Origin of the sequence: Pseudomonas sp. KK18, assembly GCF_037094675.1 — a bacterium.
GTDB lineage: Bacteria > Pseudomonadota > Gammaproteobacteria > Pseudomonadales > Pseudomonadaceae > Aquipseudomonas.
Window position 1 is genome coordinate 1,767,794 of sequence record NZ_CP146605.1, and the last position, 56,700, is coordinate 1,824,493.

The following is a 56,700-nucleotide window of genomic DNA, read 5'->3' on the forward strand; positions in this document are numbered from 1 at the left end:
ATACGCCATGACCTTGCAGTACCCCACCATCGCCGATTGCGTCGGCAACACCCCGCTGGTCCGCTTGCAGCGCTTGCCGGGCAACACCAGCAATACCTTGTTGCTCAAGCTCGAAGGGAACAACCCGGCCGGCTCGGTCAAGGACCGCCCGGCGTTGTCGATGATCACCCGCGCCGAGTTGCGTGGGCAGATCAAGCCCGGCGACACCCTGATCGAAGCCACCTCCGGTAACACCGGGATTGCCCTGGCCATGGCCGCGGCGATCAAGGGCTACAAGATGGTCCTGATCATGCCCGACAACGGCAGCGCCGAGCGCAAGGCGGCGATGACCGCCTACGGCGCCGAGTTGATCCTGGTCACCCAGGAAGAAGGCATGGAAGGCGCCCGCGACCTCGCCGAGCGTATGGCTGCCGAAGGCCGTGGCCTGGTGCTGGACCAGTTCGCCAACGGCGACAACCCCGAGGCGCATTACACCACCACTGGCCCGGAAATCTGGCGCCAGACCCAGGGCACCATCACTCACTTCGTGAGTTCAATGGGCACCACCGGCACCATCATGGGCAACTCGCGCTACCTCAAGGAGCAGAATCCCGAGATCCAGATCGTCGGCCTGCAACCGATGGAAGGCGCAGCGATCCCGGGGATCCGTCGTTGGCCCGAAGAGTACTTGCCGAAGATCTACAACGCGGCTCGCGTCGATCGCATCATCGACATGGCCCAGCGTGAAGCCGAAGACACCACCCGCCGCCTGGCCCGTGAAGAAGGGATCTTCTGCGGCGTGTCGTCCGGTGGCGCCGTGGCCGGGATGTTGCGCTTGTCCCAGGAGTTGGAAAACGCGGTGATCGTCGCGATCATCTGTGACCGTGGCGACCGTTACCTGTCGACCGGCATTTTCGACGCGCCCAACTGATGGCCAAGCACGAGAGAGGCCTGCGCTTCCAACCGACGGGCGGCAGCCGGGCCCCACAGATTCCTGTAGGCAAGAAGCAGCGCCTGACCATCGAGCGCCTGGCCAACGACGGCCGTGGCATTGTGTTCTTTGAAGGCCGCACCTGGTTTGTCATGGGTGCGCTGGCCGGTGAAGAGGTGGAAGCGCGGGTGTTGGGCGCCCACGGCAAAGTGGTCGAGGCGCGCACCGAGCGCGTATTTACCGCCAGCGAACTGCGCCGTCCGGTACCCTGTGTCCACGCCGGCCGTTGCGGCGGTTGCAGCCTGCAACACTTGCCCCATGACGAACAACTCGCCCTGAAACAGCGCATGCTCGCCGAGCAATTATCCCGTGTGGCCGGTGTCGAACCCCAGGAGTGGGCCGCGCCTTTGAGTGGGCCGGAATTCGGCTATCGTCGCCGCGCCCGCGTGGCCGTGCGCTGGGATGCCAAGGCGAAGAAACTTGAAGTCGGCTTTCGTGCCGTGGCCAGCCAGGACATCGTCGCCATCGACGATTGCCCGGTGCTGGTACAGGCCTTGCAACCGATCATGCAGCGTTTGCCCAACATGCTGCGGCGCTTGAGCAAGCCTCAGGCATTGGGGCATGTGGAATTATTCAGTGGTTCGTCGATTGCCGTGTTGTTGCGACACATGGCGCCCTTGTCCGAAGCGGACCTGACGATCCTGCAGGAATTTTGCACGTTCCATGAAGCCCAACTGTGGCTGCATGGCGAGGGCCAGCCGCAACCGGTCGAACCAGACCAGGCCTTGGGCTATCGTCTGGAACCGTGGGATTTGCAGTTGGCGTACCGCCCGGGAGACTTTGTGCAGGTCAACGCCGGGGTCAACCAGGCGATGGTCGCCCAGGCGCTGGATTGGCTGGCGCCGAAGCCCGACGAGCGGGTGCTGGATTTGTTTTGTGGCTTGGGCAACTTCGCCTTGCCGCTGGCCCGCCAAGTGCGGGAAGTGGTGGCGGTGGAAGGCGTGCAGGCCATGGTGGACCGGGCGGCACAGAATGCCGTCAGCAATAATTTGCATAATGTTCAGTTTTTTCAGGCCGATTTGTCCCAGCCTTTGACCGACGCGGAATGGGCCAAACAGGGCTTTTCTGCGGTACTCTTGGACCCACCCCGCGATGGTGCCCTGGAGGTTGTGCGCAAGCTCGCTACCCTGGGGGCTGATCGCCTGGTGTATGTGTCCTGCAATCCGGCAACGCTGGCGCGGGACACGGTCGAGTTGGTCAAGCAAGGCTACCGGCTAAAACGTGCCGGGATCCTCGACATGTTTCCCCAGACGGCCCATGTCGAGGCCATGGCGTTATTTGAAGCGGGCTAGGATGCCCGTTTAATCCGACTGGCCTGCATCTCCTGGGCCTGTGACCTGCCAGGGAGCGTGCACAAGCTTTTTTTGTAAAGCAGGTCAGCGATGATTTTGACGCACTAAAAGGTGCGTCGTAGGGAAGGTAAGCAAGATGGTACAGGTGAGAGCACACCAGCCGATCAACACCGACGGCAGTATCAATCTCGAGGCATGGCTGGATCATGCCATCAGTGTCGACCCGGCACTGGACCGTGAAGCCTTGAAAGCAGCCTGCGAGTTCGCTCGTGAGTCTGAACAGCAAGACAATGCGGCGAAGAACCTGTGGGCCGAAGGCACTTCAAGCTTTCGCACCGGGTTGGAAATCGCCGAGATCCTCGCCGATCTCAAGCTCGATCAGGATTCGCTGATCGCGGCGGTGCTGTATCGCGGCGTGCGCGAAGGGCACATTCAGCTGCCCACCATCAGCCAGCGTTTCGGCACCGTGGTGGCCAAGCTGATCGACGGCGTGCTGCGCATGGCGGCGATCAGTGCCAGCCTCAGCCCTCGCCAGTCGATGGTGCTGGGCACCCAGGGCCAGGTGGAAAACCTGCGCAAGATGCTGGTGGCGATGGTCGACGACGTGCGCGTCGCCTTGATCAAGCTGGCCGAGCGTACCTGCGCGATTCGGGCGGTGAAAACCGCCGACGACGAAAAGCGCAACCGCGTCGCCCGCGAGGTGTTCGATATCTACGCGCCGCTGGCCCACCGCCTGGGCATCGGCCATATCAAGTGGGAACTGGAGGACTTGTCCTTCCGTTACCTCGAACCCGATCAATACAAACAGATTGCCACGCTGCTCCATGAGCGGCGGCTGGACCGTGAGCGGTTCATCGCCGATGTGATGAGCCAACTGCGCACCGAATTGCAGGCCACCGGCGTTGAAGCCGACATCAGCGGCCGGGCCAAACACATCTATTCCATCTGGCGCAAAATGCAGCGCAAGGGCCTGGCCTTCAGCCAGATCTACGACGTGCGCGCCGTGCGTGTGCTGGTGCCGGAAATGCGCGACTGCTACACCGCGCTGGGTATCGTGCACACGCTGTGGCGGCACATCCCCAAGGAATTCGACGACTACATCGCCAACCCCAAGGAAAACGGTTACCGCTCATTGCACACGGCAGTGATCGGCCCCGAGGGCAAGGTACTGGAAGTACAGATCCGCACCCACGCGATGCACGAAGAGGCGGAGCTGGGCGTATGCGCTCACTGGCGCTACAAGGGCACCGACGTCAAGGCCGGGTCGAACCAGTACGAAGAGAAAATCTCCTGGTTGCGCCAGGTGCTGGAGTGGCACGAAGAGCTGGGCGACATCGGCGGTTTGGCCGACCAGCTGCGGGTAGATATCGAACCTGACCGGGTCTACATCTTCACCCCCGACGGCCACGCGATCGACCTGCCCAAGGGCGCCACACCGCTGGATTTTGCGTACCGGGTGCACACCGAGATCGGCCACAACTGCCGTGGCGCCAAGATCAACGGGCGCATCGTGCCGCTCAACTACAGCCTGCAGACCGGTGAACAGGTCGAGATCATCACCAGCAAGCACGGTACGCCGAGCCGCGACTGGCTGAACCCGAACCTGGGCTACATCACCACGTCCAGGGCGCGGGCGAAGATCGTCCATTGGTTCAAATTGCAGGCGCGCGACCAGAACGTCGCCGCCGGCAAGACCTTGCTCGAGCGCGAATTGGCACGCCTGGGTCTGCCGCAGGTGGACTTCGACAAGCTGGCCGAAAAGGCCAACATGAAGATCGCCGAAGACATGTTCGCCGCCCTCGGTGCCGGCGATCTGCGCCTGGCGCAGTTGGTCAACCTGGCCCAGCAACTGGTTGAGCCGGAGCGTGGCAGCGAGCAGCTGGAACTGATTCCACGCAAGGCCACCGGCTACAAGCCGGGCAAGCGCGGCGATATCCAGATCCAGGGCGTCGGCAACCTGATGACGCAAATGGCCGGCTGCTGCCAGCCATTGCCGGGCGACGCCATCGTCGGTTACATCACTCAGGGCCGCGGGGTGAGCATTCACCGCCAGGACTGTGCCTCGGTGTTGCAACTGGGCGGGCGCGAGCCGGAGCGGATCATCCAGGTCAGTTGGGGCCCGGTGCCGGTGTTGACCTATCCGGTGGACATCATCATTCGTGCCTACGACCGTTCCGGGCTGCTGCGTGATGTGTCGCAGGTGCTGCTCAATGAGCGGATCAACGTGCTGGCGGTCAACACCCGCTCGAACAAAGAGGACAACACGGCGCTGATGTCCCTGACCATCGAGATTCCGGGGCTGGACGCGTTGGGTCGGTTGCTGGGGCGTATTTCCCAGTTGCCGAACATTATTGAGACCCGGCGTAATCGCACGCCATGAGTAGCTGGATGAGCGCGGACTGAAATGTGGGAGCGGGCTTGCTCGCGAAGGCGATGTGTCTGTCAAATATCAGGCAACTGACACGACGCCTTCGCGAGCAAGCCCGCTCCCACATTTGATCCTCAGCGTTCCCACTTCTGCGGAAAGAGACTGATGTATTCACTTGAAGACCTGCTGCACCTGATGAACCGCCTGCGCGACCCGCAATACGGTTGCCCGTGGGACATCAAGCAAACCTACGCCACCATCGTCCCCCACACCCTGGAAGAAGCCTACGAAGTCGCCGATGCGATCGAGCGCGGGGATTTTGATCACCTGCAAGGTGAGCTGGGCGACCTGTTGTTCCAGGTGGTGTATTACAGCCAGCTGGCGCGGGAAGAAGGGCGCTTCGAATTCGCCGGGGTGATCGACAGCATTACCCGCAAGTTGATTCGCCGTCACCCGCATGTGTTTCCCACGGGAGACTTGTACGCGCCGCTGGATATTCCGCAGCTGAGCGAAGAGCAGGTCAAGCAGCGTTGGGAAGAAATAAAGGCCGAGGAGCGTGCGGAAAAATCCGACGCACCGGAGCAACTGTCCTTGCTGGATGATGTACCCACGGCCTTGCCGGCGCTTTCCCGCGCCGCCAAATTGCAAAAGCGCGCCGGGCAGGTGGGTTTCGACTGGCCGGCCGCGTTGCCCGTGGTGGATAACGTGCGCGAAGAGCTGGATGAAGTGCTCGAAGCCATGGCCGATAACGACCCGGCAGCCATCGCCGATGAAGTAGGTGACCTGCTGTTTGCGGCGGTCAACCTGGCCCGTCACCTCCAGGTCGACCCGGAAGCAGCCTTGCGTTTAGCCAACGCTAAATTCGAACGACGTTTCCGATTTATCGAACAGGCATTGCGCGAGACCCACCGTCCCATAGAAGATTGCACCCTCGAAGAGTTGGACGCCCTGTGGGGCGAAGCCAAACGCCAGGAAAAGAATCTGTCCAGCTGCGGCTGAGCCGTTGCCCAAGTGAGTAAGCACCATGAGCATTTCCCTTCGCGACCAGTTGCTCAAAGCAGGCCTGGTCAACCAAAAGCAGGCCAAGCAGGTCGGCAAAGAGAAACAGAAACAGCAGCGCCTGGTGCATAAAGGCCAGGCCGAAGCGGACGACAGCCAGGCGCGCCTGGCCATCCAGGCGCATGCCGAAAAGGTCAAGCGCGACCAGGAGCTGAACCGTCAGCAGCAGGAAAAAGCCGAGGCCAAGGCCCGCGTTGCGCAGGTCAAGCAATTGATCGAAACCTCGCGCCTGCCCAAGCTGACCACCGAGGACTACTACAACTTCGTGGATGACAAGAAGGTCAAGCGCCTGTCGGTCAACACGCTGATGCGTAACAAGCTGAGCAACGGCTCCCTGGCGATCGTGCATCACGGTGGCGGTTACGAGGTGATCCCGCGCGAAGCCGCGCTGAAGATCCAGGAGCGGGCGCCAGAGCGCATCGTCCAGATGAACGTGCTGACCGAAAGCCAGGTGCCGGATGAGGATGATCCGTACGCCGCCTACCAGATCCCTGACGACCTGATGTGGTAATGCGTTAGAAACACACATTGTGGCGAGACGGCTTGTTGTGGCGAGGCAGCTTGCTGTGGCGAGGGAGCTTGCTCCCGCTGGGGCGCGAAGCGCCCCCAAAATCCCAATCCCAATCCCAATCCCAATCCCAATCCCAATCCTAAACCCAAAAAAACACAAACCCCGCTCAAAAGGCGGGGTTTGTGTTTATAGACACTCCAGCTGCGTGGGGCTGGTTATCTACAGGATTTCAGAGTTTCAGGAGCTTTGCGCCTGGCGTTTCATCTCAAGGGTCTCGAGCTCGTTTTTATAATTATGAGCTTCGGTCTCGTCGTGAAACATGCCGACCAGCAGGTCTTGCTGGTGTACATCCCAGATGTGAATCCCGTGGGCTACTGCTTCATGGGACATATGTTCATCGTCGCGTTCAGTTACTTTTACAGTCATCTGCTTGCTCCAATCTCTGGTTGATCTGCGGCAAGGCGTCGCAGGCCTTTGTTATATGATTTGTTAGCTTGCTAAGTAAATAACCAGGAATTGCAACACACCTTTACAGAAACTGGAGTAATCCCGCGAGCCCACGGAAACCGCGACATTGCGTCGCAGGGCGCTGAGTTTTATGACAAAAGTTTCATGTTGGCGTCAGGCGACAGGCGAAAAAAAGCCCCGCGTACGCGAGGCTCTTTCATTGCGCAGAGGATCAGCTGCCTTTGACAGCCTTGCCGTCAACGGTACCGTCTTGCAGCATGATGTTGTATTCCTTGCCGTCAGTCTCGACCTGGCGCAGGGCAACCAGGATGCCGCCCCAGTCCTTGGCAAACCACATTTGGGTAATGCGCTTGCTTTGAGTCGGGTCACGCACGCGCTCGACCTTGATCGCATCGATGGAGCCGGCTTTGGTCTGGACCTTTTCCGGGCCGATCACGCGGAAGTCGTAGGTATCGACATCAGTGCCTTCGACGACGTTGTAGCTCATGCTTTTCTTGCCGGCTGCCACATCGCGCTGCAATGCCAACTGGTAGGTCGACTTGTCGAGCATGCCGCTTTGAAGGGCCACGTTGACCGGGTCCTTGTTTTCAAAGCCGGTGACTTTCTTGGCCGTCTGATCGAAGTCGAGGTTGATCTTCTTCGTCTTGCCCAGGCCACCGCGTTCGAAGGTGTAGCTCACCGGTTGCAGGGCGTCTTTGTCGAAGCGGATCACGCTGGTTTCAGTCAGGCTGGCGATCATCATGGAAGCCTTGAAATTCAAGGTCCAGCTGCCGTTGTCATTCTTGGTCAGGCTGCGTTCTGCCGAACCACTCATGGGCAACTGTTTCCAGTCGGCGGTGTAGCTGGCGGAGAAAGGGTGAAGGTCTGCCGCTTGCACGGCAGGCAAGGCGAACAGCGCAAAAGCGAAGAGCAGGGCGCGACGCATAAAGTCTCCTAGGTTCGAATCAAGTGGCCGCTGGCCGCAAGTAACTGACCGTCCAATAATGCACCGTGGTCGCCAAGAATCAACCGCCCCTCAGCGAACCAGCGAACAGCCAGCGGGTAAATCCTGTGTTCCTGGGTGTGAACCCGTTGCGCAAGCGTCTGCGCAGAGTCCGCAGACTCTACCGGAACTACTGCCTGTACGACCAGAGGCCCGCCATCGAGTTCCTCGGTGACAAAGTGCACGCTGCAGCCGTGCTCGGTGTCGCCGGCCTCCAGGGCACGCTGGTGGGTGTGTAACCCTTTGTATTTTGGCAGCAGGGACGGGTGGATATTCAGCAGACGCCCGTTGTAGTGACGCACGAAGTCAGCGCTGAGAATGCGCATGAAGCCGGCCAGTACCACGAGTTTGGGGTTGAAGGCGTCGATCAGTTCGATCAAGGCGCTGTCGAAGGCCTCGCGGCCTTCGAAAGCCTTGTGATCCAGGGAGCGGGTGTCGATACCTGCGTCCCTGGCGCGTTGCAGGCCGTAGGCGTCGCTGCGGTTGGAAATCACCGCAGCGATGCGCACCGGGCTGTCGCCGGCGCGCGTGCTGTCGATCAGGGCCTGCAAGTTACTGCCGGTGCCGGAGAGCAGCACCACGACATCACAGGTTGCAGGCATCAGTGCGCCTTAAGGTTCTTCAGTTCAACCTGAGCCGCGCCTTCAGGGGCGGTAGCGATCTGGCCGATGACCCAAGGCTGTTCGCCGGCTTCACGCAATACGTTCAGCGCGCTTTCAACGTGCTCTTGAGCCACGCAGATGACCATGCCCACGCCGCAGTTCAGCACGCGGTGCATCTCGGTTTCGTTGACGTTGCCTTTCTCTTGCAGCCAGTCGAAGACTGCCGGGCGCTGCCAGCTGGCCACGTCGACAATCGCCTGGGCGCCTTTAGGCAGTACGCGCGGGATGTTGTCCAGCAGGCCGCCACCGGTGATGTGGGCCATGGCCTTGACCGCGCCGGTGTCCTTGATCAGCTTGAGCAACGGCTTCACGTAAATGCGGGTCGGGGCCATCAGCAGGTCGGTCAAGGGCTTGCCGTCGAGCTGGATGGTTTCGATGTCGGCGCCGGACACTTCGATGATCTTGCGGATCAGCGAGTAGCCGTTGGAGTGCGGGCCGGACGATGGCAGGGCCAGCAGGGCGTCACCGGCAGCCACCTTGGAACCGTCGATGATTTCGGATTTTTCGACAACGCCGACGCAGAAACCGGCCAGGTCGTAGTCTTCGCCTTCGTACATGCCTGGCATTTCAGCGGTTTCGCCGCCGACCAGGGAGCAGCCGGACAGTTCGCAGCCAGCGCCAATGCCGGTGACCACCTGGGTAGCGGTCTCGACGTTGAGCTTGCCGGTGGCATAGTAGTCAAGGAAGAACAGCGGCTCGGCGCCGCACACCACCAGGTCGTTCACGCACATGGCAACCAGGTCGATGCCGATGCTGTCGTGCTTGTTCAGGTTCAGTGCCAGGCGCAGCTTGGTGCCCACACCGTCGGTGCCGGAGACCAATACAGGCTGCTTGTAGCCGGCCGGGATCTCGCAGAGGGCGCCAAAACCGCCCAGGCCGCCCATGACTTCGGGGCGCGCAGTGCGCTTGGCGACGCTCTTGATGCGTTCGACCAATGCTTCACCGGCGTCGATGTCTACACCGGCGTCCTTGTAGCTCAGGGAGGGTTGCTTGCTCATGATCCAGGCCTTTAGGGGGGATTCAGGGGTAACGACCGAATGCGGCGGGTGTACCGAAACCTGAAGTTTCAGCACGGCCTGCCATTGACGGTCTGCGAAGGCGCGCGATTTTATCAGGCTTGAGGGGCAGCGGCCATCCTCGGGCCGACGGGCAGGGGCAATAGCTGTTAAAAAAATCGCTAATCGAGTCGGTCACAGGCCCTATTAAGGTATAGCCTTTAACTCGCTATCGTTATGACAGTACAAAAACTTGCCGAGACCCTGTGAATGTTTTGCCGGTCGCTGTGGTCACAGCCTTGCTCAACAGTGTTCACGCGGTCTGTTCCAACCGCTTATTTGCCGTTCGGGAATCTTCTTTCATGGGTCTGAGTAAATATTTTTTTGTGGGCTGCTTGTCGTTGGTCAGCCTGGCGAGTCATGCCGAAACCCTCAATGGTCTCTATCAAGTGCTGGAGCCGGTCAGCAGTCAGTCTCCCCAGGAGCGCGACCAGGCGACCCAGCGTGCCCTGCAAACCCTGGTGATCCGCCTGACCGGCGACGCCAAGGCCGCCGATGGCCCGGGCCTGGCGGCGATCCGCAAAGACCCGCAACAAATCATCAGTCAGTATGGCTACGACGCCGGCCCGCCGGAAAGCCTGCAGGTGGATTTCGACCCGGTCAGCACCGACCGCGCGTTGCGTGGCGCGGGCCTGGCGCTGTGGGGCAGCAATCGGCCATCGATCCTCGGTTGGTGGCTGAACGACTCCGTGGAAGGCAGCAGCCTGGTCGGTGATGGCCAGGCCGTCGCCCAGCCGCTGCGCCGCGCGGCCCAGCACCGTGGTTTGCCGCTGCGTCTGCCATTGGGTGACCTGGACGAACAGATCGTCGCCACCGCCCCGAATCTTGAAAGCCCTGACGCCACACCGCTGCGCGCCGCGTCCGAGCGTTATGGGGCCGATGCCTTGCTGGCGGTGCATGCTCGCGAAGATGGCGGCCAATGGTCGGCCAAATGGCGCCTGTGGCTGGGGGATAAAAGCGAGCAGGGCACCGCCACCGGCACTGATACTGCCGCATTGGCCGACGCCGTGCTGCTGGCCGTCAGCGAACGCCTGGCACCACGCTTTGCGGTCAAGGCCGGCGCTGCCACCAGTGATCAGTTGCTGGAAGTGCAGGGCATGAATCTCGAGCATTACGCCGCCCTCGGCCATCTGCTGGAACCGTTCGGTGCCCAGCCAGTGCGCGTGGACGGCACTCGCATCGTTTATCGGGTGAATGGCAGCGCCGAGCAGCTGCGCACCCAGTTGAGCCTGGCCAAGTTGCAGGAAATCCCGGCAGGTGAAGCTCCGGCTCCGCAGCCGGTGGTAGAAGGCGCGCAACCGGCACCGGTCGAGCCGACGCCGCAGCTACGTTTTCATTGGTAAGTGTTCTTCCTTCTTATATAGAAGCAGGAAGCAAATAACAGAGGGAGTGTTTTATGGCGGATACGCGTCGTTGGGTGTGGCTTGGCGGGATTGTCCTGCTGTGCGTTTTTGTGTTCCTGCTGCATTCGATCCTGACGCCGTTCCTGGTCGCGTTACTGCTGGCCTACCTGTTCGATCCGGTGGTGGATCGCCTGGAAAAGATCGGCCTGTCACGTACCTGGGGCGTGGTGGCGGTGTTTGCGTTGTTCACCTTGATCATCACGGCGCTGGTCCTGGTGCTGGTGCCGATGTTGGCCAAGCAGTTGTTCAAGCTCTATGAGCTGGCGCCGCAGATGCTCGACTGGCTGCAACACACGGCCATGCCGTGGGCGCAGGCCAAGCTGGGGTTGGCAGACGGCTTCTGGAAGTTCGACAAGGTCAAGGCGGCCATCAGCGAGCACATGGGCCAGACCACCGACATTGTCGGCGTGGTGCTGAGCCAGGCGACGGCGTCGAGCCTGGCGCTGATTGGCTGGCTGACCAACCTGGTGCTGATCCCGGTCGTGGCGTTCTACCTGCTGCGGGACTGGGACATCATGATGGCCAAGATCCGCGGCCTGCTGCCGCGCGACCGTGAGGAGCGCATTGTCTCCCTGGCCGAGGAGTGTCATGAGGTGCTCGGCGCCTTCGTCCGTGGCCAGTTGCTGGTGATGCTGGCGCTGGGGATCATCTACGCGGCGGGGTTGATGGCGATCGGCCTGGAACTGGGGCTGTTGATCGGCCTGATCGCCGGCCTGGCAGCCATCGTGCCTTATATGGGCTTCGTGATTGGTATCGGTGCGGCGCTGGTGGCCGGGTTGTTCCAGTTCCACGGCGACCTGTACCCGATGCTCGGGATCGTCGCGGTGTTCATGGTCGGCCAGGCCCTGGAAGGCATGGTGCTGACGCCGTTGCTGGTGGGCGACCGGATCGGCCTGCATCCGGTGGCGGTGATCTTTGCGATCCTGGCGGGCGGCGAGCTGTTCGGCTTTACCGGCATCCTGCTGGCGCTGCCGGTGGCGGCGGTGATCATGGTGCTGGTGCGCCATGTGCACGACTTGTACAAGGACTCGGACATGTACGCCGGAACCGACGAACCGGAGTTATAACCGCAGCATCACAAACCCGGCTCAAGGCCGGGTTTGTCATTTATCGGCTCTGGCGTTTCGCCATTGCGTCAAACATTCCTCACCAAATCCAACAAGTTAACGCAAACCTTTGATTTTGCTTGTGGTCTGCTGCATTGTGCGCCCGGCGTCACGGGTATAAACTTTGCAAACTTTACACAGAGGTCACTAACGGTTCGATTGGAACCGTTCAGTCAGCATGAAACCGATTCAGCTGCCCCTAGGTGTGCGTCTGCGTGACGACGCCACCTTTATCAATTACTACCCAGGCGCCAATGCCGCTGCACTCGGCTATGTCGAGCGGCTCTGCGAAGCCGACGCCGGGTGGACCGAAAGCTTGATCTACCTCTGGGGCAAGCACGGCGTGGGGCGTACCCACTTGTTACAGGCCGCTTGCCTGCGCTTCGAACAGATGGGTGAACCGGCGGTGTACCTGCCGCTGGCGGAGCTGCTGGACCGCGGTATCGAGATCCTCGACAACCTTGAACAATACGAACTGGTCTGCCTGGACGATTTGCAGGCAGTGGCGGGGCGGGCAGATTGGGAAGAGGCACTGTTCCATCTGTTCAACCGCTTGCGTGACAGCGGCCGGCGCTTGTTGATTGCCGCCTCCACCTCGCCACGTGAGCTGCCGGTGAAGCTGGCGGACTTGAAGTCGCGGCTGACCCTGGCGCTGATTTTCCAGATGCGCCCGTTGTCCGACGAAGACAAACTGCGGGCCCTGCAACTGCGTGCTTCGCGCCGCGGGTTGCACCTGACCGATGAAGTCGGGCATTTTATTCTCACTCGCGGTACACGCAGCATGAGCGCACTGTTCGACTTGCTCGAACAGCTCGACCAGGCTTCCTTGCAAGCCCAGCGCAAGCTGACTATTCCCTTCCTCAAAGAAACCCTGGGCTGGTAGCCAGCCCTTTAAAACCGGGGCTTTCGGCAAATTACAGGCGCCAGAAAACCTGCGTTTGGGCCGTTTTGGCCACGCAAATGGCTGGCATAGGGTGTTAAGGGCTTAGATGTCATAGTCCAAACAAGAAGTCACATAGATCACGATTGAATTTGCAAATCGATGTGATAGAAGGCATAGTCTCGGCTTCTTTACACATCAGCCACGGTCGTGCCCATGCTAAATCGCTTCGCACCCCTCGTGCCTCTCGCACTCGTTACCCTGTTGTTTGGTTGCGCCACCCACACTCAAAACGTGGCTGAGCAGCAAAAACCAGTACAGCAGTCCCAGGCAAAATTCGTTGCGTCGCAGTCTTCCACTGTTTATCAGGAAGAGATCGCAACTGAAAAAGAACTCGCCGACTTCGCCGGCGCCAAGCCTTACCAGCTTCCCGTTCTGGCCGACAGCATTCTCGAACGCGGCATGTCCCTGATCGGTACCCGTTACCGTTTCGGCGGTACCTCTGAAGCCGGTTTCGACTGCAGCGGTTTCATCGGCTACCTGTTCCGCGAAGAAGCCGGCATGAACCTGCCGCGTTCCACCCGCGAAATGATCAACGTGGATGCACCGTTGGTCGCGCGGAACAACCTCAAGCCCGGTGATCTGCTTTTCTTTAGTACGGCTGGCCGTGGTCGTGTCAGCCACGCCGGTATCTACCTGGGCGACAACCAGTTTATCCACTCCAGCAGCCGCCGCAGCGGTGGTGTGCGAGTCGACAACCTGGGTGACAGCTACTGGAGCAAAACCTTCATCGAAGCCAAGCGCGCCCTGGCGATGGCCCCGACTACCGTTACCGCTAGCAAGTAAAGTTAAAGTGATACTTGAAGTTTGACGTGTAAGCGCTAGAATCCCTGGACATTGTTGTAAATTGATCGCGCGAGCTTTGCTTGCGCGTTCTGTTTTTCAACGTTCGGCAGCGAAAGCCGCATCCAGATCAGGATTGTTCTGCCCATGTCGACCTCGGCCCGCCTAATTCTTCTCGTTTGCGCCGCGCTGCTCAGCGCCTGCGCAAGTCGTCCTCCGCCTGCTCCCGTGGCCGTCAAGCCCAAGCCGGTGTTCAACACCTATGCCACCCAAAGTTTCTCGCCTGCGGCCGAAGACGTGCTTTTTCGTGCGCTGGGCCTGGTCGGCACGCCTTATCGCTGGGGCGGCAATACGCCGGACTCGGGGTTTGATTGCAGTGGCTTGATCGGTTTCGTCTACCGTGACGCGGCGGGCATCTCCTTGCCACGTACCACTCGCGAGCTGATCGTGATGCGCGCCCAGGACGTGAGCGAAAACAACCTGCAGACCGGTGACCTGATCTTCTTCGCCACGGGTGGCGGCTCGCAGGTCAGCCACGCCGGGATCTACGTGGGAGAAGGGCGCTTTGTGCATGCGCCGCAAACCGGCGGTACGGTGAAGCTGGACACGCTGTCCAAAGCCTATTGGCAAAACGCCTACCTGAGCGCCAAGCGTGTGTTGCCAGCCGAGCACCTGGCACGAAACCCCTAGGAAAACACGAAACCAAATGTGGGAGCGGGCTTGCTCGCGAATGCGGTGGATCAGTCGACAACAAGCTGACTGACACACTGCATTCGCGAGCAAGCCCGCTCCCACATTTGTTTTGCGGTGTTTGCGAAGCTGGCTATTTAGCCGCCGACACTCGCCACACCTTGTTCCCCACGTCATCCGCCACCAGCAAATCCCCCTGCTTGTCGATCACCACGCCGACCGGGCGGCCCATGGCTTTCTCGTCGCTGTCGAGGAACCCGGTCAGCACATCCACCGGCTGGCCTTTGGGTTTGCCGCCTTCAAACGGCACGAAGATCACCTTGTAGCCACTGTGTGGCTTGCGGTTCCACGAACCATGCTGGCCGATAAACGCGCCATTGCTGAATTGCGCCGGTAGCTTGCTGCCCTCGGCAAAGGTCAGTCCCAAGGAGGCTGTGTGCGGGCCTACCGCGTAGTCCGGGGCAATCGCCTTGGCTACCAGTTCCGGGTTCTGCGGACTCACCCGCACATCCACGTGCTGGCCGTAATAACTGAAGGGCCAGCCATAGAACGCGCCATCCTTGACCGAGGTGATGTAGTCCGGCACCAGGTCGCTGCCGATTTCATCGCGCTCATTGACCGCCGTCCACAGCTTGCCGCTTTGCGGTTCCCAAGCCATGCCGTTGGGGTTGCGCAGGCCGGAGGCGAAGATGCGGTGCTGGCCGGTAGCACGGTCCACTTCCCAGATCGCGGCGCGGCCTTGTTCGGCTTCCAGGCCGTTTTCCGCGACGTTGCTGTTGGAGCCCACGCTGACGTACAACTTGCTGCCGTCCTGGCTGGCGACCACGTTCTTGGTCCAGTGATGGTTGATGCTGCCGCCCGGCAAGTCGGTCACCGTGGTGCCGGCTTCCTTGATCGAGGTTTCGCCTGGCTGATAGGGGAAGCGCAGCAGCTTGTCCGAATCGGCCACATACAGGTCGCTGCCCACCAGTGTCATGCCGAACGGCGAGTTCAGGTTCTCCAGGAACACCGTGCGGGTTTCGGCTATGCCGTCGTGGTCGGCGTCCCGCAGCAGGGTGATGCGGTTGGGGCTCGGCACGGCGGCCCCGGCGCGGCCCATGACTTTCTCCATCACCCAGCCACGAATACCCTTGGAATCGTCCGGCTTGGGTGGCGCATTGGTTTCTGCCACCAGCACATCGCCATTGGGCAGCACATACAGCCAGCGCGGATGGTCCAGGCCTTCGGCAAACGCCGCTACTTGAGTGCCTGCCGCCGCCGTTGGCTTGGTGCCTTCGGGCCAGCCGATGGCCGGGGCGATATTCACCGTGGGGATCAGGGTTTTATTCGGTTCCGGCAGTTTGGGCGAGGGCCCGGTGCCGTCGGACACTTGCAGGGTAGAGCTTTCGCCGCAGGCGGCGAGGGTGCCGGCGAGCATGATCAGTAGGGCAAGTCGGGTCTTGTGCATGGTTTTCTCCTTAATACCTGTAGCGGTAGAGGCGCGCAGCGGCCCGATGGTTCACGCGCATGTCCGGCTTTAATTGACGCTCCACCCCCAACCCACTAACCTTCGCGGCTTGTTTCAGGTGCTCTGTGGCGTACGCGCCGACTGAGTGAAACAGGGAAGCCGGTGAGTGAGCGCATTTTTCTACAGTGCTGCCACGATCCCGGCGCTGCCCCCGCAACGGTAAATGAGTCAAGACGGTGCCTTAAGCCACTGTATCGCCCGCGATATGGGAAGGCGCACCTTCGGCATCCAATGCCACTCATGAGCCCGGAGACCGGCCTGATCCATCCAACAGCATCACGGTGGGCGATGCTTGGCTGTCTGTATGTGTCTTTTTCCTGCCCGCCGTTTTTGTCCAGCCCCAACGGAGAGCTGCCATGACTGAATCCCCCGATCGTGACGAACGCCACCTGGCGCGCATGCTGCGCAAAAAAACCGTGATTGACGAGCGCATTGCCAATTCACCGAACGAGTGCGGGTTGCTGCTGGTGCTTACCGGCAATGGCAAAGGCAAGAGCAGCTCGGCCTTTGGCATGCTCGCCCGGGCCATGGGCCACGGCATGCAGTGTGGCGTGGTGCAGTTCATCAAGGGCCGCAACAGCACTGGCGAAGAACTGTTCTTCCGCCGTTTCCCCGAGCAGGTGCGCTTCCACGTGATGGGCGAAGGTTTTACCTGGGAAACCCAGGACCGTGCCCGCGACATCGTGGCCGCCGAAGCCGCCTGGGCGGTCTCCCGGGAAATGCTGCAGAACCCGGCCATCGGCCTGGTGGTGCTGGATGAACTGAACATCGCCCTCAAGCACGGCTACCTCGACCTGGACCAGGTACTCAGCGACCTGCAGGCCCGCCCGCCGATGCAACACGTGCTGGTTACCGGCCGTGGCGCGAAACCCGAATTGATCGAAATGGCCGACACCGTGACTGAAATGGGCATGCTCAAGCATGCGTTCCAGGCCGGTATCAAGGCGCAGAAAGGCATCGAACTTTGAATCAGCCCCGTCACTGTCCTGCTGTGCTGATCGCCGCACCGGCGTCCGGCCAGGGCAAAACCACCGTCACCGCCGCGCTCGCCCGTTTGCACCGCAACCTGGGGCGCAAGGTGCGAGTGTTCAAATGCGGCCCGGACTTTCTCGACCCGATGATCCACGAGCGCGCCAGTGGTGCGCCGGTCTATCAATTGGACATGTGGATGGTCGGCGAGCAGGAAAGTCGCCGATTGCTGTGGGAAGCGGCGGGGGAAGCCGACCTGATCCTGATCGAAGGCGTGATGGGCCTGTTCGACGGCACGCCGTCCAGCGCCGACCTGGCGCGGCATTTTGGCGTGCCGGTACTGGCGGTCATCGATGGCACGGCCATGGCCCAGACCTTCGGTGCCCTGGCATTGGGCTTGGCGCGTTACCAGGCGGACCTGCCGTTTGCCGGCGTGCTGGCCAACCGCGTCGGCACGCTGCGCCATGCGCAACTGCTTGAAGGCAGCCTGACCGAAGGCCTGCGCTGGTACGGCGCACTGTCCCGGGAAACCGGGATCGAATTGCCCAGCCGCCACCTTGGCCTGGTGCAGGCCAGCGAATTGAACGACCTCGACCTGCGCCTCGACGCCGCCGCCCAGGCCCTGGGCAGCAGCTGTGAGGTAGCGCTGCCACCGCCGGTGGAATTCGCTGCGCCCGAGGTGATCGAGGCCCAACCGTTGCTGGCCGGCGTGCGCATCGCCGTGGCCCGCGACGAAGCCTTCGCGTTTACCTACGGCGCCAGCCTCGACCTGTTGCGAGCGATGGGCGCCGAGCTGCGCTTCTTCTCGCCGATTCGTGACCGCGCATTGCCCGAAGCTGACAGCCTCTACCTGCCCGGCGGTTATCCGGAATTGCATCACCAGGCGCTGTCGGAAAATACCGCGATGCTCGACGCCATCCGCGCCCACCACGCTGCTGGCAAGCCACTGCTGGCCGAATGCGGCGGCATGCTCTATCTGCTGGACTCACTCACCGATGTCGACGGCACCCGTGCCGAACTGGTCGGCCTGCTCCAGGGCGACGCCGTGATGCAAAAGCGTCTGGCGGCACTGGCCCTGCAAAACGTCGAACTGCCCGAAGGCCTCTTGCGCGGTCACACCTACCATCACTCGCTGACCAGCACCGAGTGGCAGCCGATTGCCCGGGGCCTGAGCCCGAATGGCGGGCGCGGTGCCGAGGCGGTTTATCGTCAGGGCCGGATGACGGCTTCCTACGTGCACTTTTATTTCCCGTCCAACCCGATGGCGGTGGCTGCCTTGTTTGCGCCAAGCCTTGAGACCGCCATCGCAGGCAAGCCCGCTCCCACAGTTGACCGAGTTGAAACGCAATCTACTGTGGGAGCGGGCTTGCCCGCGATGAGGCCATGACTGACAACGCCTTTCCGGAAGCCGACCGCGAAGCCGTCTACCGCGCTATCGCCGAACGCCGCGACATGCGGCACTTCAGCGGTGGCAGCGTGGCGCCGCAATTGCTCCATCGCCTGCTGCAAGCCGCGCACCAGGCGCCGAGCGTCGGCTTGATGCAGCCCTGGCGTTTTATCCGCATCAGCGACCGCAACCTGCGCGGCCAGATCCGGCAGCTAGTGGAAGAAGAACGCGTACGCACCGCCGAGGCTCTCGGCCAGCGCTCCGACCAGTTCATGAAGCTCAAGGTCGAAGGCATCAACGACTGCGCCGAAGTGCTGGTGGCTGCCTTGATGGACGACCGCGAGCGGCATATCTTCGGGCGCCGCACCTTGCCGGAAATGGACATGGCATCGTTGTCCTGTGCGATTCAGAATCTATGGCTGGCGGCTCGTGTCGAAGGGCTGGGCATGGGCTGGGTCTCGCTGTTCGAGCCCCAGGCCCTGGCCGATCTGCTGGGCCTGCCGCCCGGTGCCAAGCCGTTGGCCGTGTTGTGCCTGGGCCCGGTGGCCGAGTTCTACCCGGCACCGATGTTGCAGCTCGAAGGCTGGACCGAACCACGGCCGCTGAGTGACATGTTGTACGAGAATGTTTGGGGAGTGAGTCAATGAGTGTGGCCTTGCTGAGTGTCGCTGCCGTGGCGCTGGATGCGCTGCTGGGCGAGCCCAGGCGCTGGCATCCGCTGGTGGCGTTCGGCAATTTTGCCGGGCGCATCGAGCAACGATTCAACTCCGGCGGGCGGGGCTGGCGCAGCCATGGCGTCACCGCCTGGGTGATCGCGGTGGTGCCGCTGACCCTGCTGGCCACGGCGCTGTCGTGGGCGCCCTACATCGGCTGGGTCCTGGAAATCCTCGCATTGTATTGCGCCCTCGGCATGCGTAGCCTCGGCGAGCACGTGCTGCCGGTAGCGCAAGCATTGCGCAGCGATGACCTGGACGAGGCACGCAAACGCGTCAGCTACCTGGTCAGTCGCCAGACCAGCGAGCTGGACCGCACTGAAGTTGCCCGTGCGGCCACCGAATCGGTGCTGGAAAACGGCAGCGATGCGATATTTGCTGCGCTGTTCTGGTTTGTGGTCGCTGGCGTGCCCGGCGTGGTGCTCTATCGCCTGAGCAACACCCTGGACGCTATGTGGGGCTATCGCAATGAGCGCTTTGAACGTTTTGGCTGGGCCGCGGCGAAGATTGACGACGTGCTCAACTACATACCCGCACGCCTTGTAGCGTTGACCTACGCGCTGCTGGGCAAAACCCGCCTGGCTCTCAAATGCTGGCGCACCCAGGGCCCGACCTGGGACAGCCCCAACGCCGGCCCGGTGATGGCTGCGGGTGCCGGTGCCCTTGGCGTGGAGTTGGGCGGTGCAGCGATTTATCACGGTGAGCTGCACCAGCGCCCGCCACTGGGCGAAGGCCCGCCGGCGGATGCGGATTCCATCGAGCGTGGCTGGCAACTGGTGCAACGCGGCGTGTGGCTGTGGTTGCTGATCCTGTGTGTGGGGGCTGAGTTTTATGCTTGAGCACGGTGGCCGCTTGCGCAAGGCGGCGATGCAGTACGGCATTCCAGAAGCAGACTGGCTGGACCTGTCCAGCGGCCTGGCGCCGTGGCCGTTCCCGATTCCGGAAATCCCGCTGCGGGCCTGGGCACGCCTGCCTGAAAACGATGACGGCCTGGAGCAGGCTGCCTGTGAATATTACGGCACGCCCCATGTATTGCCGGTGGCCGGCTCCCAGGCCGCGATCCAGTTATTGCCGCGCCTGCGCCGGGCCGGCAAGGTCGGTGTGCTGTCGCCGTGTTACGCCGAACACGCAGAAGCCTGGCGTCGCGCCGGCTACATCGTGCGCGAAGTGCTGGAGCAGGAAGTCGACTTCTTCCTCGACAGCCTCGACGTGCTGGTGGTGGTCAACCCCAACAACCCCACCGGCCTGAGCCTGACGCCGCAACGCCTGCTGGACTGGCATGCTCGCCTGGCCCAACGCGGCGGCTGGCTGGTGGTGGATGAAGCCTTCATGGACATCACCCCGCAACTGAGCCTGGCGGGCCAGGCCCATCAAGTCGGCCTGATCGTGCTGCGCTCGTTCGGCAAATTCTTCGGCCTGGCCGGAGTGCGGCTGGGGTTCGTGCTGGCCGAGCGCAAGCTGCTCAAGCTGCTCGCCGAACAGGTGGGGCCGTGGGCCGTCAGCGGGCCGACGCGGGTGCTTGGGCAAGTATGCCTGCGCGATACCGCCGGCCATGCGCAACAGCGGCTGCGTTGCGAATCGGCCAGCCAGCGCCTGTTTGATGTGCTTGAACGCCACGACTTGCGGCCCCAGGGCGGCTGCGCGTTGTTCCAGTGGATGATCACGGACCGGGCTGAGCAGCTGCATGAATTCATGGCCCAGCGCGGCATTCTGCTGCGCTTGTTTGTCGACAACAGCAGCCTGCGTTTCGGCCTGCCGGATACCGAGGCCGACTGGTTGCGGCTGGAACAGGCACTGAAGGCCTACAAGGAAGCCTCATGAGTACCTTGATGGTGCAGGGCACCACCTCTGACGCCGGCAAAAGCACGCTGGTGACCGCACTCTGCCGCTGGCTGGTGCGCCAGGGCATCCCGGTGGTGCCCTTCAAGCCGCAGAACATGGCGCTCAACAGCGCCGTGACCGCCGAAGGTGGCGAAATCGGCCGAGCGCAGGCGGTGCAGGCCCAGGCCGCGAACCTGGCGCCCCATACCGACATGAACCCGGTGCTGCTCAAACCCAACAGCGACACGGGCTCCCAAGTGATCATCCACGGGCGCGCCGTGACCACCATGAATGCCGTGGCTTATCACGATTACAAAGCCATCGCGATGCAAGCGGTGCTGGCCTCTCATGCGCGGTTGAGTGCGGCTTACCCGGTGGTGATGGTCGAGGGTGCGGGTTCGCCGGCCGAGATCAATCTGCGGGCGAACGACATTGCCAACATGGGCTTTGCCGAAGCGGTGGACTGCCCGGTGCTGCTGATTGCCGACATCAATCGTGGCGGGGTGTTTGCGCACCTGGTGGGTACGCTGGAATTGTTGTCGCCGACCGAACAGGCGCGGGTCAAAGGCTTCATCATCAACCGGTTTCGCGGGGATATTGCGCTGTTGCAGCCGGGGCTGGATTGGCTGGAAGCGCGCACGGGCAAGCCGGTGGTGGGGGTGTTGCCGTATGTGATGGATTTGCACCTGGAGGCCGAGGACGGCATCGACCAGCGCCAGATCGACAAGGCGGCGCAGGTGCTCAAGGTGGTGGTGCCGGTGTTGCCGCGGATCAGTAATCACACGGATTTTGATCCGTTGCGGTTGCATCCGCAGGTAGATTTGCAGTTTGTGGGGCCGGGGCAGGCGATTCCTGCGGCGGACCTGATTATTTTGCCGGGCTCGAAGAGTGTGCGCAGTGATTTGGCGTATTTGCGGGCCAACGGGTGGGATACGGCGGTGGCGCGGCACCTGCGTTATGGCGGGAAGGTGCTGGGGATTTGTGGTGGGTTGCAGATGCTCGGCGAGCAGGTGCACGACCCGCTGGGGTTGGAAGGGCCTTGTGGTTCTAGCGCTGGGCTGGGGTTGTTGGCGTTCAGTACGACCCTGGAGGAGGAGAAGCAGCTGCGTAACGTGCGGGGGCGGTTGTTGCTGGAGGAGGCCGAGGTGAGTGGGTATGAGATCCACGCGGGTGTAACCAGTGGCGCTGGCTTGGTGCGGGCTGCGGTGCAGTTGGACGATGGGCGCCTGGATGGGGCTCAGAGTGAGGATGGGCAGGTTCTCGGGACCTATCTGCATGGGGTGTTTGAGACGCCGGCTGCGTGTAGTGCGTTGTTGCGGTGGGCGGGGTTGGAGGATGTGCAATCGGTGGATTATCACGGGTTGCGGGAGCGGGATATTGAGCGGTTGGCGGACTTGGTAGAGCGGCATCTGGATACCGGGTTGTTGCGTTCGTTGTGTGGGGTTTGAGTTGGTTGTAATGGACGGTGTACATATCCGTTGCTGCGGTAACGGCCGCTTATGGTTCCGCTCTTACAGCGGGTCACTTTTGGCAAACGCCCCAAAAGTAACCAAAAGGTCTTTGCCCCACCACTCGGTGCCTCGCTTAGGCTCGGCATGCCCGCACTCCGGCCCGGTTCCGCGGGCCGCCGCGACGGGCCATCCATGGCCCGGCGCGGCTAAACCGGCATCCTTGCCGGTTTACCCGCTCCACCGTGCCTACTTGCGGCCATCGTGGTTGACGGGGCCCGCAGATCAAAATCAAAAGCAGATCAAGATCAAAAGCACGCAGCCTCGCTGGCGCTCGACAACTGCTACGGGCGGTGTGGCTCTGCTTTTCTGTAGGAGCTGGCTTGCCGGCGATGCAGACAACTCGGTGCATCAGGTACACCCAGTTGATGCTATCGCAGGCAAGCCAGCTCCCACATTTGACCGTGCCCGATTCTGATCTTGCTGTTGCTGTTGCTTCACCACACTCAAGCCGGCCGGTAGGCCGCTGTGCTCTTGCTTTTGATCTTGATTTTGATCTTGATCTTGGGCGCCCCGTTAAACCACGCTGGCCGAACGCAGGCTTTGGAGCGTGGGTAACCCGGCAGGACGCCGGGTTAGCCGCGCTGGGCCAAGGATGGCCCATCGCGGCGGCCCACGGTCCAAAGCCGGAGTGAGGGCACACCGAGCCTAAGCGAGGTGCCGAGTGGTGGGGCAAGAGCGTTTTGCTTACTTTTGCGCTCTTCAAAAGTGAGCCGCTGTAAGAGCGGAACCAATAGTCGCCGTTACCTAAATAACGGATATACACACAGTCAAAAACAGAGGCACAACCCATGCTCCAGTTGATCCTCGGCGGCGCCCGCTCCGGCAAAAGCCGCCTGGCTGAAAAACTCGCCACCGACAGCGGCCTAAGCGTCACCTACATAGCGACCAGCCAACCCCTGGACGGCGAAATGACCGCACGCGTCGCCCACCACCGCGAACGCCGCCCATCCGAATGGGGCCTGATCGAAGAGCCCGTCGAACTGGCCCGTGTCCTCAAGGAAAACGCCACCCCGAACCATTGCCTGCTGGTCGACTGCCTGACCCTATGGCTCACCAACCTGCTGATGCTCGAAGACCCCGACCGTCTCAAAGAAGAGCGTGAGGCCCTGCTACAAACCCTGGCCACCCTCCCGGGAGAAATCATTTTTGTCAGCAACGAGACCGGAATGGGTGTCGTGCCGCTGGGCGAATTGACTCGCCGCTATGTCGATGAAGCCGGTTGGCTGCATCAAGCCTTGGCCGAACGTTGTCAGCGCGTTGTCCTGACCGTCGCCGGCCTGCCCCTGACTTTGAAAGGTACTGCGTAATGACCGACACCTGGTGGCTCAACCCCTGCAAGGCGATCGACCCCCAAGCCCACGAACAAGCCCTGGCCCGTCAGCAGCAACTGACCAAACCCGCCGGCTCCCTCGGCCAGTTGGAAGCCGTGGCCGTCCAACTGGCCGGCCTCCAGGGCCAGGTCAAACCCAGCGTCGACCACCTGTGGATCGCGATCTTTGCCGGCGACCACGGCGTCGTCGCCGAAGGTGTCTCCGCCTTCCCCCAGGAAGTCACTGGCCAGATGCTTCACAACTTCGTCACCGGTGGCGCCGCCATCAGCGTGCTTGCGCGCCAACTCGACGCCAAGCTGGAAGTGGTCGACCTCGGCACCATCACCCCGACGTTGAACCTGCCGGGCGTCCGCCACCTGAATATCGGTCTCGGCACCGCCAACTTCGTCAACGGCCCGGCAATGACCGAAGCCCAGGGCCAACTGGCCCTGCAAGCCGGCCGCGACAGCGTGCACCGCGCTATCACCAGCGGTGCGCAACTGTTTATCGGCGGCGAAATGGGCATTGGCAACACCACCGCCGCCAGTGCCCTGGCCTGCGCGCTGCTGGATTGCCAGGTCAGTGACTTGACCGGCCCCGGCACCGGCCTGAACGCCCAGGGTGTCAGCCATAAGGTCGCCGTCATCGAGCGCGCCCTTGCGCTGCACGCCAGCGACCGCGACGACGCACTGAAAACCCTGTTCAACCTCGGCGGCTTTGAGATTGCCGCACTGGTCGGTGCCTATCTGGCCTGTGCCCAAGAAGGTGTCGTGGTGCTGGTGGACGGTTTTATCTGCACCGTCGCCGCCTTGGTCGCGACGCGCCTGAACCCCGGCTGTCGTGAATGGCTGCTGTTCGGCCACCGCGGTGCCGAGCCCGGCCATCGTCACGTGCTGCAAAGCCTCAACGCCGAGCCTTTGCTGGAACTCGGGCTGCGCCTGGGTGAAGGCAGTGGCGCCGCGCTCGCTGTGCCGTTGCTGCGCCTGGCCTGCGCGCTGCACGGGCAGATGGCGACCTTCGCCGAAGCAGCCGTAGCGGATCGCCCGGCATGACTTTGCGCCTGGACCTGCTGCGCCACGGCGAAACCGAACTGGGCGGCGGCTTGCGCGGCAGCCTGGACGATGCGCTCACGGCCAAGGGCTGGGAGCAGATGCGTGAGGCGGTGGTGGCGCAGGGCCCTTGGGAGCGTCTGGTCAGTTCGCCGCTGCAACGTTGTGCGCGGTTTGCCGAGGAGTTGGGCACGCGCCTGAACCTGCCGGTCACCCTCGAAAAGGATCTGCAGGAACTGCACTTCGGCGCCTGGGAAGGGCAGAGCGCTGCAGCCTTGATGGAAACCGACGCCGACGCGCTGGGCCTGTTCTGGGCTGATCCCTACAGTTTTACGCCGCCGCAGGGCGAGCCGGTTTCGCAGTTCTCCGCGCGTGTTTTGGGGGCTGTCGGCCGCTTGCATCAAGCCTATGCCGGCCAGCGAGTGCTGCTGATCAGCCATGGTGGAGTCATGCGTTTGCTGCTGGCCCAGGCGCGAGGCCTGCCGCGTGAGCAACTGTTGAATGTCGAAGTCGGCCATGGTGGCCTGTTCAGCCTGCAGGTCGAGGCGGATGGCGTATTAAGGGAAGGACGCTGAGCATGTTGCCGTTCTGGATCGCCTTGCAGTTTCTCAGCAGCCTGCCGATTCGCTTGCCGGGCATGCCGCAACCCCAGGAACTGGGGCGTTCGTTGCTGTTTTATCCGGTGGTGGGGCTGCTGTTCGGGCTACTGCTGTGGGGCTTGAACGCCGTGTTGATGGGCGCGCCATTGCTGCTGCACGCCGCGCTGCTGTTGACCGCGTGGGTGTTGCTCAGTGGCGGCCTGCACCTGGACGGCCTGGCCGACAGCGCCGACGCCTGGCTCGGTGGCTTCGGTGACCGCGAGCGCACCCTGACCATCATGAAAGACCCGCGCAGCGGCCCGATCGCGGTGGTCACCCTGGGCCTGGTGTTGCTGCTCAAATTCACCGCGCTGGTGGCATTGATCGAGCAGCACAACGGCGCCGCGCTGATCCTCGCACCGTTGATTGGCCGCGCTTCGATGCTGGCGCTGTTTCTCACCACGCGCTATGTGCGCGCCGGTGGCCTGGGGCAGGCCCTGGCGGATCATTTGCCACGGATCGTCGGCCAACAGGTGCTGATCCTCAGCGGCCTGGCGTGTATCTTGATCGGCGGTTTCAGTGGCGGGATTGCCGTGCTGGTGGCTGCCCTTTGTTTTATCGGCTTGCGCCAATTGATGGTCAATCGCCTCGGCGGCACCACCGGCGACACCGCCGGCGCGCTGTTGGAACTGCTGGAACTGGCGGTGTTGATCAGTCTGGTGCTGTAACACTTTCTTGCATTTCATTAATCCCGGGTATATACACGCTCCATGCTTGCCTCCCAATGTTTATGCACAAACCTGCGTCGCGCCGCTCGTGGCGTCAGCAGGCATTACGACGGCGCTCTCGACGGCTTCGGGATCAACGTTGCCCAGTATTCTTTGCTGTGTAATCTGCAGCGCCTCGATCAACCGAGCATTTCCAGCCTGGCCGACGCCATGGGCCTGGATCGCAGCACACTGGGGCGCAACCTGCGGGTGCTGGAAGGCGAGGGCCTGGTGCAGTTGGTGGAGGGCGATGACTTGCGCAACCGCCTGGTCTTGCTGACCGAGGCGGGTCTCGAACGGCTCGCCGCCGCATTGCCGGCCTGGGAAGCGGCGCAGCAGAAATTGATTGATAAGTTGGGCGCCGAAAAGCGCGAAACCCTGTTGGCCTTGCTGGATGAACTCGCTTGACGCGAGTTTGTTCGATGATAAGCGGGTATATACCCGCGAACGGAGAATAAGAAATGACCTCGATGTGGCGCACCAGCGGCTGGATTCTTGTGGGGAGTGCGCTGATCCTCGCGTTGTCCCTCGGCGTGCGACATGGCTTCGGCCTGTTCCTGGCGCCCATGAGTGCCGAATTCGGCTGGGGCCGTGAAACCTTTGCCTTTGCCATCGCCCTGCAAAACCTGATCTGGGGCCTGGCACAGCCGTTTACCGGCGCCTTGGCCGACCGCTTCGGCGCCGCCAAGGTGGTGATGATCGGTGGTGTGCTTTACGCGCTGGGCCTGGTGTTCATGGGCCTTTCGGATTCAGCGTGGTCGTTGTCCCTGAGTGCCGGGTTGCTGATCGGCATTGGCCTGTCGGGTACTTCGTTCTCGGTGATCCTCGGGGTGGTGGGGCGTGCCGTGGCGCCGGAAAAACGCAGCATGGCCATGGGTATCGCCAGCGCCGCCGGCTCGTTCGGCCAGTTCGCCATGTTGCCGGGCACCCTCGGTTTGATCGGCTGGCTTGGCTGGTCCGCCGCGTTGCTGGTGCTGGGCCTGATGGTGGCGCTGATCGTGCCGTTGGTGACCATGCTCAAGGATCGACCGTTGCCTGCGGTGGCTGGCCAGCAGACCTTGCGCGAAGCCTTGGGTGAGGCCTGCTCCCATTCAGGGTTCTGGCTGCTGGCGTTCGGCTTTTTTGTCTGCGGTTTCCAGGTGGTGTTTATCGGCGTGCACTTGCCGTCGTACCTGGTGGACCAGCACTTGCCGGCCTCGGTGGGGACGACCGTGCTGGCATTGATCGGCCTGTTCAATATCTTTGGCACCTATACCGCCGGATGGCTCGGCGGGCGCATGTCCAAACCCCGTTTGTTGACCGGTTTGTACCTGCTGCGGGCGGTGGTGATCGTGATCTTCCTGTGGGCGCCGGTGACGCAGACCAGCGCCTACCTGTTCGGCATGGCGATGGGCTTCCTGTGGCTGTCCACGGTGCCACTGACCAACGGCACGGTCGCGACCTTGTTTGGTGTCAGAAACCTTTCCATGCTCGGTGGGATCGTGTTCCTGTTCCATCAACTGGGCTCGTTCCTCGGCGGCTGGTTGGGCGGGGTGGTCTATGATCGAACCGGCAGCTACGATTTGATCTGGCAGGTGGCAATCGTCCTGAGCCTGGTGGCAGCGGCGCTGAACTGGCCGGTGCGCGAGCGCCCGGTGGCACGTTTGCAGGCGCAAATGGGGGTGGCATGAATTCGGCCTGGCATTGGCTCGGCGCAGCAGGAGCAGGACTCTTGCTGCTGCTGGCGTGGTGGGGCTGGCAACAGGGCGGCCTGGCATTGATGCAGTTGGGCATGGCGATCTGTTAAGTTCTGTGTCTGAGACTTTTCAAGGACACCTCACATGCAGATGCGCTGGTTCGCAGTACCCGCTCTGATGGTGGCTTTTGGCGGTGTCGCCATGGCTGCCGAGTGCCCGCCGTTGCTTGAAGGCCAGTTGCCCAAGCTGCGCGCCAAGGAATCCATCGACCTGTGCCAGCGCTTTGCCGGCAAGCCGCTGCTGATCGTCAACACCGCCAGCTTCTGCGGGTTTGCGCCGCAGTTCAAAGGGCTTGAAGCGTTGTACCAGCGCTACAAGGGCCAGGGGCTGGAAGTGATTGGCGTGCCGTCCGATGACTTCAAGCAGGAAGCCAAGACCGGGGAGGAAACTGCCAAGGTTTGTTACGTTAATTACGGCGTGACCTTCACCATGACCGAACCACAGAAGGTCAAGGGCCCGGACGCGGTGCATCTGTTCAAGATCCTGGCGCAGCAGAGCAGTGCGCCGAAGTGGAATTTCTACAAGTACGTGGTGGACCGCCAGGGCAAGGTGATCGCCAACTTCTCCAGCCTGACCAAGCCGGATAGCCCGGACCTGATCAAGGCGGTGGAAGACGCGTTGGCCTCCAAACCCTGATCACCGCCCACAAAAAAGCCCCGCCTCTTTTGCAAGAGTGCGGGGCTTTTTTGTGCCGCTTTACATCAGAACTTGTACGTCACGCCCAGGCCGAAACCGTTGGCGCTGTTTTCGTACTTGGCGCTGTAGGAACCCAGTGCGTTGGACTTGTTAACTTTTACCGGCTCTTCCTTCAGGTAGGAATAAGCCAGGTCAACAGTCATGTTATCCATCACGGCATAACCCAGGCCCACACTGAAGATGGTCCGGTCGCCAGTAGGAATACGTGGGGAACGGTCAGTGTTGTTGGTTGGCGACTGGTCGAAAGTCAGGCCGGTACGCAGTACCACTTGCTTGGTGACCTGGTACGAAGTACCCAGGGCGTAGGCCCAGGTGTCGTGCCAGTTCTGAGGTTCAGTGATAGTGCCGATGACCGACGGTGCGAGGAAGCCGTTGGCGCCCGTTACACCCTGGTTCTTGACAGTGATGTCTTTCAGGCGGCTCCAGCGAGTCCAGGTAGCACCGCCATAGAGTTTCCAGGCGTCAGTCAGGTCCTGGGTTACCGACAGGTCGTAAGACTCTGGCGTGTCGATGCTCAGCGAGGCGTCGTAGCGGCCACTGCCAATGGCACCGGCAGTCGGGGCAGGCGCTGTCACCTCGGTGTGGCCGTCAAGCTTGTAGCTGACCTTGGAGTGGTAGGTCAGGCCGACGCGCGTGGTATCGGTGGCCTGTACCAGTACGCCGACGTTGAAACCAATGGCGGTATCGTCGCCCTTGATCGTGACGTTGGTCGAAGGCACGGCAGGGTTCAGGGTCAGTTCGGACTCCAGCTTGCCGGAGATCCGGTTGATGGTAGGACCGAAACCGATGGAAACCCGGTCGTTGAATGCGTAGCTGACCGTTGGCTGCAGAGTGATTACAGATACTTTGCTGTAGCTGCCGAACCCGCTGCCCTGGAAGCCGCGTTCGTAATCAGTCACCAGGCCGAACGGTGCGTAAACACCAAAGCCGACAGCCCACTGATCGTTGAGTTTGTTGGTGTAGAAGCCGAACGGTACGCCGGTGAAGGGCACCATGTCGCCTTTGTTGGTGCCCCTGGAACGGCCGCCGGCATCTTTGATGTCGGTCGAGGCATCGATGGCTGCAACACCACCCGTGATTTGCTGGCCTTCAAGGCGAGCCATACCGGCAGGGTTGCCATAAACAGTGCTTGCGTTATCGGCAGATGAAGAACGTCCCGCAAAACCGGTACCCATCCCGGCAACGTCTTGTTCGTTGAGGGCGAAGCCGCTCGCGAACACGTGGGAGGATGCCATTGCAACGGCGAGGCTAAGTGTCGTCTTGAGCATTACTTTTTTCATTATTAGAACTCCGTGGTGATCACCGCTGCGGAAAGTAACAATAAATTTATGTTTGCGCTATAGGCTCAAACACAGGAGATAGAGCGGTTTTGTAGGACAATCCGACCAAAATCAACGTTTTTAGCCGAATCTTGCAAATCGCCCGGTCAACAGGCGACGTGATTCATGGGTGAAACACAGGTTTGCCAGGCCTGGGTGAAATCCCGGAGCCGGCCTTGAGGGTGAAATATTTCTTTCCAGATACGTGCCATCGCCAATACGTCGTCGGCCGGTGGCAGGTTTGGGCGGTGTTGTTCCACCAGCAGCCAGGCGATGGCGGTGGCGTAGCGCAGGTTGACCGTCAGCTCAAGCTGCGGCCCGCTGAGGAAGGCATGCTGGCTGGCGAGTCCGCGTACCAGGCTGGCGCGCTCGGGGTCCAGCGCCAGGTAGTTATCCCACAGCGCGCGATGACGCGGCTCGGTGATGCTGTAGAGGCCATGGCCGCGGCGGTCGTGCAGGGCTGAGCCGAGCGCCGACTGGCTGGCGGCGATGCCCAGCAGCAGGGATTCAGCCGTCTGGTTATGGCGACCCAGGTAAAGCAGGGTGGGCCGGATCACATAACGACACAATTCGCTGGCGGCGATGCCCATAAATGCCTCAATCCATGAAATTAATCGGCGATACCTGAGCGAGGGCTTGGCAGCGGTGAATCGGATCTCAGGTCCGCCGGAAGCGGATCATGCCGCTTGAGTTGAAGTGTAGTGTCATATTTACGATGTAAAGGACTGTTTTTAAAATATTTTCATCATTTAGTTATATCGTTTATATCAATTTAAACTTAGCGCGCCTGAATTTCAGGCAATAAAAAACCCCGGGTTTTAACCGGGGTTTTTGTGTTTCAGCGATTCGGGTCGATCAGGCAACCAGTGCCTGGCGAGTACGATCGATCACGGCCTGCAGCGGTTCTGCGCTGGAGTATTGATCGGGGTACAGGCGTTCGCTGTGACGAGCGATGCCGTGTTCGTTGACCAGGGTAAAGCTGAAGCAGCCTTTGCGAGCGGCCATGATCAGGCAGTTCATTGGTGCAAAAGCGTTGGTGAGGGTGCGAATGGCATCCTGAGTGTGGATTTGAGTGGACATATTATTGGTGTTCCTACAAATGACACGGTTAAGAACCGTGCAACGTTAAAACGTTCCAGTGACGTTGATCACCATTGATCGAACGAAGAACCCGACTGGAACAAAGCAGCCAGTTTGAAGCGCTATTAAGTTGGCGCGCTTGGGCTGGCAGGTAGGTACTTAGGAGGGCAGGCAACACAACAGGGGCAAAGGTTCTGGGCCCGGGGTGAAGATCCTGATCAATTTGCAGGTTGGTTCTTTCAGAGTATGGAAACTTCGCGACACCCTTTGCATTGTTCAAAGGCCGTGTCGTCGCAAGTGATACCTGGAAACCATCGAGGTGGTCGATCCCTTTTTGTCGGCGGTGCCGTGAGGGAGTTGTTCGACCAGAATTGACTTTCAGCTTGGTACTAACGCCGCGGATAGTAACGGATTGAAACGATGAAAGGAAGTGTGATAGGCAAAAAACTTTTCGGGTCCTGGGCCTGCGGTAACATTCCTTAGCCGCTGCCTGAGCAAAAAACGCGGTTGATATAACCGGCGAGTGGGTAGTTGTGCACATTGGTGGCGCCCTGTGTAACTGAACTGACATACGCCCCGCAAAGCGCCCGGGTGCCTGCAACTAAAATTTAAGTCAATGAAAAATCGAGCTTTTTTTTATTGGTGAAAAAATCGTCAGTTTGACTGCGGCCCCCGTTCCATGGGCCTTTGCGGGACTTACAGAACGGTTGTCCACTGAGTTATCCACAGCTTCTGTGGATTGTCCCAAGCGCTTGCTCTAGAACGGGCGTGCAGGCTTTTTTCAGCTTTACCTGTACGAAAAAAAGAGTAGAGTGGCGCGCCTTCCGTTCTGTCCCACAGTGCTTTATGAAGTTTCGCTCAGTATCACCTTCTGTTACCGACAGCCCTCAGGTTGTTACCGCACCCAAGCGTTTTTCCCTGAAAGTTGCCTTGTGGTTGCTCGACAGCCCGCGCCTGGGCCACAGCCCCAACGTCAAACATTTTGCAGGGCATTTGCTCAAGCAACCGGCTCGTGCTGGCGTGGTGGTGGCGCAAAGCCGTCTGGGCCAGTTGATGTGCCGCGAGTGCGGCAATGCCCGCGACCGCCGTATCGGCCACGAACTGCTGCGCCAGGCCGCCCGCGCCGGTGACCGCATCGCCCAGCGTGAACTGGGCCAGATCGAAGACTGAGCTGTCCTCAATGCGCTGGCTTGGTTAACCTTCTTCTTTTCGGGTGACGGCAGGAATCGCTATGGCTTTTGACTGGACCAGTGTTGTGCTGGGTCTCGCCGCTGCTGGGTTGCCGCTGTTGGGGCTGTGCTGGCAGATTCAGCGCCGACTGAGCGCGCGAATGGCCGGCTGGGAATTGCTCGAAGAGCGCCTGGCCACCGCACAACTGGCCCAGGAAGGGCTCGCCGCGCAGTTGGACGCCAGCCGTGACGAAATCAGCGACCTGAGCCAGGCCAACGCTGCCAAACAGGCTGATCTGGCCGCCGTGCGCCGGGAAGTCGAACTGCTGCAGATCGACCGTGACAACGCCCGCGACGCCGCCCACGCCTGGAACCTCGACCGTTCCGCCAAGGAAACCGAACTACGCCGCCTGGATGCCTTGTCCGCGTCCCTGCGCGCCGAATTGCGCGAGCAACAGGAAAGCCATCAGCAACGCCTCAGTGACCTGCAAGGTTCCCGTGATGAGCTGCGCGCGCAGTTCGCTGAACTCGCCGGGAAGATCTTCGACGAGCGCGAGCAACGCTTCGCCGAAACCAGCCAACAGCGCCTCGGCCAATTGCTCGACCCGCTCAAGGAGCGCATCCAGTCGTTCGAAAAGCGTGTCGAAGAAAGCTACCAGAGCGAAGCCCGCGAGCGGTTTTCCCTGGCCAAGGAGCTGGAGCGCCTGCAACAGCTGAACCTGCGCCTGTCCGATGAAGCCACCAACCTGACCCGCGCCCTCAAGGGCCAGAAAACCCAGGGCAACTGGGGCGAGTTGATCCTGGAGCGGGTGCTGGAACATGCCGGTCTGGAAAAGGGCCGCGAGTACCAGACCCAGGTCAACCTCAAAGGCCCGGACGGCGAACGCTTCCAGCCCGACGTGTTGATCATGCTGCCGGGGGACAAGCAGGTAGTGGTGGACTCCAAGGTCAGCCTGACCGCCTATCAACAGTACGTCGCCGAGGACGACCAGGCGATCGGCCAGGCAGCCCTCAAGCAGCACGTACTGTCCTTGCGCAACCACGTCAAAGGCCTGGCCGGCAAGGACTACAAACGTCTGGAAGGCCTGCACAGCCTGGATTTCGTGCTGCTGTTCGTGCCCATTGAAGCCGCATTTTCGGCGGCGCTTCAAGCCGAGCCGAACCTGTTCCAGGAAGCCTTCGACCGCAACATCGTGATCGTCAGCCCGACCACGCTGTTGGCCACCTTGCGGGTGATCGACAGCCTGTGGAAACAGGAACGGCAAAGCCAGAACGCCCGGGAAATTGCCGAGCGCGCCGGTTGGCTGTACGACAAGTTCGTGCTGTTTATCCAGGACCTGGACGAGGTAGGCAACCGCCTGCAGCAGTTGGACAAAGCCTACAGCGCAGCGCGCAACAAGCTGACCGACGGACGCGGAAACCTGGTGAGCCGTACCGAGCAACTGAAGCTGCTCGGCGCCCGCGCCAGCAAAAGCCTGCCGGCCGACCTGCTGGAACGGGCGATGACCGATGAAGACGGCGTGGCGCAGTTGCCAGAATAGTCACCGGTCTCTGTGGGAGCTGGCTTGCCTGCGATGCAGGCGCCTCGTTCCTCCAGATACACCGAGGCGATGCCATCGCAGGCAAGCCAGCTCCCACATGGGCTAAAGCGGCAGGTGCCGGCTCAACAAAGCCCGCAACGCCGCCGGCTTCACCGGCTTGGCCAGGTAATCCAACCCTGCCGCATGCACCTGGGCCACCATCTCCGGCCGCCCGTCGGCACTGATCACCACACCCGGAATCGGCTCTGCCAGTTGTGCCCGCAGCCAGCCCATCAACTCGGTGCCGGTCTCGCCGTGGTCGAGGTGGTAATCCACCAGGGCCAGTTGCGGCCGCACACCCTCGGCCAGCAACGCGGCACATTGCGCCTGGTCGCGGGCGGTCCAGACTTCACAGCCCCAGCGCGTGAGCAAACTGCGCATGCCGATCAGGATGCTTTCTTCGTTATCCACACACAGCACCTGTGCACCGCTCAACGGCTGGCCGCTTTCCTGCGCCGGCTTGGCAGGCGCGCTGACCTGAGTGCGCGCCAACGGCACACGCACGCTGAACACGCTGCCTTTGCCCGGCCATGAACGCACGCTCAAGCGGTGCCCGAGCACGCGGCACAGGCCATCGGCAATCGCCAGGCCCAGTCCCAGGCCTTTCTCGGCACGGGTCTGGTGACTGTCCAGGCGTTTGAATTCCTCGAAGATGACTTTTTGCTTGTCCTGGGGAATCCCGGGACCACGGTCCCATACTTCCAGGCACAACTCGCCGCGACGGCGCCGCACACCCAATAGCACCGGCCCGTCGGCATACCGGAACGCGTTGGTGAGGAAATTCTGCAACACCCGCCGCAGCAACTTGATGTCGCTGTCGACCCGCAAACGGCTGCCCCGCAGGCGGAAGCGCAAGCCCTGCTCCTGAGCCAGCGCCTTGAACTCGGCGCCCAGCGTATCGAACAGTTCATTGAGCACGAAGGGCTGGCGCTGCGGATTGATCTTGCCGTTTTCCAGGCGCGAAATATCCAGCAGGTCGCTGATCAGGTCTTCCGCCGAACGCAACGAGCTGTCCAGATGCTGCACCAACTGCCGGGCATCCGGCGACATGCCGTCGTTCTGGTGGGAGAGGGCGGCAGAGAACAGCCTTGCGGCGTTCAACGGTTGCATCAAGTCGTGACTGACCGCTGCGAGGAACCGGGTTTTCGACTGGCTGGCGGTCTCGGCCACGCCCTTGGCATCGGTCAGCGCGACGTTGAGTTGCGACAGTTCGTGGGTTCGCTCGGTCACCCGCTGTTCCAGGCCTTCATTGGCCTCGGTCAACGCCTGCTCGGCTTCGCGGAACGCGGTGATGTCGGTGAAGCTCATCACAAACCCGCCACCCGGCATCGGGTTGCCGATCAGCTCGATCACCCGGCCATTGGGAAACAGCCGCTCGGAGGTATGCGCACGGCCCTGACGCATCCAGTGCAGGCGGCGCGCCACGTGCACTTCGGCCTCGCCCGGGCCGCACAGCCCGCGCTCGGCGTTGTAGCGAATGATGTCGGCTATCGGCCGGCCCACACTGATCAGGCCTTCGGGGTAATTGAACAGCTCCAGGTACCGCCGGTTCCACGCCACCAGCCGCAGGGACTGGTCGACCACGCTGATGCCCTGGGTGATGTTTTCGATGGCGCCTTGCAGCAATGCCCGGTTGAACTGCAGCACTTCCGACGCCTCGTCGGCGATGCGTACTACGTCCTCCAACTGCATTTCCCTGCCTTCAATGGCGGCTTTCACCACTGCGCGGGTCGATGAAGCCCCGAGCACACCGGCCAACAGGCGTTCGGTGTGGGCAATCCAGTCATTGTCAGCGTTCTGGTTGGGGTTAAACCCTTTGCCTTGGCGATAGGCGAAGCGCACAAAACTCTGGTGAGCCCGTTCTTCACCGACAAACCGCGCTGCGAGGCTGAGCAAATCATTGATCTGCACCGAAAGCATTGAGCGGGCGCTGGCTCGCTGGCTGATTTCCTGGCCAATAAAACGCCCGGCCTGCCAATGCTCCGACACCCGCGTACGCGACAGCATTGAGACCCACACAAACAGTGTGAAGTTACCCGCCAGGGAAAATACGGTGCCCAGCGTCAGAGAAGTTACAGACAAGCCCAGCGGATGCGAATGCAGCCACGTCATGCCCGGGAAAAGGCTGAACGACCAGCCCAGGCTTTTCGCGGTGACCGGCAGGACCAAGGTGTAGAACCACAGGAACGTACCCGCCGCCAATCCGGCAAACACGCCGCGCCGGTTGGCCTGTTTCCAGTACAGCGCACCCAGCATCGCCGGTGCCAGCTGGGTCACGGCGGCGAACGCAATCTGGCCAATGGTTGCAAGGCTGGCGGAGGACCCCAGCAGCCGGTAACTGACGTAAGCCAGCAGCAGGATGATGACAATGCTCACCCGGCGTACCGACAGCATCCAGTGACGGAACACTTCGAACGGCCGCTCGGCACTGGAACGGCGCAGCAGCCAGGGCAGCAACATGTCGTTGGAGACCATGGTCGACAGGGCGATGCTCGCGACGATCACCATGCCCGTAGCCGCCGAAGCGCCGCCGATAAACGCCAGCACCGCGAGCGCCGGGTGGGCTTCGGCCAACGGCAGGCTGATCACGTAGGAATCCGGCAATACCGAACCCGGCAGCAGCATCTTCCCGCCGAGGGCAATCGGGATCACAAACAGGGCGGCCAGGATCAGATAGGCCGGGAATACCCACTTGGCCAGGCGCAGGTCCTGGGGGTCGATATTTTCCACCACGGTGACATGGAATTGCCGGGGCAGGCAGATGATCGCCATCATGGCGACGCCGGTCTGCACCACCATCGAGGGCCAGTTGACGGTCTCTTTCCAGTATTCCTCCAGCCGTGGCGCGAGCATCGCCTGGCTGAACAAATCGTCGAAACCGTCGTACAGGCCGTAGGTCACAAACGCACCGACGGCGAGAAACGCGAACAGCTTGACCAACGATTCAAAGGCAATCGCCAGCACCATGCCGCGGTGGTGTTCCGTGGCGTCCAGGTTGCGGGTACCGAACACAATGGTGAACAACGCCAATACCAGCGACACGATCAGCGCCGTGTCCTGGGAGCGGGTGCCCGTGGTGTCGGCGCTGGCGCCGATCAGCAGGTTCACCCCCAGCACGATGCCTTTGAGTTGCAAGGCTATATAAGGCAGGACGCCCACCAGACAGATCAGCGCCACCACTACCGCCAGGGATTGGGATTTGCCGTAACGGGCGGCGATAAAGTCGGCGATGGAGGTGATGTTTTCCTGCTTGCTGATCAGCACCATCTTCTGCAGGACCCACGGCGCGAGCACCAACAGCAGCACCGGTCCCAGATAGATCGGTAAAAACGCCCACAACTGTTCGGCCGCCTGGCCTACGGCACCAAAGAATGTCCAGCTGGTGCAATACACCGCCAGCGACAGGCTATACACCCAGGCACGCATCCGCGGCGGCAGCGGCGCATGGCGACGGTCACCGTAAAAGGCGATGGCAAACATAATGGCCATATAGGCCAGGGCAACGGCGGCGATCAGCCCGCTGGACAGCGTCATGAGAACTCCAGACATAAGAACGCCCGGGCATTCCCGGCCCGGGCGAACAGTCTCGCATGATGCTTGGCGTTAGTCAGTGTCGACCAAGGTCGGAGCGTGGTGTGATGTCGCAGCGTTGGTTCAGGCGCCGAAACCACCGTCGATGGTCAGGCTGGCGCCGGTGATGTAGCCGGCCTCAGGGCCTGCCAGATAGGCGACGAAACTGGCGATCTCTTCTACATGGCCATAACGGCCCACGGCCATGAAGCCGATCAGGCTTTCGGCGAAATCACCGCTTGCCGGGTTCATGTCGGTGTCCACCGGGCCTGGCTGTACGTTATTGATGGTGATGCCCCGTGGGCCCAGGTCGCGGGCCAGGCCTTTGGTCAGGCCGACCAGCGCCGATTTGCTCATGGCGTACGGGCCGCCACCGGCAAACGGCATGCGATCGGCATTGGTGCTGCCGATGTTGATGATGCGGCCACCTTCGCCCATGTGCCGCGCGGCTTCCTGGGTGGCGACAAATACGCTGCGTACGTTGATGGCGAGGGTGCGGTCGAAGTCTTCCAGCTTGAAATCTTCCAGCGGGCCGACGGCCAGCACGCCTGCGTTGTTGACCAGGATATCCAGGCGCCCGAACGCTTCGACGGTGGCGTTGACGGCGCTGCGGATGGCGTCTGCGTCGGCGCTGTCGGCATGAATCGCCAGGGCTTTGCCGCCTTGGCTGATCACGCTGTTCTGCAACTCTACAGCCTTGGCAGCCGAACTGACGTAGGTAAAGGCGACGGCAGCGCCCTGTGCGGCCAGGCGCTTGACGATGGCGGCGCCGATACCGCGGGAACCGCCCTGGATCAAGGCGACTTTGCCGCTGAGGTTCTGTGTGGTCATGTCGATCTCCAAAAGGTGTGTTGAGGTTGGAGTCGAGTATCGACCTCACCCGGCGCGCCCGGTAGACCGTGATTGCTATAGTCTGTGTAAACCAAAAGTTTAGAGTGGGGCGATATGGAAAGCTTTGGCAGTATCGAATGCTTCGTGCGCAGCGCCGAAGGCGGCAGTTTTGCCGAGGCTGCCCGGCACCTGAGCCTGACCCCGGCGGCCGTGGGCAAAAGTGTGGCCAAGCTGGAGGCGCGCCTGGGTGTAAGGCTGTTCCAGCGCAGTACCCGGCGCCTGACGCTGACTGAGGCCGGCAAGCTCTTCCTCGAAGAAGTCAGCGGCAGCCTCACCACCATTCAAAACGCCGTGGCTAACCTGGCCAGTGCCGAAGGGCGGCCAGTGGGCACGCTGAAAGTGAGCATGGGCACGGTGTTCGGCAACCGTTATGTGGTGCCGTTGCTGGGGGAGTTTCTAAAGCGCTTTCCTGATATCAACCCCGACTGGCATTTCGATAACCGCCAGGTGGACCTGATCGGCCAGGGTTTCGATGCCGCGATCGGCGGTGGTTTTGAGCTGCCCCAGGGCGTGGTCGCGCGCAAGCTGGCGCCGGCTCACCGGATCCTGCTGGCCTCACCGGAATACCTCGCCAAACGCAAGCCGGTGGTCGCGCCCGAGGACTTGTCTGTGTGCAACGGCATCCTGATCCGCTCACCGCAAACCGGGCGCGTGCGTTCGTGGCAACTCACCCACCGCACCCGCGAACAACGCCCGCTGGTGCTCAAGCCGCGCATGACCATGAGCGACTCGGGCGCTGCCTGCTGCGCCAGCGCCCAGGGCCTGGGGATTGCGCTGGTCAGCATGCCGATGGCGGTGCCGTATCTGGACAGCGGCCAACTGGTGCGAGTGCTGCCCGACTGGTACGTCGACGACGGCAACATCTCGCTGTACTACGCCGAACACAAGCTGCTGCCCGGCAAGACCCGGGCGTTTGTGGATTTCATCCTGGAGCAGTTTGTCGAACGCGAGTTGGGGCGGCGGTTCAGCGCCATTTGATCCTTGTGGGGATCAAAGTGTGGGAGCGGGCTTGCTCGCGAAGGCGGTGTGACAGTCACCACATGCATCGACTGATCCACCGCTTTCGCGAGCAAGTCCGCTCCCACATTTTGGATCTTCAATGTCCGAACTTTCCGGGCCAGCCGATCACTTTCTTCGGCCTCGGCGTCGCATACGTGCGGATCTTCGAGGTCGACAGTCCCAACCGCACCAGGCCTTCGGCAATCGTGACCGCCGAGGTCACACCGTCCACCACCGGCACACCCGTGCGGTAGCGAATCTGCTCATCCAGCCCGGCCATGCCGCCGCAGCCCAGGCAGATCACTTCGGCCTTGTCTTCGCTGATCGCCAATTCAGCCTGGCGCACGATGGCCTCCATGGCCCGCAGCGGGTCTTCCTCCAGTTCCAATACCGCCATGCCGCTGGCCCGTACCGACGCGCACCGCTGATATAAGCCGGCCAGTTTCAGCCGGTCCTCGATCAGCGGCACGGTGCGGTCCAGAGTCGTCACCACGGAGTAGGCATGTCCGAGGAACATCGCGGTGCTGGCGGCCGCTTCGGTGATGTCCACCACCGGCACGTTGAGCAACTCCTGCAAGCCTTCGCGGCCATGTTCGCCGTAGCCGGCCTGGATTACCGCATCGAACGGCTGGTCGTAAGCCATCACCCGGTCCATCACCGCGATGGCCGCCAGGTAGCTTTCGAAATTGCCTTCCACCGATTCGGCACCGAAAAACGGAGTCAGGCCGACGATCTCGGTGCCGGGGGACGCCACCGCCCGTGCCTGTTTGGCGATGGCCTCGGTGATGGACTCGGTGGTGTTGACGTTGACCACAAGGATGCGCATGGAATGTCCTTACTTAATGACTGACGTTATCGACTGCAATGCTTTCGCCGCTCACATCGGCGTAGTACGGCTGGCGCTTGGCGAACAGCAGGTACAGCAGCCCTGCAATACCGGCGCCAATCAGCCAGGAGAAGGGCGAGACGAGGGCGAAACCGGGCAGCAGGGCGAGGAGAATGGCGATCACCGCCGCAGGAATAAACGCCGCCACCGCCCGCAAATTGATCCCGCGGCTGTAGTAATAAGCGCCATTCGGGTCTTCGCTATACAACTGCGGCACGTCCACCTGGCTTTTACGGATCAACCAGTAGTCGACCATGATCACGCCGTACAACGGCCCCAGCAGAGCGCCCAGCCCCGAGAGGAAATACACGATCACCAGCGGGCTGTTGTAGAGGTTCCACGGCAGGATCAACACCGCCACGGTGGCGCTGATCAGCCCGGCGCGGCGGAAGTTCAGGTACTTGGGCGCCAGGTTGCTCAGCACAAAGGCGGGTGCGACGAAGTTGGCCATGATGTTCACCGCCACGGTCACAATCAGGAACGCTAGGCAGCCCAGCACCAGGAAGAATGTGTTGGGTATCGCCGCAATGATTTCCGTAGGGCTCTCGATCACCCGGCCATTGAGGTGGAACTGCCCGCCGCACAGCAGCACGGTGATGGCCGCGAACACCAGGATATTCACCGGCAGGCCCCAGAAGTTGCCGACCTTGATGGTCTTGCGGCACGGCGAGGAGCGGGCGAAGTCGCAGAAATTCAGGATCAGCGTGCCGTAGATCGCCAGCCACAGCGCGCCGCCGGCAAAGATATTGCGCCACATCTCACCACCGGTCAGCGGCTCGCGGATCGACCAGGCGATCTGGCCGCCGGCCTGGAAATACATCCAGCCGGCCAGGGACGCTACTGTCAGCAGAATCACCGGCCCGGCGAAGGCTTCATAGCGGCGCACCATCTCCATCCCATAGGCGAGGATGGCGAGCTGCACAAACCAGATCGCCACAAAACACGCCCAGCCCAGGGTGGACAGGCCGAGGATCGAGTTGTGGTCGTAGTCGGCAAAACCTGGGTGAACCGCCGTCAACAGCACGCGGAAAACCACCGAGGCCAGGTAGGTCTGTATCCCGAACCAGGCAATCGCGATCACCGCACGAATCAGTGCCGGGATCTGCGCACCATGGATGCCAAAACTGATACGGCTGATCACTGGAAACGGTACGCCGGTCTTCTGCCCCATATAGCCCGACAGGTTCATGAAGAAGTACACCAGCGCCGCGCCGATCCCCAGGGACAGCAGAATCTGCCAGCCACCCAGGCCCAGCGCATACAGGCCGATGGCGAAGGAGTAGTTGGCGATGTTGTGCACATCGTTGGTCCACAAGGCAAAGATGCTGTAGCGGCCCCAGCGCCGGCCTTCGGCCTTGGTAGGCGCCAGGTCCTTGTTGTGCAGGCGCGGGCTGAGGACCAACGGGCCGGGGCTCGTGGCCTCGGGGTTCAGGGTGGAGGAGGGCAGATCCAGTGCGATGTTATTGGAGAGACTTGTACGCATTCCGGCAGGCTCCTGGACATCAGCAGGAGAGCGGCTGATGTCAAAGTGTATGTATCTTTTTTATTAATTGTATACAAAGTGTGTTTTGCCTTAAGCCACATGCGTGCCAGATTTTCGCCGGATGAAATACACGGCGATTTGGTTTTTAGCGTGATTGGAAATAACCGGCTGAATTTAAAGCGATATAAATTGACCGTTTGAACAGCTATTTATTTTGTAGCGCAGAGAGGGGCGGGGATTTTAGAAGAGGTGTGACGAGGGAGGATGTAACTTTTCGGTGCAGGATCTTATAAATGCACACAAAAATGGCACCGATGGTGACATTTCTGTGTACAGGATTCTGGCTCAGGCGTTACGCCTTGCTGATGATGTTCCCGGCGTGCAACCCGCATTCTTTTTGGGTTGCTTCTTCCCACCACCAACGGCCTTCGCGTTCGTGCTGGTTCGGCAGTACCGGACGGGTGCACGGCTCACAGCCGATGCTGATAAAACCGCGCTCGTGCAGGCTGTTGTACGGCAACTCCAGCATGCGGATGTAACCCCATACTTCCTCACTGGTCATCTGCGCCAGCGGGTTGAACTTGTACAGGGTGCGTTCCGGGGTGGAAAAAGCCGTATCGATTTCCAGCGCGGCCACCTGGCTGCGGGTGCCGGGGCTCTGGTCGCGGCGCTGGCCGGTGGCCCAGGCGCTCACACCGGACAGCTTGCGGCGCAGCGGTTCGATCTTGCGCACGCCACAGCACTCGCCATGGCCGTCCTTGTAGAAACTGAACAGGCCCTTTTCCTTGACGAAGGGTTCCAGCTTGCTCTGGTCCGGCGAGATCAGTTCGATGTCGATCTTGTAGAACTCACGCACCTGCTCGATAAACCGGTAGGTCTCCGGGTGCAGGCGACCGGTGTCGAGGCTGAACACCTTGACGTTCTTGTTCAGCTTCCAGGCCATGTCTACCAGCACCACGTCCTCGGCACCGCTGAAAGAGATCCACAGGTCGTCGCCAAACTGGCTGAAGGCCAGCTTGAGAATGTCCTGGGCGGATTTGTTGGCGTAAGTCGCGGCGAGTTCAGCGACGTCGAAGGCTTGGTTCATCAGGACGGTTCCTACAGGTCAGTGGCGCTGAGCGCTCTATAGGGGGGCGATGGTAACAAAATCCCGCCTGCGTTGCGGCGGCCAGCGTGAATCGCTAGAGTTCGGCAGTCCTTTTGCTCGCTCAACTCAATAACTTTAAATGGGAGTGTCTTGTGGAAATTGCCTGTCTCGACCTGGAAGGGGTGCTGGTTCCGGAAATCTGGATCGCCTTCGCCGAAAAAACCGGTATTGAATCCTTGCGGGCCACCACCCGGGACATCCCCGACTACGACGTGCTGATGAAACAGCGCCTGCGCATTCTTGATGAGCATGGGCTGAAGCTCTCGGACATCCAGGAAGTGATCGCCACCCTCAAGCCGCTGGACGGCGCCATCGAGTTCGTCAATTGGCTGCGCGAGCGCTTCCAGGTGGTGATCCTGTCTGACACCTTCTATGAGTTCTCCCAGCCGCTGATGCGCCAACTGGGTTTCCCGACCTTGCTGTGCCACCGGTTGATCACCGACGAGAGTGACCGGGTGGTGAGCTACCAGCTGCGTCAGAAAGATCCCAAGCGTCAGTCGGTGCTGGCCTTCAAGACCCTGTACTACCGCGTGATTGCCGCTGGTGATTCCTACAACGACACCACCATGCTGGGTGAGGCCGACCGTGGGATTCTGTTCCACGCGCCGGAGAACGTGATTCGCGAGTTCCCGCAGTTCCCGGCGGTGCATACGTTTGAGGATTTGAAGAAGGAGTTCATCAAGGCGTCGAATCGTTCGTTGAGCCTGTAAGTTCTTTGGCGTGGCTGACGCCTTCATCGCAGGCAAGCCAGCTCCCACATGTTGACCGCGCTCCCCTGTGGGAGCCGGGCTTGCTCGCGATGGGGCCGGAGTGGCCACTGCACAGCCTAGACCCCTGCCAGCAAACTCTCATAAGGAATGCGCAATCTCGGAAATCTTTCCTGACAAGTAGGCAGTCGTTTCATGTGATCCTTCACAGACGGCTGGTGGACGGTTGAAACCGGACGCTATCCTCCGGCTTCGACCCCGTCTACTTCGGTACTGATTCAGGTCTTTTCTGCTGCGTGGCTCTACGTCAGCGAGCCAGGAAGGGGCTGGGTGCTACAGGCTTTCCAAGGTTTGTAACAACACCCGCACCTTGGTCATCGACTCCTGATACTCCGCCTGCCACTCCGAGTCCGCGACAATCCCGCCGCCGCCCCAGCAGCACACCTGACCATCCTTGACCAACAGGCTGCGAATGGCGATGGAGCTGTCCATCTCGCCGCGCACGTCCAGATACACCAGCGAACCGCAATACAACCCGCGCCGGGTCGGCTCCAGCTCGTCGATGATCTGCATCGCGCGAATCTTCGGTGCGCCGGTGATGGAGCCGCCGGGGAAGCTGCCGGCGATCAGGTCGAGGGCGTCTTTATCGTCCGCCAGCTCACCGGTGACGCTGCTCACCAGATGATGCACGTTGGGATAGCTTTCCAGGCTGAACAACTCCGGCACTTTCACCGAGCCGGTACGGCAGGTGCGGCCCAGGTCGTTGCGCAGCAGGTCGACGATCATCAGGTTTTCGGCACGATCCTTGGGGCTGGCCAGCAATTCAGCGGCGTTGGCTGCATCTTCCTCAGGCGTCGCACCCCTTGGCCGGGTGCCCTTGATCGGGCGGGTTTCCACCTGGCGCTGGCTGATTTTGACGAAGCGCTCCGGCGATAAACTCAATACCGCGCCATCATCCGGCAAGCTTTGGAACCCGGAAAACGGCGTCGGGCAGGCTTCGCGCAAGGCGCAGTAGGCCACCCACGGATCGCCACTGCACGGGGCACGGAAACGTTGGGCAAAGTTGACCTGGTAGCAGTCACCGGCCTGGATGTAGTCCTGGATACGGGCGAGGGCGTGCTGGTAGGTGTCGGCTGTCACGTCCGGGGCCATTGGGCCTTGCAGCTTGAAGGTGGCCGATGCGCTGATGGTCGGCTGACCGAACAAGGTAATCAGGCGTTGCCGTTCGCTTTCCGCCAGTTTGGGGTGGAACACCAGTTGGCTGGTCTGCGCCTGGTGATCGCTGATCAAGGCCCAGGCGTACAGGCCGAAGCGTGCATCCGGCAGGTGCAGGTCGTCCACCGCCAGGTGCGGCAGGTGCTCAAGATGACGACCGAAGTCGTAGCTCAGGTAGCCGATGAGGCCGCCGGCAAACGGCAGCTCGTAGGGCGCGGGGATCGTGGCTTCACCCAGCAACGTCAGGTTTTCCCGCAGGCGCTGCAGGAAATCACTGCCGCTTTCGTCGGGCAGTACCGCCAGGGTCGTCTCGGGCCAGGCGCTCAGCAGGTCATAACGGCCGCGCTCGGCCGCCGGTCGGCCACTGTCCAGCAGCACCGCGCCGGGCGCACGGCGGATTGCTGCAAAGTATTCGGCAGGGTTGGCCCGGTAGGGCAGCGGGTGTACGGAGCAGGTCACTGGGTTTATCCCTCGACCGCCGGAATATGCCCAAACATTTCCTGCACAAACTTAACCCGTTCCTCCGGTGTTTCCGTTACTCCCGCCGCCTTCAGCTCTTCCAGTCGAGCCTCCACGGCATGGGTGCGCAAGGTCAGGCCGCAGTCGTTGGCAATCTGGATGTTCAGCCCCGGGCGAGCGTTAAGTTCCAGGATCAACGGACCCTTTTCCTGGTCCAGCACCATATCCACGCCGATATAGCCCAGGCCGCACAGCTCGTAGCAGCCGGCGGCGAGCTTCATGAACCCGTCCCAGTTGGGCAGTTGCACGCCGTCCACCGCATTGGTGGTGTCGGGGTGCTTGGTGATGATGTTGTTCAGCCAGGTGCCGCGCAGGGTCAGGCCGGTGGCGAGGTCGACACCCACGCCAATCGCGCCCTGGTGCAGGTTGGCCTTGCCGCCGGACTGGCGGGTGGGCAAGCGCAGCATGGCCATCACCGGGTAGCCCATCAGCACAATGATGCGGATGTCCGGTACGCCTTCGTAGCTGATGCTCTTGAAGATCTGGTCGGGCACCACCCGGTATTCGATCAGCGCGCGGTCACGGTGGCCGCCGAGGGAATACAGGCCGGTGAGGATGCTGGAAATCTGATGCTCGATTTCTTCATGGCTGATGATCTTGCCGGAGACGGTCCGGTAGCGCCCTTCAAAACGGTCGGCGATCACCAGGATACCGTCACCACCGGCGCCCTGGGCCGGCTTGATCACGAAGTCGCTGCGCCCGCCGATGATCTCGTCGAGCTTGTCGATTTCCTTCTCGGTGGAAATGACCCCGTACATTTCCGGCACGTGGATGCCGGCGGCCATGGCCCGTTCCTTGGTGATGATCTTGTCATCGACGATCGGATACAGGCTGCGCTTGTTGTACTTGAGCACGTAGTCGGCATTTCGCCGGTTGATGCCCATGATCCCCCGCGCTTCCAGGGCCTTCCAGGTCTTCCAGAAGCCGAACATTACGAGTCAGCCTTGAGGAAGGCCTTGAAACGCACCAGTTCGGTCAGGCGGTAGCCGCGATAACGACCCATGGCCAGCATGAAGCCCACCAGGATCAACAGGATCGCCGGGAAGGTGAACACGAAGTAGATCAGTTCCGGCACGCTCATGATGATGTGCGCCAGGGACGCGGCGAACAGCGTGCCGATCGCGACTTTCATCGCATGGCCGCCACCGCGTTCTTCCCAGGTGATCGACAGGCGTTCGATGGTCATGGTCAGGATCACCATCGGGAACAGTGCCACCGACAACCCGCGCTCCAGGCCGAGCTTGTGGCTGAACAGACTGATGGCGGCGATCAGCACCACCACGAAGGTCAGCACCACCGAGAGCCTCGGCAGCATCTGCAGCTTCAAGTGTTCCAGGTAAGACCGAAGCGACAGCCCCAGCGCCGTAATAATGGTGAACAGCACAATCCCGAAGCCCAGCTGTGTCTCGCGGAACGCCAGGGCAATCAGCACCGGGGTAAACGTGCCAAGGGTCTGCAGGCCGATCAGGTTGCGCAGGATCAGGATCACCAGCACGCCAATCGGGATCATCACCATGATCATGAAGGTCTGCTGGGTTTGCAGCGGCAGGCCGTACAGCGAGTACTCGAGGAAGTTGGCGTCGGTGTTTTCGTCCGTCAGCTTGGCCAGGCGAATCGCGTTCATTTCGCTGTTGTTGAGGCTGAAGGTCACCATGGCCTTCTTGCCGCCGTCGACGGTGATCAGGTTTTCATCACCGGTCCACCACAGCAGGCGGTCGGCCGGCAGGCCTTGCTCGCCGGTGTCGGGGTTGAAGTACAGCCAGTCGTTGCCATTGAAACTGCGCAGCCAGAGTTCCGGGGTTTGCGGCTGGTCGGCCACCAGGCGGATGGTGTGGACCTTTTCCACCGGCACATGGGCGATGGACAGCAGCAACTCGACGATCTTGGCCTTGTGCGGCGTCGACGGGTCGCCCGCCAGCAGCAGCTTCACGTTGTCGTCGTTGAGGTTGTTGGTGCGCTTGATGGCTTCGCTGATAAAGGTCTCGACGTCGGCCGAGTGCTGGCGGATCGGCGCCAGCAGGGCTTCGGCGGCGATTTTTTCCGGGCCTTCGACGGCGATGCTGTCGCGGAAGGTCGGGCCCTTGACCTTGACCTTTTCACCGCTGTAACGCTTGGTCAGCACCAGGCGGTAGTAGAGGGTCTGGTTGCCCTTGGCCCGGCGTGCCGACCAGGTGACCTTGCGGTTGCCGTCGAGGCGATTGACGCTGACGCCGTAGTTATTCGAGATAAAGCTTTCATTCAGGCTGACGAAGTCGCGGCTCAGGGGCGGCACGAACATCTGGATTTTCACCGGGTCCTTGGCGCTGGCGACGAACTCGACCTTGGCGTCGATGTTCCACAGGTCGTCGGTGGCGTCCTCGGTGACGGGAATCCCCAGCACGAAAATCTGATAGGCGGTGACCGAAATGCCCAAGACCACCAAAACGGCGATCAGGATTTTCAGGTGCAGATTAAGAGAGCGCATTCAAATTACTCAGCGGTATGAGCGTCGGAGGCGCAGGCAGGTTTGCCCGCCGCGTATTTAAGACTGGGGTCGACCAGCGCATCAAAGCGTTTCAGCGCTTCGGAGCCGATCAGCAGCGGGTATTGGAAGGCGCTGCGGTCAGTCAAGTTCACTTCGATACTGCGTAAAGCGGTGCCCATGCAGATGTCCAGGGCGATGACTGGACGGGCGGTGTAGTTCTTGTCTTCATCGGGGTCGTAGTCACCGGCGCGGCGCTTGATCTTGCTCACGCGGGCCAGGGGGCGCTCGATGGGGTGGGAGTGTGCGGTGTCGATGGCCAGGTAGAAGCGCACCCAGGACTCGCCGTTGCGCTTGAAGCGCTTGATGTCGCGGGCGCTCAAGGACGCGGTCTTGGCGCCGGTGTCGAGCTTGGCGGCCACTTCCAGGTCAATGCCGGCCAACTTGGCGTATTCATTGAGTCCATAAACGGTCTTCTCGGCAGCAACGCCAAGGCCCGGGATAAACAGTAGAAGCAAAAGGGGGAAGGGCTTGAGTCTCATAAATCCTGACGCGGTGCAGTGCGATGTTCAATTCAAGGCGACTGGCATTGCTGCGCAAGCTCCCTCGTGCGCCTTTTCATCCAGGGATGTGAGGCAAAAGTGGCCGGCATTCTAACATGAAGGTTTTCTGGCGCCAGCGCTGGCAGCCGGCCATGCCCCGATAGAGTGCAAGGCGGGTTATTAGACGATTGTCGACAATGTGTATTTATTCTTTGACTATCCGGGGCTGATTGGCTAGTTTTTGCGGCATTGCTTTTAAAGGTGTCGACAATATGCTGGATCAACTGGAAACCCCAGTGATGGCCCAAGACGATTCCCAGACCATGTCCGAGAACGTCTTCCGGCGTATCCAGGCCGCCATCGTCAAGGGCGAAATCGCCCCCGGCAGCAAGATCTCCGAGCCGGAACTGGCGCGCACCTATGGCATCAGCCGTGGCCCGCTGCGCGAGGCGATTCATCGCCTGGAAGGCCAGCGCCTGCTGGTGCGCATCCCCCATGTGGGCGCGCGAGTGGTCTCGTTGAGCCATGAGGAACTGATCGAACTCTACGAAATCCGCGAATCCCTGGAAGGCATGGCCTGCCGTCTGGCCGCCGAGCGCATGACCGACGCCGAGATCGAAGAGCTGCGCCAGGTGTTGCACACCCACGAGCGCGATGCGGCCTTCCAGGCCGGTGTCGGCTACTACCAGCAGGAAGGCGACTTCGATTTTCATTACCGGATAATTCAAGGCGCCGGTAATCGCACCCTGACCCAAATGTTGTGCGGCGAGCTGTATCAGTTGGTGCGCATGTACCGCATCCAGTTCTCCGCCACCCCCAATCGTCCACGCCAGGCCTTTGCCGAGCATCACCGCATTCTTGACGCGATTGCCGATCGCGACGGTGAACTGGCCGAGTTGTTGATGCGCCGGCATATCGGTGCCTCCAAACGCAACATTGCCCGTCACTTCCCGGACGGCGCTCCCCAATCACGAGGTGAGTCATGAGTTCCAATAACAACACCACTCCAGGCCAGCGTTTCCGTGACGCGGTTGCCAGCGAGCACCCGTTGCAGGTAGTCGGCGCGATCAACGCCAACCATGCGCTGCTGGCCAAGCGCGCCGGCTTCAAGGCGATCTACCTGTCGGGTGGCGGGGTGGCTGCCGGCTCCCTCGGTGTGCCGGACCTGGGCATCACCGGCCTGGATGACGTGCTGACGGACGTGCGCCGCATCACCGACGTGTGCGACCTGCCGCTGCTGGTGGACGTGGACACCGGTTTCGGCTCCTCCGCGTTCAACGTGGCGCGCACCGTCAAGTCGATGATCAAGTTCGGCGCGGCGGCGATCCATATCGAAGACCAGGTGGGCGCCAAGCGTTGCGGCCATCGCCCGAACAAAGAAATCGTGTCCCAGCAGGAAATGGTCGACCGCATCAAGGCTGCGGTGGATGCGCGTACCGATGACAGCTTCGTGATCATGGCCCGCACCGACGCACTGGCCGTGGAAGGTTTGGAATCCGCCCTGGAACGTGCGGCCGCCTGCATCGAGGCCGGTGCCGACATGGTGTTCCCGGAAGCCATCACTGAGCTTGAGATGTACAAGCTGTTCGCCTCCCGGGTGAAAGCGCCGATCCTGGCCAACATCACCGAATTCGGTGCGACACCTCTCTATACCGTCGATCAACTGAAATCTGCGGATGTTTCCATCGTCCTGTACCCGCTCTCGGCCTTCCGCGCCATGAACAAGGCGGCCGAGAACGTCTACACCGCGATCCGTCGCGACGGCACCCAGCAGAACGTGATCGACACCATGCAAACCCGCATGGAGCTTTATGATCGCATCGACTACCACACCTTCGAGCAGAAGCTCGACGCGCTGTTCGCCGCCAAGAAGTAACGCGAGCGCCTCACTAATAACTACAAGATTGGAGATAACCATGGCCGAAGCAAAAGTACTCAGTGGAGCTGGCCTGCGTGGCCAGGTTGCCGGGCAAACCGCACTGTCCACCGTGGGCCAGGCCGGTGCCGGCTTGACCTATCGCGGCTACGACGTGCGCGAACTCGCCGCCGATGCCCAGTTTGAAGAAGTCGCTTACCTGCTGCTCTACGGCGAACTGCCGACCAAAGCCGAACTGGCCGCCTACACCGCCAAGCTCGGCAAACTGCGCGACCTGCCCCAGGCGCTGAAAGAAGTGCTGGAACGCATCCCCGCCGACGCGCACCCGATGGACGTGATGCGCACCGGTTGCTCGTTCCTGGGCAATATCGAGCCGGAGAAAGACTTCTCCGTGCAGCGCGACGTGACCGACCGCCTGCTGGCCGCGTTCCCGGCGATCATGTGCTACTGGTACCGCTTCAGCCACGACGGCCAGCGCATCAACTGCGTGACCGACGAGCCGAGCATCGGCGGGCACTTCCTGCACCTGCTGCACGACAAGAAGCCCAGCGACTTGCACGTCAAGGTGATGAACGTGTCGCTGATTCTCTACGCCGAGCACGAATTCAACGCCTCGACCTTCACCGCCCGCGTGTGTGCGTCGACCCTGTCGGACCTGTATTCCTGCGTCACCGCCGCCATCGGCTCCCTGCGTGGCCCGTTGCACGGTGGTGCCAACGAAGCGGCGATGGAGATGATCGAGCGTTTCTCTTCTGCCCAGGAAGCGGTGGAAGGCACCCTCGGCATGCTGGCGCGCAAGGACAAGATCATGGGCTTTGGCCACGCGATCTATAAAGACAGCGACCCGCGTAACGAGGTGATCAAGGGTTGGTCGAAAAAACTCGCGGACGAAGTGGGCGACACCGTGTTGTTCCCGGTTTCCGAAGCCATCGACAAGACCATGTGGGAGCAGAAGAAACTGTTCCCCAACGCCGACTTCTACCATGCCTCGGCGTACCACTTCATGGGCATCCCGACCAAGCTGTTCACCCCGATTTTCGTCTGCTCGCGGCTTACAGGGTGGGCCGCGCATGTATTTGAACAGCGTGCCAACAACCGCATCATCCGTCCGAGCGCCGAGTACATCGGCGTTGAGCAGCGCAAGTTCGTGCCAATCGAACGTCGCTGAGTGGAGAAACCGCTGATCTTGGGGTGAAACCGGATCAAAAATGTGGGAGCGGGCTTGCTCGCGAAGGCGGTGTGACAGTCGCCATGTGTGTTACATGACACACCGCTTTCGCGAGCAAGCCCGCTCCCACATTTTGATCGCATTCCACCTTGGATCAGCAACGGTTCTTCCTTTTGCAACTACCGTGACCGAGTCCTGACGATGAACACTGAACACCGCAAACCGCTCCCCGGCAGCCGCCTCGATTTCTTTGATGCCCGCGCGGCGGTCGATGCAATCACCCCCGGCGCCTACGCCACACTGCCGTACACCTCCCGCGTGCTCGCGGAAAACCTGGTGCGTCGCTGTGACCCCGCAACCCTCAATGCCTCCTTGAGCCAACTGATCGAACGCAAGCGCGATCTCGATTTCCCATGGTTCCCGGCCCGCGTGGTATGCCACGACATCCTCGGCCAGACCGCCCTGGTGGACCTTGCCGGCCTGCGCGACGCCATCGCCCTGCAAGGCGGTGACCCGGCCCAGGTCAACCCGGTGGTGCCGACCCAACTGATCGTCGACCACTCCCTGGCCGTCGAAGCCGGTGGTTTTGACCCGCAGGCGTTCGAGAAAAACCGCGCCATCGAAGACCGTCGCAACGAAGACCGTTTCCACTTTATCGAGTGGACCAAAAAGGCCTTCAAGAACGTCGACGTGATCCCGCCGGGCAACGGCATCATGCACCAGATCAACCTGGAGAAAATGTCTCCGGTGATCCAGGTACGTGACGGCGTGGCCTTCCCGGATACCTGCGTCGGCACCGACAGCCACACGCCTCACGTTGATGCCTTAGGCGTAATCGCCATCGGCGTTGGCGGCCTTGAAGCAGAGAGCGTGATGCTCGGCCGCGCCTCGTGGATGCGCCTGCCGGAAAGTGTTGGCGTGGAGCTGACGGGCAAGCTGCAACCGGGCATCACCGCCACCGACATGGTGCTGGCGCTGACCGAGTTCCTGCGCAAGCAGAAGGTCGTCGGTGCGTGGCTGGAGTTCTTCGGTGAAGGCGCCTCGGCGCTGACCCTGGGCGACCGCGCCACCATCTCCAACATGGCCCCGGAATATGGCGCCACGGCGGCGATGTTCTACATCGACCAACAGACCATCGCCTACCTGAAACTCACCGGTCGTGAAGACGAGCAAGTCACCCTGGTGGAGCAATACGCTCGCCACACCGGCCTGTGGGCGGACGACCTCAAGGGCGCGCAATACGAGCGTGGCCTGAGCTTCGATTTGTCCTCGGTGGTGCGCAACATGGCCGGCCCGAGCAACCCCCACGCCCGCGTCGCCACCAGCGACCTGGCGGCCAAGGGCATCTCCGGCCAGTGGGATGACGTGCCGGGGCAAATGCCCGACGGCGCGGTGATCATCGCGGCCATCACCAGTTGCACCAACACCAGCAACCCGCGCAACGTGATTGCCGCCGGCCTGCTGGCACGCAATGCCAACAAGCTCGGCCTGGCCCGCAAGCCGTGGGTCAAGTCGTCCCTGGCACCGGGTTCGAAAACCGTCGCGATGTACCTCGACGAAGCCGGGCTGACCACCGAACTGGAGCAACTCGGTTTTGGTGTCGTGGCGTTCGCCTGCACCACCTGCAACGGCATGTCCGGCGCACTCGACCCGGTGATCCAGCAAGAGATCATCGACCGCGACCTGTACGCCACCGCCGTGCTTTCGGGTAACCGCAACTTCGACGGCCGTATCCACCCGTACGCCAAGCAAGCGTTCCTCGCGTCGCCGCCGCTGGTGGTGGCCTATGCGATTGCCGGCACCATCCGTTTCGACATCGAAAAAGACGTGCTGGGCCTGGACGCCAACGGCAAGGAAATCCGCCTCAAGGACATCTGGCCAAGCGACGAAGAAATCGACGCGGTGGTCAAGGCGTCGGTCAAGCCGGAGCAGTTTCGCCAGGTGTACATCCCGATGTTCGCGATCCACGAAGACACCGGCCCGAAGGTCACGCCGCTGTACGACTGGCGCCCGCAGAGCACCTACATCCGTCGCCCGCCGTACTGGGAAGGTGCCCTGGCCGGTGCACGTCCGCTCAAGGGCATGCGCCCGCTGGCGGTGCTGCCGGACAACATCACCACCGATCACCTGTCGCCGTCCAACGCGATCATGCCGGGCAGCGCCGCCGGTGAATACCTGGCGAAAATGGGCCTGCCGGAAGTCGACTTCAACTCTTACGCGACCCATCGTGGCGACCACTTGACCGCGCAGCGCGCCACCTTCGCCAACCCGAAACTGTTCAATGAAATGGTGGTTGAAGACGGCAAGGTCAAACAGGGTTCGCTGGCGCGCCTGGAGCCGGAAGGCAAGGTCACGCGCATGTGGGAAGCCATCGAAACCTACATGGAGCGCAAGCAGCCGCTGATCATCATTGCCGGCGCCGACTACGGCCAGGGTTCGTCCCGGGACTGGGCGGCCAAGGGCGTACGCCTGGCCGGTGTTGAAGCGATTGCCGCCGAAGGTTTCGAGCGCATCCACCGCACCAACCTGGTGGGCATGGGCGTGCTGCCGCTGGAGTTCCTGCCGGGCACCGACCGCAAGACCCTGAAGATCGACGGCACTGAAACCTACGACGTGATCGGCGAACGCACCCCGCGTGCGCAACTGACGTTGCTGATCAACCGCAAGAACGGCGAGCGTGTCGAGGTGCCGGTGACCTGCCGCCTGGACACGGCTGAAGAAGTGTCGATCTACGAGGCGGGCGGCGTGTTGCAACGTTTTGCCCAGGACTTCCTGGAATCGGCTGTTACTGCCTGATAACTGCGGCCGGGGTCAACGCCCCGGCCCATGAGGACCACCATGGCACACGTACCGCAGATCAAGATTCCCGCCACCTACATGCGTGGCGGCACCAGTAAAGGCGTGTTTTTCAGCCTCAAGGATTTGCCCGAGTCGGCCCAGGTGCCGGGCGCGGCGCGGGATGCGTTGTTGTTGCGGGTGATCGGCAGCCCCGACCCGTATGACAAGCAAATCGACGGCATGGGCGGCGCGACTTCCAGCACCAGCAAAACCGTGATCCTGTCCAAAAGCACCCGCGCCGATCACGACGTGGACTACCTGTTCGGCCAGGTGTCCATCGACAAACCGTTCGTGGACTGGAGCGGCAACTGCGGCAACCTGTCGGCGGCGGTGGGTTCGTTCGCCATCAGCGCCGGCCTGGTAGATGCCGCGCGCATTCCGCACAACGGCGTGGCCGTGGTGCGGGTGTGGCAGGCGAATATCGCCAAGACCATCATCGCTCACGTACCGATCACCGACGGCGCGGTGCAGGAAACCGGCGACTTCGAACTCGACGGCGTGACCTTCCCGGCCGCCGAGGTGCAGCTGGAATTCATGGACCCGGCGGCGGAAGAAGAGGGCGGCGGTGGCTCGATGTTCCCTACCGGCAACCTGGTGGATGACCTGGAAGTGCCGGGTGTCGGCACGTTCAAGGCGACCCTGATCAATGCCGGGATCCCCACCATCTTCATCAACGCCCAGGACCTGGGCTACACCGGCACCGAGTTGCAGGGTGCGATCAATGGCAACCCCAAGGCCCTGGCGATGTTTGAAACCATCCGCGCCCATGGTGCGCTGCGCATGGGCTTGATCAAACACCTGGACGAAGCGGCCCAGCGTCAGCACACGCCGAAGGTGGCGTTTGTGGCGCGGCCTGCGGACTACGTGGCGTCCAGCGGCAAGGCGATCAAGGCGGGTGATGTCGACCTGCTGGTGCGGGCGCTGTCCATGGGCAAGTTGCACCACGCGATGATGGGCACGGCGGCGGTGGCGATTGGCACGGCGGCGGCGATTTCCGGCACGCTGGTGAATTTGGCGGCGGGCGGCGTGGAGCGCAATGCGGTGCGGTTCGGGCATCCCTCCGGGACGTTGCGCGTAGGCGCCGAGGCCAGCCAGGTCGACGGTGAATGGGTCGTGAAAAAAGCCATCATGAGCCGCAGTGCGCGAGTGTTGATGGAAGGGTTCGTACGCGTCCCCGGCGACTCTTTCTAACCGATCATTCCCACGCTTTGCGTGGGAATGCATCCCGTGACGCTCTGCGTCACCCTTGCGCCGTACGGGACGCGAAGCGTCCAAGGCGGCGTTCCCACGCAGAGCGTGGGAACGAACACCCTGACCCTGAGGATGGACCACACCTAACCCACTTTGGAGTACTGCCATGAGCGCCAACGTCGACCAGAACAACCGCCCCGACTACGACCAGGTCCTGCAGGACATCGCCGACTACGTACTGAGTTTCAGGATCGAATCCCGCGATGCCCTCGACACCGCCCGCAACTGCCTGATGGACACCCTCGGTTGCGGCCTGCTGGCCCTGCGTTTCCCGGAGTGCACCAAGCACCTGGGGCCGATCGTCGAAGGCACGGTGGTGCCGTTCGGCGCACGGGTGCCGGGCACCTCGTTCCGCCTGGACCCGGTCAAGGCCGCATGGGACATCGGCTGCATCGTGCGCTGGCTCGACTACAACGACACCTGGCTTGCCGCCGAATGGGGTCACCCTTCCGATAACCTCGGTGGCATCCTCGCGGTCGCCGACCATCTCTCGCAAAAACGCCTGGCCAACGGCGAAGCACCGCTGACCGTGCGGGCAGTGCTTGAGGCGATGATCATGGCCCACGAAATCCAGGGCGTGATTGCCCTGGAAAACTCCTTCAACCGCGTCGGCCTTGACCACGTGCTGCTGGTGAAAGTCGCCTCCACCGCCGTCACCGCCAAGCTGATGGGCGCCAACCGTGAGCAACTGCTGTCGGCCCTGTCCCAGGCGTTTGTCGATGGCCAGGCATTGCGTACTTATCGTCATGCGCCGAACGCCGGTTCGCGCAAGTCGTGGGCGGCGGGGGATGCGTCGAGTCGCGGGGTGCGCCTGGCGGATATCGCCATGCGCGGCGAGATGGGCATTCCCGGTGTGTTGAGCGCGCCGCAGTGGGGCTTCTATGACGTGCTGTTCAGCCACACCAACAAGGACCTGGCGCTCAAGCCCGAAGACAAGCGCGCCTTCAGCCTGTCGCAGCCCTACGGCACGTATGTGATGGAGAACGTACTGTTCAAGATCAGCTTCCCCGCCGAGTTCCACGCACAAACCGCCTGCGAGGCAGCAGTCACCCTGCACCCACAGGTGAAGCACCGCCTGCATGAGATCGACAAGATTGTGATCACCACCCACGAATCGGCGATCCGGATCATCTCCAAGGTCGGGCAGTTGGCCAACGCGGCGGACCGCGACCATTGCCTCCAGTACATGACCGCCGTACCGCTGGCGTTTGGCAACCTGGTGGCCGAGCAATACGAAGATGAATTCCACGCGGCCCATCCGATCATCGATGAGCTGCGCGAAAAGATGGTCATCGTCGAGGAGCCGCGCTACAGCCGCGAATACCTGGAGGCCGACAAGCGCTCCATCGCCAATGCGGTGCAGGTGTTCTTCAAGGATGGTTCCAGCACCGAACAGGTGGCCGTGGAATACCCGATTGGCCACCGTCGCCGTCGGGTGGATGGCATTCCGTTGCTGGAAGACAAGTTCAAGGCCAACCTGGCGACCCGGTTTACCGCGCAGCGCAGTGCCGAGATTTTTGCGCTGTGCAAGGATCAGGCACGGCTTGAGGCCACTGCGGTAAACCGGTTTGTCGACCTGTTCGTCATATGAAGAACACCACTGATCAAATGTGGGAGCGGGCTTGCTCGCGAATGCGGTGGATCAGCCATATATGCATTGGCTGAC

General features: G+C 61.6%; 50 protein-coding genes and 1 riboswitch. Of the genes, 33 read left to right on the forward strand and 17 right to left on the reverse strand.

Translation table 11 applies throughout. The annotated features are described in order from the left end of the window. Positions 1–7: 7 nt before the first annotated feature. The 5 genes from cysM to V6607_RS07975 all read left to right on the forward strand — a co-directional run bounded on the left by cysM (position 8) and on the right by V6607_RS07975 (position 6,200). A complete protein-coding gene (cysM, locus tag V6607_RS07955; protein WP_003210736.1) occupies positions 8–910 on the forward strand; it encodes a cysteine synthase CysM in 903 nt (300 codons plus the stop codon). Next, complete coding sequence (rlmD, locus tag V6607_RS07960; RefSeq protein WP_134325923.1) at positions 910–2,262, forward strand: 23S rRNA (uracil(1939)-C(5))-methyltransferase RlmD; 1,353 nt, start codon at positions 910–912, stop codon at positions 2,260–2,262. Before cysM ends, rlmD begins: the two co-directional genes overlap by 1 nt. Positions 2,263–2,398: 136 nt before the next feature. Beyond that, positions 2,399–4,642, forward strand: coding sequence for a GTP diphosphokinase (relA, locus tag V6607_RS07965; RefSeq protein ID WP_008438176.1), 2,244 nt, complete (start codon positions 2,399–2,401; stop codon positions 4,640–4,642). 153 nt (positions 4,643–4,795) lie between these two features. After that, positions 4,796–5,629, forward strand: a complete 834-nt coding sequence (gene mazG, locus V6607_RS07970) for a nucleoside triphosphate pyrophosphohydrolase (RefSeq protein WP_003210739.1) — start codon at positions 4,796–4,798, stop codon at positions 5,627–5,629. A gap of 25 nt (positions 5,630–5,654) precedes the next feature. Continuing rightward, complete coding sequence (locus tag V6607_RS07975; RefSeq protein WP_003210740.1) at positions 5,655–6,200, forward strand: DUF2058 domain-containing protein; 546 nt, start codon at positions 5,655–5,657, stop codon at positions 6,198–6,200. A 237-nt stretch (positions 6,201–6,437) separates the two neighbouring features. Here the strand turns inward: V6607_RS07975 and V6607_RS07980 are convergent, their stop codons facing one another. From V6607_RS07980 to purM, 4 genes are all read right to left on the reverse strand, one after another. Then, a complete protein-coding gene (locus V6607_RS07980; RefSeq protein ID WP_008438187.1) occupies positions 6,438–6,626 on the reverse strand; it encodes a hypothetical protein in 189 nt (62 codons plus the stop codon). 253 nt (positions 6,627–6,879) lie between these two features. Next, entirely contained in the window at positions 6,880–7,593 is a 714-nt protein-coding gene (locus V6607_RS07985; protein WP_003210742.1) for a DUF3108 domain-containing protein, read from the reverse strand. An 8-nt stretch (positions 7,594–7,601) separates the two neighbouring features. Beyond that, the gene (gene purN / locus V6607_RS07990; protein WP_008438189.1) at positions 7,602–8,252 is read right to left on the reverse strand and encodes a phosphoribosylglycinamide formyltransferase; all 651 of its coding nucleotides are present in this window, start codon (positions 8,250–8,252) and stop codon (positions 7,602–7,604) included. Continuing rightward, positions 8,252–9,310, reverse strand: coding sequence for a phosphoribosylformylglycinamidine cyclo-ligase (gene purM / locus V6607_RS07995; RefSeq protein ID WP_008438191.1), 1,059 nt, complete (start codon positions 9,308–9,310; stop codon positions 8,252–8,254). Before purM ends, purN begins: the two co-directional genes overlap by 1 nt. A gap of 359 nt (positions 9,311–9,669) precedes the next feature. Between purM and V6607_RS08000 the strand changes: the two genes are divergently transcribed. From V6607_RS08000 to V6607_RS08020, 5 genes are all read left to right on the forward strand, one after another. Further along, entirely contained in the window at positions 9,670–10,710 is a 1,041-nt protein-coding gene (locus V6607_RS08000) for a DUF2066 domain-containing protein (RefSeq protein ID WP_003210745.1), read from the forward strand. A gap of 53 nt (positions 10,711–10,763) precedes the next feature. Next, positions 10,764–11,837, forward strand: coding sequence for an AI-2E family transporter (locus V6607_RS08005; protein ID WP_003210746.1), 1,074 nt, complete (start codon positions 10,764–10,766; stop codon positions 11,835–11,837). A gap of 217 nt (positions 11,838–12,054) precedes the next feature. Beyond that, on the forward strand, positions 12,055–12,759 hold the full coding sequence (hda, locus tag V6607_RS08010) for a DnaA regulatory inactivator Hda (RefSeq protein WP_003210747.1): 705 nt from the start codon (positions 12,055–12,057) through the stop codon (positions 12,757–12,759). 213 nt (positions 12,760–12,972) lie between these two features. Then, positions 12,973–13,602: an NlpC/P60 family protein gene (locus V6607_RS08015; protein ID WP_003210748.1), complete on the forward strand. Its 630-nt coding sequence runs from the start codon at positions 12,973–12,975 to the stop codon at positions 13,600–13,602. A 144-nt stretch (positions 13,603–13,746) separates the two neighbouring features. Next, on the forward strand, positions 13,747–14,289 hold the full coding sequence (locus V6607_RS08020; RefSeq protein ID WP_003210749.1) for a C40 family peptidase: 543 nt from the start codon (positions 13,747–13,749) through the stop codon (positions 14,287–14,289). A 133-nt stretch (positions 14,290–14,422) separates the two neighbouring features. Here the strand turns inward: V6607_RS08020 and V6607_RS08025 are convergent, their stop codons facing one another. Next, complete coding sequence (locus tag V6607_RS08025) at positions 14,423–15,736, reverse strand: sorbosone dehydrogenase family protein (RefSeq protein WP_003210750.1); 1,314 nt, start codon at positions 15,734–15,736, stop codon at positions 14,423–14,425. 99 nt (positions 15,737–15,835) lie between these two features. Then, a riboswitch (cobalamin riboswitch) is annotated at positions 15,836–16,073 on the forward strand. 79 nt (positions 16,074–16,152) lie between these two features. On the opposite strand from V6607_RS08025, the gene cobO reads away from it, so the two are divergent. The 13 genes from cobO (at position 16,153) to V6607_RS08090 (ending at position 28,273) form a co-directional block, all read left to right on the forward strand. After that, the gene (gene cobO, locus V6607_RS08030) at positions 16,153–16,764 is read left to right on the forward strand and encodes a cob(I)yrinic acid a,c-diamide adenosyltransferase (RefSeq protein WP_134325925.1); all 612 of its coding nucleotides are present in this window, start codon (positions 16,153–16,155) and stop codon (positions 16,762–16,764) included. After that, a complete protein-coding gene (locus V6607_RS08035) occupies positions 16,761–18,152 on the forward strand; it encodes a cobyrinate a,c-diamide synthase (RefSeq protein WP_087694821.1) in 1,392 nt (463 codons plus the stop codon). The genes cobO and V6607_RS08035 overlap by 4 nt, the downstream gene beginning before the upstream one ends. Next, positions 18,149–18,799, forward strand: coding sequence for a 5,6-dimethylbenzimidazole synthase (gene bluB / locus V6607_RS08040; protein WP_134325926.1), 651 nt, complete (start codon positions 18,149–18,151; stop codon positions 18,797–18,799). The genes V6607_RS08035 and bluB overlap by 4 nt, the downstream gene beginning before the upstream one ends. After that, positions 18,796–19,704 (forward strand): adenosylcobinamide-phosphate synthase CbiB, encoded by a 909-nt coding sequence (cbiB, locus tag V6607_RS08045; RefSeq protein ID WP_003210754.1) that lies wholly within the window; start codon positions 18,796–18,798, stop codon positions 19,702–19,704. The genes bluB and cbiB overlap by 4 nt, the downstream gene beginning before the upstream one ends. After that, on the forward strand, positions 19,697–20,686 hold the full coding sequence (cobD, locus tag V6607_RS08050; RefSeq protein WP_003210755.1) for a threonine-phosphate decarboxylase CobD: 990 nt from the start codon (positions 19,697–19,699) through the stop codon (positions 20,684–20,686). The genes cbiB and cobD overlap by 8 nt, the downstream gene beginning before the upstream one ends. Next, positions 20,683–22,134 (forward strand): cobyric acid synthase, encoded by a 1,452-nt coding sequence (locus V6607_RS08055; protein ID WP_134325927.1) that lies wholly within the window; start codon positions 20,683–20,685, stop codon positions 22,132–22,134. Before cobD ends, V6607_RS08055 begins: the two co-directional genes overlap by 4 nt. An 851-nt stretch (positions 22,135–22,985) precedes the next feature. After that, positions 22,986–23,504 (forward strand): bifunctional adenosylcobinamide kinase/adenosylcobinamide-phosphate guanylyltransferase, encoded by a 519-nt coding sequence (gene cobU / locus V6607_RS08060; protein ID WP_003214917.1) that lies wholly within the window; start codon positions 22,986–22,988, stop codon positions 23,502–23,504. After that, the gene (gene cobT, locus V6607_RS08065; protein WP_008432703.1) at positions 23,504–24,559 is read left to right on the forward strand and encodes a nicotinate-nucleotide--dimethylbenzimidazole phosphoribosyltransferase; all 1,056 of its coding nucleotides are present in this window, start codon (positions 23,504–23,506) and stop codon (positions 24,557–24,559) included. Before cobU ends, cobT begins: the two co-directional genes overlap by 1 nt. Further along, the gene (cobC, locus tag V6607_RS08070) at positions 24,556–25,131 is read left to right on the forward strand and encodes an alpha-ribazole phosphatase family protein (RefSeq protein ID WP_003214921.1); all 576 of its coding nucleotides are present in this window, start codon (positions 24,556–24,558) and stop codon (positions 25,129–25,131) included. Before cobT ends, cobC begins: the two co-directional genes overlap by 4 nt. A 2-nt stretch (positions 25,132–25,133) precedes the next feature. Beyond that, complete coding sequence (locus V6607_RS08075; protein WP_134325928.1) at positions 25,134–25,862, forward strand: adenosylcobinamide-GDP ribazoletransferase; 729 nt, start codon at positions 25,134–25,136, stop codon at positions 25,860–25,862. Between the two features lie 42 nt (positions 25,863–25,904). Then, positions 25,905–26,309: a MarR family winged helix-turn-helix transcriptional regulator gene (locus tag V6607_RS08080; RefSeq protein ID WP_134325929.1), complete on the forward strand. Its 405-nt coding sequence runs from the start codon at positions 25,905–25,907 to the stop codon at positions 26,307–26,309. Between the two features lie 62 nt (positions 26,310–26,371). Then, complete coding sequence (locus tag V6607_RS08085) at positions 26,372–27,571, forward strand: MFS transporter (protein ID WP_161635735.1); 1,200 nt, start codon at positions 26,372–26,374, stop codon at positions 27,569–27,571. A gap of 150 nt (positions 27,572–27,721) precedes the next feature. Further along, positions 27,722–28,273, forward strand: coding sequence for a redoxin domain-containing protein (locus V6607_RS08090; RefSeq protein WP_134325930.1), 552 nt, complete (start codon positions 27,722–27,724; stop codon positions 28,271–28,273). A gap of 65 nt (positions 28,274–28,338) precedes the next feature. Here the strand turns inward: V6607_RS08090 and V6607_RS08095 are convergent, their stop codons facing one another. From V6607_RS08095 to V6607_RS08105, 3 genes are all read right to left on the reverse strand, one after another. Further along, positions 28,339–29,613 carry an outer membrane protein transport protein gene (locus tag V6607_RS08095; protein WP_026078188.1) on the reverse strand — a complete coding sequence of 425 codons (1,275 nt, stop codon included), beginning with the start codon at positions 29,611–29,613 and terminating at the stop codon, positions 28,339–28,341. A 146-nt stretch (positions 29,614–29,759) separates the two neighbouring features. Beyond that, entirely contained in the window at positions 29,760–30,242 is a 483-nt protein-coding gene (locus tag V6607_RS08100; protein WP_087695206.1) for a hypothetical protein, read from the reverse strand. Positions 30,243–30,507: 265 nt separating this feature from the next. Next, positions 30,508–30,732: a hypothetical protein gene (locus tag V6607_RS08105; protein ID WP_003214941.1), complete on the reverse strand. Its 225-nt coding sequence runs from the start codon at positions 30,730–30,732 to the stop codon at positions 30,508–30,510. An 846-nt stretch (positions 30,733–31,578) separates the two neighbouring features. Here V6607_RS08105 and V6607_RS08110 point away from each other — a divergent pair. Both V6607_RS08110 and rmuC read left to right on the forward strand, forming a co-directional pair. Next, the gene (locus V6607_RS08110; protein WP_023659092.1) at positions 31,579–31,902 is read left to right on the forward strand and encodes a sel1 repeat family protein; all 324 of its coding nucleotides are present in this window, start codon (positions 31,579–31,581) and stop codon (positions 31,900–31,902) included. Positions 31,903–32,077: 175 nt separating this feature from the next. Beyond that, the gene (rmuC, locus tag V6607_RS08115; RefSeq protein WP_173406092.1) at positions 32,078–33,442 is read left to right on the forward strand and encodes a DNA recombination protein RmuC; all 1,365 of its coding nucleotides are present in this window, start codon (positions 32,078–32,080) and stop codon (positions 33,440–33,442) included. Positions 33,443–33,544: 102 nt separating this feature from the next. Here the strand turns inward: rmuC and V6607_RS08120 are convergent, their stop codons facing one another. Together V6607_RS08120 and V6607_RS08125 are read right to left on the reverse strand one after the other, a co-directional pair. Beyond that, positions 33,545–37,015 (reverse strand): PAS domain-containing hybrid sensor histidine kinase/response regulator, encoded by a 3,471-nt coding sequence (locus V6607_RS08120; RefSeq protein ID WP_003214948.1) that lies wholly within the window; start codon positions 37,013–37,015, stop codon positions 33,545–33,547. A gap of 120 nt (positions 37,016–37,135) precedes the next feature. Continuing rightward, positions 37,136–37,882, reverse strand: a complete 747-nt coding sequence (locus V6607_RS08125; protein ID WP_134325931.1) for a 3-oxoacyl-ACP reductase family protein — start codon at positions 37,880–37,882, stop codon at positions 37,136–37,138. Between the two features lie 114 nt (positions 37,883–37,996). Here V6607_RS08125 and V6607_RS08130 point away from each other — a divergent pair, with 114 nt between their 5' ends. Continuing rightward, on the forward strand, positions 37,997–38,920 hold the full coding sequence (locus V6607_RS08130; protein WP_102605104.1) for a LysR family transcriptional regulator: 924 nt from the start codon (positions 37,997–37,999) through the stop codon (positions 38,918–38,920). Positions 38,921–39,038: 118 nt separating this feature from the next. Here V6607_RS08130 and V6607_RS08135 read toward each other — a convergent pair whose 3' ends face one another. From V6607_RS08135 to V6607_RS08145, 3 genes are all read right to left on the reverse strand, one after another. Further along, positions 39,039–39,767, reverse strand: a complete 729-nt coding sequence (locus V6607_RS08135) for an aspartate/glutamate racemase family protein (RefSeq protein WP_003214954.1) — start codon at positions 39,765–39,767, stop codon at positions 39,039–39,041. A gap of 13 nt (positions 39,768–39,780) precedes the next feature. After that, the gene (locus tag V6607_RS08140; protein ID WP_008432689.1) at positions 39,781–41,310 is read right to left on the reverse strand and encodes an NCS1 family nucleobase:cation symporter-1; all 1,530 of its coding nucleotides are present in this window, start codon (positions 41,308–41,310) and stop codon (positions 39,781–39,783) included. Between the two features lie 352 nt (positions 41,311–41,662). Further along, positions 41,663–42,397 carry a phosphoadenylyl-sulfate reductase gene (locus V6607_RS08145; protein ID WP_003214958.1) on the reverse strand — a complete coding sequence of 245 codons (735 nt, stop codon included), beginning with the start codon at positions 42,395–42,397 and terminating at the stop codon, positions 41,663–41,665. A gap of 152 nt (positions 42,398–42,549) precedes the next feature. Here V6607_RS08145 and thrH point away from each other — a divergent pair, with 152 nt between their 5' ends. After that, a complete protein-coding gene (gene thrH / locus V6607_RS08150; protein WP_008432686.1) occupies positions 42,550–43,167 on the forward strand; it encodes a bifunctional phosphoserine phosphatase/homoserine phosphotransferase ThrH in 618 nt (205 codons plus the stop codon). A gap of 330 nt (positions 43,168–43,497) precedes the next feature. Here thrH and pabB read toward each other — a convergent pair whose 3' ends face one another. Genes pabB through V6607_RS08170 form a run of 4 tightly spaced genes read right to left on the reverse strand, consistent with a single transcriptional unit; the run spans position 43,498 to position 47,901 of the window. Next, positions 43,498–44,838 (reverse strand): aminodeoxychorismate synthase component I, encoded by a 1,341-nt coding sequence (gene pabB / locus V6607_RS08155; RefSeq protein ID WP_134325933.1) that lies wholly within the window; start codon positions 44,836–44,838, stop codon positions 43,498–43,500. A 5-nt stretch (positions 44,839–44,843) separates the two neighbouring features. Beyond that, positions 44,844–45,830, reverse strand: coding sequence for an alpha-L-glutamate ligase-like protein (locus tag V6607_RS08160; RefSeq protein WP_003214969.1), 987 nt, complete (start codon positions 45,828–45,830; stop codon positions 44,844–44,846). Then, positions 45,830–47,362 carry an inactive transglutaminase family protein gene (locus V6607_RS08165; protein ID WP_003214971.1) on the reverse strand — a complete coding sequence of 511 codons (1,533 nt, stop codon included), beginning with the start codon at positions 47,360–47,362 and terminating at the stop codon, positions 45,830–45,832. Before V6607_RS08165 ends, V6607_RS08160 begins: the two co-directional genes overlap by 1 nt. Before the next feature lie 5 nt (positions 47,363–47,367). Beyond that, a complete protein-coding gene (locus V6607_RS08170; RefSeq protein WP_023659091.1) occupies positions 47,368–47,901 on the reverse strand; it encodes an ATP-dependent zinc protease in 534 nt (177 codons plus the stop codon). Between the two features lie 272 nt (positions 47,902–48,173). On the opposite strand from V6607_RS08170, the gene V6607_RS08175 reads away from it, so the two are divergent. From V6607_RS08175 to prpD, 6 genes are all read left to right on the forward strand, one after another. Further along, positions 48,174–48,887 (forward strand): GntR family transcriptional regulator, encoded by a 714-nt coding sequence (locus V6607_RS08175; protein WP_008432676.1) that lies wholly within the window; start codon positions 48,174–48,176, stop codon positions 48,885–48,887. Next, entirely contained in the window at positions 48,884–49,777 is an 894-nt protein-coding gene (gene prpB, locus V6607_RS08180) for a methylisocitrate lyase (protein WP_003214976.1), read from the forward strand. The genes V6607_RS08175 and prpB overlap by 4 nt, the downstream gene beginning before the upstream one ends. A 40-nt stretch (positions 49,778–49,817) precedes the next feature. Next, positions 49,818–50,945: a 2-methylcitrate synthase gene (gene prpC, locus V6607_RS08185; RefSeq protein WP_134325934.1), complete on the forward strand. Its 1,128-nt coding sequence runs from the start codon at positions 49,818–49,820 to the stop codon at positions 50,943–50,945. 201 nt (positions 50,946–51,146) lie between these two features. Next, the gene (gene acnD / locus V6607_RS08190) at positions 51,147–53,741 is read left to right on the forward strand and encodes a Fe/S-dependent 2-methylisocitrate dehydratase AcnD (protein ID WP_134325935.1); all 2,595 of its coding nucleotides are present in this window, start codon (positions 51,147–51,149) and stop codon (positions 53,739–53,741) included. Between the two features lie 42 nt (positions 53,742–53,783). Further along, complete coding sequence (gene prpF, locus V6607_RS08195) at positions 53,784–54,974, forward strand: 2-methylaconitate cis-trans isomerase PrpF (RefSeq protein ID WP_134325936.1); 1,191 nt, start codon at positions 53,784–53,786, stop codon at positions 54,972–54,974. A gap of 166 nt (positions 54,975–55,140) precedes the next feature. Further along, the gene (gene prpD, locus V6607_RS08200) at positions 55,141–56,625 is read left to right on the forward strand and encodes a 2-methylcitrate dehydratase (protein ID WP_134325937.1); all 1,485 of its coding nucleotides are present in this window, start codon (positions 55,141–55,143) and stop codon (positions 56,623–56,625) included. The last annotated feature ends 75 nt before the right edge of the window (positions 56,626–56,700 follow it).

Excerpts from the sequence above, each read along its gene's own strand:
- cobU (WP_003214917.1), top strand. The coding sequence starts at position 22,986 with ATGCTCCAGTTGATCCTCGGCGGCGCCCGCTCCGGCAAAAGCCGCCTG.
- bluB (WP_134325926.1), top strand. The coding sequence starts at position 18,149 with ATGACTGACAACGCCTTTCCGGAAGCCGACCGCGAAGCCGTCTACCGC.
- V6607_RS08110 (WP_023659092.1), top strand. The coding sequence starts at position 31,579 with ATGAAGTTTCGCTCAGTATCACCTTCTGTTACCGACAGCCCTCAGGTT.
- V6607_RS07980 (WP_008438187.1), bottom strand. The coding sequence starts at position 6,626 with ATGACTGTAAAAGTAACTGAACGCGACGATGAACATATGTCCCATGAA.
- V6607_RS08085 (WP_161635735.1), top strand. The coding sequence starts at position 26,372 with ATGTGGCGCACCAGCGGCTGGATTCTTGTGGGGAGTGCGCTGATCCTC.
- V6607_RS08020 (WP_003210749.1), top strand. The coding sequence starts at position 13,747 with ATGTCGACCTCGGCCCGCCTAATTCTTCTCGTTTGCGCCGCGCTGCTC.
- cobD (WP_003210755.1), top strand. The coding sequence starts at position 19,697 with ATGCTTGAGCACGGTGGCCGCTTGCGCAAGGCGGCGATGCAGTACGGC.
- V6607_RS08080 (WP_134325929.1), top strand. The coding sequence starts at position 25,905 with ATGCTTGCCTCCCAATGTTTATGCACAAACCTGCGTCGCGCCGCTCGT.
- V6607_RS08090 (WP_134325930.1), top strand. The coding sequence starts at position 27,722 with ATGCAGATGCGCTGGTTCGCAGTACCCGCTCTGATGGTGGCTTTTGGC.
- cobO (WP_134325925.1), top strand. The coding sequence starts at position 16,153 with ATGACTGAATCCCCCGATCGTGACGAACGCCACCTGGCGCGCATGCTG.
- V6607_RS08140 (WP_008432689.1), bottom strand. The coding sequence starts at position 41,310 with ATGCGTACAAGTCTCTCCAATAACATCGCACTGGATCTGCCCTCCTCC.
- V6607_RS08055 (WP_134325927.1), top strand. The coding sequence starts at position 20,683 with ATGAGTACCTTGATGGTGCAGGGCACCACCTCTGACGCCGGCAAAAGC.
- V6607_RS08170 (WP_023659091.1), bottom strand. The coding sequence starts at position 47,901 with ATGAGACTCAAGCCCTTCCCCCTTTTGCTTCTACTGTTTATCCCGGGC.
- hda (WP_003210747.1), top strand. The coding sequence starts at position 12,055 with ATGAAACCGATTCAGCTGCCCCTAGGTGTGCGTCTGCGTGACGACGCC.
- prpD (WP_134325937.1), top strand. The coding sequence starts at position 55,141 with ATGAGCGCCAACGTCGACCAGAACAACCGCCCCGACTACGACCAGGTC.
- rlmD (WP_134325923.1), top strand. The coding sequence starts at position 910 with ATGGCCAAGCACGAGAGAGGCCTGCGCTTCCAACCGACGGGCGGCAGC.
- acnD (WP_134325935.1), top strand. The coding sequence starts at position 51,147 with ATGAACACTGAACACCGCAAACCGCTCCCCGGCAGCCGCCTCGATTTC.
- V6607_RS08175 (WP_008432676.1), top strand. The coding sequence starts at position 48,174 with ATGCTGGATCAACTGGAAACCCCAGTGATGGCCCAAGACGATTCCCAG.
- relA (WP_008438176.1), top strand. The coding sequence starts at position 2,399 with ATGGTACAGGTGAGAGCACACCAGCCGATCAACACCGACGGCAGTATC.
- V6607_RS08015 (WP_003210748.1), top strand. The coding sequence starts at position 12,973 with ATGCTAAATCGCTTCGCACCCCTCGTGCCTCTCGCACTCGTTACCCTG.
- V6607_RS08025 (WP_003210750.1), bottom strand. The coding sequence starts at position 15,736 with ATGCACAAGACCCGACTTGCCCTACTGATCATGCTCGCCGGCACCCTC.
- purN (WP_008438189.1), bottom strand. The coding sequence starts at position 8,252 with ATGCCTGCAACCTGTGATGTCGTGGTGCTGCTCTCCGGCACCGGCAGT.
- V6607_RS08120 (WP_003214948.1), bottom strand. The coding sequence starts at position 37,015 with ATGACGCTGTCCAGCGGGCTGATCGCCGCCGTTGCCCTGGCCTATATG.
- cobC (WP_003214921.1), top strand. The coding sequence starts at position 24,556 with ATGACTTTGCGCCTGGACCTGCTGCGCCACGGCGAAACCGAACTGGGC.
- cobT (WP_008432703.1), top strand. The coding sequence starts at position 23,504 with ATGACCGACACCTGGTGGCTCAACCCCTGCAAGGCGATCGACCCCCAA.
- purM (WP_008438191.1), bottom strand. The coding sequence starts at position 9,310 with ATGAGCAAGCAACCCTCCCTGAGCTACAAGGACGCCGGTGTAGACATC.
- V6607_RS08125 (WP_134325931.1), bottom strand. The coding sequence starts at position 37,882 with ATGACCACACAGAACCTCAGCGGCAAAGTCGCCTTGATCCAGGGCGGT.
- prpF (WP_134325936.1), top strand. The coding sequence starts at position 53,784 with ATGGCACACGTACCGCAGATCAAGATTCCCGCCACCTACATGCGTGGC.
- V6607_RS08130 (WP_102605104.1), top strand. The coding sequence starts at position 37,997 with ATGGAAAGCTTTGGCAGTATCGAATGCTTCGTGCGCAGCGCCGAAGGC.
- prpB (WP_003214976.1), top strand. The coding sequence starts at position 48,884 with ATGAGTTCCAATAACAACACCACTCCAGGCCAGCGTTTCCGTGACGCG.
- V6607_RS08095 (WP_026078188.1), bottom strand. The coding sequence starts at position 29,613 with ATGAAAAAAGTAATGCTCAAGACGACACTTAGCCTCGCCGTTGCAATG.
- V6607_RS08135 (WP_003214954.1), bottom strand. The coding sequence starts at position 39,767 with ATGCGCATCCTTGTGGTCAACGTCAACACCACCGAGTCCATCACCGAG.
- V6607_RS08165 (WP_003214971.1), bottom strand. The coding sequence starts at position 47,362 with ATGCGCTCTCTTAATCTGCACCTGAAAATCCTGATCGCCGTTTTGGTG.
- V6607_RS08105 (WP_003214941.1), bottom strand. The coding sequence starts at position 30,732 with ATGTCCACTCAAATCCACACTCAGGATGCCATTCGCACCCTCACCAAC.
- V6607_RS08100 (WP_087695206.1), bottom strand. The coding sequence starts at position 30,242 with ATGGGCATCGCCGCCAGCGAATTGTGTCGTTATGTGATCCGGCCCACC.
- V6607_RS08145 (WP_003214958.1), bottom strand. The coding sequence starts at position 42,397 with ATGAACCAAGCCTTCGACGTCGCTGAACTCGCCGCGACTTACGCCAAC.
- V6607_RS08000 (WP_003210745.1), top strand. The coding sequence starts at position 9,670 with ATGGGTCTGAGTAAATATTTTTTTGTGGGCTGCTTGTCGTTGGTCAGC.
- cbiB (WP_003210754.1), top strand. The coding sequence starts at position 18,796 with ATGAGTGTGGCCTTGCTGAGTGTCGCTGCCGTGGCGCTGGATGCGCTG.
- V6607_RS08075 (WP_134325928.1), top strand. The coding sequence starts at position 25,134 with ATGTTGCCGTTCTGGATCGCCTTGCAGTTTCTCAGCAGCCTGCCGATT.
- V6607_RS08160 (WP_003214969.1), bottom strand. The coding sequence starts at position 45,830 with ATGTTCGGCTTCTGGAAGACCTGGAAGGCCCTGGAAGCGCGGGGGATC.
- V6607_RS07985 (WP_003210742.1), bottom strand. The coding sequence starts at position 7,593 with ATGCGTCGCGCCCTGCTCTTCGCTTTTGCGCTGTTCGCCTTGCCTGCC.
- V6607_RS08005 (WP_003210746.1), top strand. The coding sequence starts at position 10,764 with ATGGCGGATACGCGTCGTTGGGTGTGGCTTGGCGGGATTGTCCTGCTG.
- cysM (WP_003210736.1), top strand. The coding sequence starts at position 8 with ATGACCTTGCAGTACCCCACCATCGCCGATTGCGTCGGCAACACCCCG.
- prpC (WP_134325934.1), top strand. The coding sequence starts at position 49,818 with ATGGCCGAAGCAAAAGTACTCAGTGGAGCTGGCCTGCGTGGCCAGGTT.
- V6607_RS07975 (WP_003210740.1), top strand. The coding sequence starts at position 5,655 with ATGAGCATTTCCCTTCGCGACCAGTTGCTCAAAGCAGGCCTGGTCAAC.
- mazG (WP_003210739.1), top strand. The coding sequence starts at position 4,796 with ATGTATTCACTTGAAGACCTGCTGCACCTGATGAACCGCCTGCGCGAC.